General features: G+C 60.8%; 55 protein-coding genes, 1 tRNA gene and 1 pseudogene (2 of these 57 cut by a window edge). 35 read left to right on the top strand and 22 right to left on the bottom strand.

Annotation, left to right across the window (positions count from 1 at the left end; genetic code table 11):
* Positions 1-240, bottom strand: the 5' portion of a protein-coding gene (locus HS961_RS06775) for a DsbC family protein (RefSeq protein ID WP_182326983.1). It extends 474 nt beyond the left edge of the window; only the first 240 of its 714 coding nucleotides appear in the window; the start codon lies at positions 238-240; its stop codon lies off the left edge, out of view.
* Positions 241-454: 214 nt separating this feature from the next.
* Positions 455-1,612, bottom strand: coding sequence for an FAD-dependent monooxygenase (locus HS961_RS06780; RefSeq protein WP_182326984.1), 1,158 nt, complete (start codon positions 1,610-1,612; stop codon positions 455-457).
* A 164-nt stretch (positions 1,613-1,776) separates the two neighbouring features.
* On the opposite strand from HS961_RS06780, the gene HS961_RS06785 reads away from it, so the two are divergent.
* The 5 genes from HS961_RS06785 (at position 1,777) to HS961_RS06805 (ending at position 7,143) form a co-directional block, all read left to right on the top strand.
* Complete coding sequence (locus HS961_RS06785; protein WP_182326985.1) at positions 1,777-2,658, top strand: MOSC domain-containing protein; 882 nt, start codon at positions 1,777-1,779, stop codon at positions 2,656-2,658.
* A gap of 89 nt (positions 2,659-2,747) precedes the next feature.
* Positions 2,748-3,842 (top strand): redox-regulated ATPase YchF, encoded by a 1,095-nt coding sequence (ychF, locus tag HS961_RS06790; RefSeq protein WP_182326986.1) that lies wholly within the window; start codon positions 2,748-2,750, stop codon positions 3,840-3,842.
* Between the two features lie 258 nt (positions 3,843-4,100).
* Entirely contained in the window at positions 4,101-5,078 is a 978-nt protein-coding gene (locus HS961_RS06795; RefSeq protein ID WP_412101653.1) for an NUDIX hydrolase, read from the top strand.
* 151 nt (positions 5,079-5,229) lie between these two features.
* A complete protein-coding gene (gene nadC, locus HS961_RS06800) occupies positions 5,230-6,099 on the top strand; it encodes a carboxylating nicotinate-nucleotide diphosphorylase (protein WP_182326987.1) in 870 nt (289 codons plus the stop codon).
* A gap of 51 nt (positions 6,100-6,150) precedes the next feature.
* Positions 6,151-7,143, top strand: a complete 993-nt coding sequence (locus HS961_RS06805) for a tripartite tricarboxylate transporter substrate binding protein (protein WP_182326988.1) — start codon at positions 6,151-6,153, stop codon at positions 7,141-7,143.
* A gap of 26 nt (positions 7,144-7,169) precedes the next feature.
* Here HS961_RS06805 and HS961_RS06810 read toward each other — a convergent pair whose 3' ends face one another.
* Entirely contained in the window at positions 7,170-7,703 is a 534-nt protein-coding gene (locus HS961_RS06810; protein WP_182326989.1) for a YqaA family protein, read from the bottom strand.
* 307 nt (positions 7,704-8,010) lie between these two features.
* Between HS961_RS06810 and dusB the strand changes: the two genes are divergently transcribed.
* The 5 genes from dusB (at position 8,011) to HS961_RS06835 (ending at position 12,471) form a co-directional block, all read left to right on the top strand.
* Positions 8,011-9,084 carry a tRNA dihydrouridine synthase DusB gene (gene dusB, locus HS961_RS06815; RefSeq protein ID WP_182326990.1) on the top strand — a complete coding sequence of 358 codons (1,074 nt, stop codon included), beginning with the start codon at positions 8,011-8,013 and terminating at the stop codon, positions 9,082-9,084.
* Positions 9,081-9,314 (top strand): Fis family transcriptional regulator, encoded by a 234-nt coding sequence (locus HS961_RS06820; protein WP_021027292.1) that lies wholly within the window; start codon positions 9,081-9,083, stop codon positions 9,312-9,314. The genes dusB and HS961_RS06820 overlap by 4 nt, the downstream gene beginning before the upstream one ends.
* A 77-nt stretch (positions 9,315-9,391) precedes the next feature.
* The gene (gene purH / locus HS961_RS06825; protein ID WP_182326991.1) at positions 9,392-10,990 is read left to right on the top strand and encodes a bifunctional phosphoribosylaminoimidazolecarboxamide formyltransferase/IMP cyclohydrolase; all 1,599 of its coding nucleotides are present in this window, start codon (positions 9,392-9,394) and stop codon (positions 10,988-10,990) included.
* Between the two features lie 138 nt (positions 10,991-11,128).
* Positions 11,129-11,617 carry a c-type cytochrome gene (locus HS961_RS06830; protein ID WP_182326992.1) on the top strand — a complete coding sequence of 163 codons (489 nt, stop codon included), beginning with the start codon at positions 11,129-11,131 and terminating at the stop codon, positions 11,615-11,617.
* 146 nt (positions 11,618-11,763) lie between these two features.
* Positions 11,764-12,471, top strand: a complete 708-nt coding sequence (locus HS961_RS06835; protein ID WP_182326993.1) for a Bax inhibitor-1 family protein — start codon at positions 11,764-11,766, stop codon at positions 12,469-12,471.
* Between the two features lie 85 nt (positions 12,472-12,556).
* Here HS961_RS06835 and hemL read toward each other — a convergent pair whose 3' ends face one another.
* On the bottom strand, positions 12,557-13,855 hold the full coding sequence (gene hemL / locus HS961_RS06840; protein ID WP_182326994.1) for a glutamate-1-semialdehyde 2,1-aminomutase: 1,299 nt from the start codon (positions 13,853-13,855) through the stop codon (positions 12,557-12,559).
* A 68-nt stretch (positions 13,856-13,923) separates the two neighbouring features.
* Positions 13,924-14,877, bottom strand: coding sequence for a bifunctional hydroxymethylpyrimidine kinase/phosphomethylpyrimidine kinase (gene thiD, locus HS961_RS06845; protein WP_238347816.1), 954 nt, complete (start codon positions 14,875-14,877; stop codon positions 13,924-13,926).
* A gap of 305 nt (positions 14,878-15,182) precedes the next feature.
* Between thiD and HS961_RS06850 the strand changes: the two genes are divergently transcribed.
* From HS961_RS06850 to HS961_RS06885, 8 genes are all read left to right on the top strand, one after another.
* On the top strand, positions 15,183-15,569 hold the full coding sequence (locus HS961_RS06850; protein ID WP_021027286.1) for a response regulator: 387 nt from the start codon (positions 15,183-15,185) through the stop codon (positions 15,567-15,569).
* Positions 15,570-15,578: 9 nt separating this feature from the next.
* A complete protein-coding gene (locus tag HS961_RS06855; protein WP_272956290.1) occupies positions 15,579-15,944 on the top strand; it encodes a response regulator in 366 nt (121 codons plus the stop codon).
* Positions 15,945-15,947: 3 nt separating this feature from the next.
* Complete coding sequence (locus HS961_RS06860; RefSeq protein ID WP_182326996.1) at positions 15,948-16,475, top strand: chemotaxis protein CheW; 528 nt, start codon at positions 15,948-15,950, stop codon at positions 16,473-16,475.
* A gap of 38 nt (positions 16,476-16,513) precedes the next feature.
* Complete coding sequence (locus HS961_RS06865; RefSeq protein WP_238347817.1) at positions 16,514-18,781, top strand: methyl-accepting chemotaxis protein; 2,268 nt, start codon at positions 16,514-16,516, stop codon at positions 18,779-18,781.
* A 45-nt stretch (positions 18,782-18,826) separates the two neighbouring features.
* Complete coding sequence (locus tag HS961_RS06870) at positions 18,827-25,204, top strand: Hpt domain-containing protein (RefSeq protein ID WP_182326998.1); 6,378 nt, start codon at positions 18,827-18,829, stop codon at positions 25,202-25,204.
* A gap of 114 nt (positions 25,205-25,318) precedes the next feature.
* Positions 25,319-25,927 carry a YqgE/AlgH family protein gene (locus HS961_RS06875; protein WP_182326999.1) on the top strand — a complete coding sequence of 203 codons (609 nt, stop codon included), beginning with the start codon at positions 25,319-25,321 and terminating at the stop codon, positions 25,925-25,927.
* The gene (gene ruvX / locus HS961_RS06880; protein WP_182327000.1) at positions 25,924-26,373 is read left to right on the top strand and encodes a Holliday junction resolvase RuvX; all 450 of its coding nucleotides are present in this window, start codon (positions 25,924-25,926) and stop codon (positions 26,371-26,373) included. Before HS961_RS06875 ends, ruvX begins: the two co-directional genes overlap by 4 nt.
* Positions 26,374-26,394: 21 nt before the next feature.
* Positions 26,395-27,150, top strand: a complete 756-nt coding sequence (locus HS961_RS06885; protein ID WP_182327001.1) for a lysophospholipid acyltransferase family protein — start codon at positions 26,395-26,397, stop codon at positions 27,148-27,150.
* Between the two features lie 3 nt (positions 27,151-27,153).
* Here the strand turns inward: HS961_RS06885 and HS961_RS06890 are convergent, their stop codons facing one another.
* Complete coding sequence (locus HS961_RS06890; RefSeq protein ID WP_182327002.1) at positions 27,154-28,197, bottom strand: ABC transporter ATP-binding protein; 1,044 nt, start codon at positions 28,195-28,197, stop codon at positions 27,154-27,156.
* A 182-nt stretch (positions 28,198-28,379) separates the two neighbouring features.
* On the opposite strand from HS961_RS06890, the gene HS961_RS06895 reads away from it, so the two are divergent.
* The 8 genes from HS961_RS06895 to HS961_RS06930 all read left to right on the top strand — a co-directional run bounded on the left by HS961_RS06895 (position 28,380) and on the right by HS961_RS06930 (position 35,517).
* Positions 28,380-30,014: an ABC transporter permease gene (locus HS961_RS06895; RefSeq protein ID WP_238347819.1), complete on the top strand. Its 1,635-nt coding sequence runs from the start codon at positions 28,380-28,382 to the stop codon at positions 30,012-30,014.
* Positions 30,015-30,322: 308 nt separating this feature from the next.
* Positions 30,323-31,732 carry an ATP-binding cassette domain-containing protein gene (locus tag HS961_RS06900; RefSeq protein ID WP_182327004.1) on the top strand — a complete coding sequence of 470 codons (1,410 nt, stop codon included), beginning with the start codon at positions 30,323-30,325 and terminating at the stop codon, positions 31,730-31,732.
* A gap of 53 nt (positions 31,733-31,785) precedes the next feature.
* Positions 31,786-32,190, top strand: a complete 405-nt coding sequence (locus HS961_RS06905) for a hypothetical protein (RefSeq protein ID WP_116924645.1) — start codon at positions 31,786-31,788, stop codon at positions 32,188-32,190.
* Positions 32,191-32,202: 12 nt separating this feature from the next.
* Positions 32,203-32,562 (top strand): arsenate reductase (glutaredoxin), encoded by a 360-nt coding sequence (gene arsC / locus HS961_RS06910; protein ID WP_182327005.1) that lies wholly within the window; start codon positions 32,203-32,205, stop codon positions 32,560-32,562.
* A 53-nt stretch (positions 32,563-32,615) separates the two neighbouring features.
* Positions 32,616-34,019 carry a phospholipase D-like domain-containing protein gene (locus HS961_RS06915; protein WP_182327006.1) on the top strand — a complete coding sequence of 468 codons (1,404 nt, stop codon included), beginning with the start codon at positions 32,616-32,618 and terminating at the stop codon, positions 34,017-34,019.
* Positions 34,020-34,142: 123 nt separating this feature from the next.
* Positions 34,143-34,514 carry a hypothetical protein gene (locus tag HS961_RS06920; RefSeq protein WP_238347820.1) on the top strand — a complete coding sequence of 124 codons (372 nt, stop codon included), beginning with the start codon at positions 34,143-34,145 and terminating at the stop codon, positions 34,512-34,514.
* Complete coding sequence (locus HS961_RS06925; protein ID WP_182327008.1) at positions 34,514-34,723, top strand: helix-turn-helix transcriptional regulator; 210 nt, start codon at positions 34,514-34,516, stop codon at positions 34,721-34,723. The genes HS961_RS06920 and HS961_RS06925 overlap by 1 nt, the downstream gene beginning before the upstream one ends.
* Before the next feature lie 257 nt (positions 34,724-34,980).
* The gene (locus tag HS961_RS06930; protein WP_182327009.1) at positions 34,981-35,517 is read left to right on the top strand and encodes a Dps family protein; all 537 of its coding nucleotides are present in this window, start codon (positions 34,981-34,983) and stop codon (positions 35,515-35,517) included.
* Positions 35,518-35,586: 69 nt separating this feature from the next.
* Here HS961_RS06930 and HS961_RS06935 read toward each other — a convergent pair whose 3' ends face one another.
* Positions 35,587-36,225, bottom strand: coding sequence for a hypothetical protein (locus tag HS961_RS06935; protein WP_182327010.1), 639 nt, complete (start codon positions 36,223-36,225; stop codon positions 35,587-35,589).
* A 211-nt stretch (positions 36,226-36,436) separates the two neighbouring features.
* Here HS961_RS06935 and HS961_RS06940 point away from each other — a divergent pair, with 211 nt between their 5' ends.
* Complete coding sequence (locus HS961_RS06940) at positions 36,437-36,784, top strand: PRC-barrel domain-containing protein (protein ID WP_182327011.1); 348 nt, start codon at positions 36,437-36,439, stop codon at positions 36,782-36,784.
* 304 nt (positions 36,785-37,088) lie between these two features.
* Here the strand turns inward: HS961_RS06940 and HS961_RS06945 are convergent, their stop codons facing one another.
* From HS961_RS06945 to HS961_RS06960, 4 genes are all read right to left on the bottom strand, one after another.
* Complete coding sequence (locus HS961_RS06945; RefSeq protein ID WP_182327012.1) at positions 37,089-38,183, bottom strand: IPTL-CTERM sorting domain-containing protein; 1,095 nt, start codon at positions 38,181-38,183, stop codon at positions 37,089-37,091.
* Positions 38,184-38,698: 515 nt separating this feature from the next.
* On the bottom strand, positions 38,699-39,571 hold the full coding sequence (locus HS961_RS06950; RefSeq protein ID WP_182327013.1) for a DUF6923 family protein: 873 nt from the start codon (positions 39,569-39,571) through the stop codon (positions 38,699-38,701).
* Positions 39,572-40,452: 881 nt separating this feature from the next.
* Entirely contained in the window at positions 40,453-41,817 is a 1,365-nt protein-coding gene (locus HS961_RS06955; RefSeq protein WP_182327014.1) for a chloride channel protein, read from the bottom strand.
* 178 nt (positions 41,818-41,995) lie between these two features.
* Positions 41,996-42,373 carry a cytochrome c gene (locus HS961_RS06960; protein WP_182327015.1) on the bottom strand — a complete coding sequence of 126 codons (378 nt, stop codon included), beginning with the start codon at positions 42,371-42,373 and terminating at the stop codon, positions 41,996-41,998.
* Positions 42,374-42,779: 406 nt separating this feature from the next.
* Here HS961_RS06960 and HS961_RS06965 point away from each other — a divergent pair, with 406 nt between their 5' ends.
* Positions 42,780-43,115: a hypothetical protein gene (locus HS961_RS06965; protein WP_182327016.1), complete on the top strand. Its 336-nt coding sequence runs from the start codon at positions 42,780-42,782 to the stop codon at positions 43,113-43,115.
* Between the two features lie 80 nt (positions 43,116-43,195).
* Here HS961_RS06965 and HS961_RS06970 read toward each other — a convergent pair whose 3' ends face one another.
* Positions 43,196-43,744 carry a hypothetical protein gene (locus HS961_RS06970; RefSeq protein WP_182327017.1) on the bottom strand — a complete coding sequence of 183 codons (549 nt, stop codon included), beginning with the start codon at positions 43,742-43,744 and terminating at the stop codon, positions 43,196-43,198.
* Between the two features lie 421 nt (positions 43,745-44,165).
* Here HS961_RS06970 and HS961_RS06975 point away from each other — a divergent pair, with 421 nt between their 5' ends.
* A complete protein-coding gene (locus tag HS961_RS06975) occupies positions 44,166-44,675 on the top strand; it encodes a PEP-CTERM sorting domain-containing protein (RefSeq protein ID WP_182327018.1) in 510 nt (169 codons plus the stop codon).
* Between the two features lie 107 nt (positions 44,676-44,782).
* Here HS961_RS06975 and HS961_RS06980 read toward each other — a convergent pair whose 3' ends face one another.
* The 3 genes from HS961_RS06980 to HS961_RS06990 form a co-directional block, all read right to left on the bottom strand.
* Entirely contained in the window at positions 44,783-45,403 is a 621-nt protein-coding gene (locus HS961_RS06980) for a hypothetical protein (protein ID WP_182327019.1), read from the bottom strand.
* Positions 45,404-45,410: 7 nt separating this feature from the next.
* Entirely contained in the window at positions 45,411-45,590 is a 180-nt protein-coding gene (locus tag HS961_RS06985) for a hypothetical protein (RefSeq protein WP_182327020.1), read from the bottom strand.
* Positions 45,591-45,702: 112 nt separating this feature from the next.
* Positions 45,703-45,888: a hypothetical protein gene (locus tag HS961_RS06990; protein WP_182327021.1), complete on the bottom strand. Its 186-nt coding sequence runs from the start codon at positions 45,886-45,888 to the stop codon at positions 45,703-45,705.
* A gap of 79 nt (positions 45,889-45,967) precedes the next feature.
* On the opposite strand from HS961_RS06990, the gene HS961_RS23770 reads away from it, so the two are divergent.
* The 4 genes from HS961_RS23770 to HS961_RS23705 all read left to right on the top strand — a co-directional run bounded on the left by HS961_RS23770 (position 45,968) and on the right by HS961_RS23705 (position 48,574).
* Complete coding sequence (locus tag HS961_RS23770) at positions 45,968-46,450, top strand: hypothetical protein (protein ID WP_412101654.1); 483 nt, start codon at positions 45,968-45,970, stop codon at positions 46,448-46,450.
* A 1,387-nt stretch (positions 46,451-47,837) separates the two neighbouring features.
* On the top strand, positions 47,838-48,053 hold the full coding sequence (locus HS961_RS07000; protein WP_238347921.1) for an HNH endonuclease: 216 nt from the start codon (positions 47,838-47,840) through the stop codon (positions 48,051-48,053).
* 25 nt (positions 48,054-48,078) lie between these two features.
* Positions 48,079-48,345, top strand: coding sequence for a hypothetical protein (locus tag HS961_RS07005; RefSeq protein WP_182327024.1), 267 nt, complete (start codon positions 48,079-48,081; stop codon positions 48,343-48,345).
* Positions 48,281-48,574 (top strand): Rap1a/Tai family immunity protein, encoded by a 294-nt coding sequence (locus tag HS961_RS23705; RefSeq protein WP_272956299.1) that lies wholly within the window; start codon positions 48,281-48,283, stop codon positions 48,572-48,574. Before HS961_RS07005 ends, HS961_RS23705 begins: the two co-directional genes overlap by 65 nt.
* 281 nt (positions 48,575-48,855) lie before the next feature.
* On the opposite strand, the pseudogene HS961_RS07015 reads toward HS961_RS23705, so the two are convergent.
* From HS961_RS07015 to HS961_RS07025, 3 genes and pseudogenes are all read right to left on the bottom strand, one after another.
* Positions 48,856-50,019: pseudogene (locus tag HS961_RS07015) on the bottom strand (IS3 family transposase).
* Positions 50,020-50,141: 122 nt separating this feature from the next.
* Positions 50,142-50,948 carry a class D beta-lactamase gene (gene blaOXA / locus HS961_RS07020; RefSeq protein ID WP_202883143.1) on the bottom strand — a complete coding sequence of 269 codons (807 nt, stop codon included), beginning with the start codon at positions 50,946-50,948 and terminating at the stop codon, positions 50,142-50,144.
* 276 nt (positions 50,949-51,224) lie between these two features.
* Positions 51,225-51,299: transfer RNA gene (locus HS961_RS07025), tRNA-Arg, on the bottom strand.
* A gap of 122 nt (positions 51,300-51,421) precedes the next feature.
* On the opposite strand from HS961_RS07025, the gene HS961_RS07030 reads away from it, so the two are divergent.
* Both HS961_RS07030 and HS961_RS07035 read left to right on the top strand, forming a co-directional pair.
* Positions 51,422-52,450: a site-specific integrase gene (locus HS961_RS07030; RefSeq protein WP_182327026.1), complete on the top strand. Its 1,029-nt coding sequence runs from the start codon at positions 51,422-51,424 to the stop codon at positions 52,448-52,450.
* A 68-nt stretch (positions 52,451-52,518) separates the two neighbouring features.
* Complete coding sequence (locus tag HS961_RS07035) at positions 52,519-53,289, top strand: hypothetical protein (protein WP_182327027.1); 771 nt, start codon at positions 52,519-52,521, stop codon at positions 53,287-53,289.
* An 11-nt stretch (positions 53,290-53,300) separates the two neighbouring features.
* Here HS961_RS07035 and HS961_RS07040 read toward each other — a convergent pair whose 3' ends face one another.
* The 4 genes in view from HS961_RS07040 to HS961_RS07055 are tightly spaced (each overlapping or abutting the next) and all read right to left on the bottom strand, a layout consistent with a single transcriptional unit that may run on beyond the window.
* A complete protein-coding gene (locus tag HS961_RS07040; RefSeq protein WP_182327028.1) occupies positions 53,301-53,564 on the bottom strand; it encodes a hypothetical protein in 264 nt (87 codons plus the stop codon).
* Positions 53,561-53,851 carry a hypothetical protein gene (locus tag HS961_RS07045; RefSeq protein WP_182327029.1) on the bottom strand — a complete coding sequence of 97 codons (291 nt, stop codon included), beginning with the start codon at positions 53,849-53,851 and terminating at the stop codon, positions 53,561-53,563. Before HS961_RS07045 ends, HS961_RS07040 begins: the two co-directional genes overlap by 4 nt.
* Positions 53,844-54,683, bottom strand: coding sequence for a hypothetical protein (locus HS961_RS07050; RefSeq protein ID WP_182327030.1), 840 nt, complete (start codon positions 54,681-54,683; stop codon positions 53,844-53,846). Before HS961_RS07050 ends, HS961_RS07045 begins: the two co-directional genes overlap by 8 nt.
* Positions 54,676-56,028 carry the 3' portion of a ParB/RepB/Spo0J family partition protein gene (locus tag HS961_RS07055; protein WP_182327031.1) on the bottom strand. The gene runs 903 nt beyond the window's last position, so 1,353 of the gene's 2,256 nt are visible here — the last part of the coding sequence; its start codon lies beyond the right edge, outside the window; the stop codon is at positions 54,676-54,678. Before HS961_RS07055 ends, HS961_RS07050 begins: the two co-directional genes overlap by 8 nt.

Below are 56,028 nucleotides of genomic sequence, written 5' to 3' on the forward strand. Positions count from 1 at the left end.
CGCCTGGGTGTCGATCAACTCGCCCTGGATCAGGTAGTTGCCCTTGGCATCGCTGTAGAACAGGTCCGTGCCCACGCGCACTTCGTACAGGCCCTGCATCGGCGTGGCGACGACTTCGTCGATCTTTTGCAACTGAGGGATACGCTCTGCAAGCGACTTGCGGATCACGTCCTCTTGCGCGCTGGCAGAGAAACTGGCCGCCAAGGCCGCACTGGCCAACACGGTAGAGAGAATTCGCATGGGAAACCTTTTATGAATCTTGATAGTGGAAAGCCAGAACGCTGGAGAGGCCCCAACGCATGGAAAGCCGCTTGGTGGTACCCGACGTCAGTCTTGGCGGAGAGCGGTGGCGCTGCGGCCTGAAGGCCTGGGTCAGCGCTAAACCCCCGCGATTATTAACATTTTGGTACTGCAAGCGGCTTCTAGCCGAACAGCGGTTTGTACCAGATGGGCGCTAAAAGTTCACTCCCATGGCCTGGCGGGTGACCCAGGTTTTCAAGGGGCCGCTGCTCTCAAAGCCCCGCATTCCCCAGTTGCGCAGGTTCTGCAGAGGCATCTCCGGCCTGGTAAACAATTGTTGAATGCTGTCCATCGCCAAACCGATGGGGGCCAGGCGCGCCTTGCGCTCGCGCTCATAGCGGCGCAGCAGGCGCAGGTCGGACAGGCGGCGCCAGCGCGCATCTTCGCTGGTCAGCAAACGGGCCAGCGCGGCAATATCGGCCATGCCCAGGTTCAGGCCCTGGCCCGCCAAAGGGTGTACGGTATGGGCGCTGTCGCCGGCCAAGACCCAGCTTTTGGCCTGGGCGGTCTGTTGCGTGTTGCTGCCTGGCAAGGGGCCGCACCACTGGCGGGCCACCGATTGCTGCAGCGGCCAGGCAGCGCGCTCGGCGCAAACCGTCAGCTGGCCCAGCATGCCCTGGCTCGCTGATCCCAGCGCCATCGCCAGACCAGCGTCATCCAGTGCCTTGACGCCATCCACCTGGCTGACCGGCAGCGACCACACGACGGCCACTTCATGGCCCTCCGGTCCGCCTAGGGGCAGAAACGCCAAGATATCGCCAGCTGCAGAGAACCACTGGCGTGCGGCTTGGCCGTGCGGGCGCTCGCAGCGCAGGCGGGTGGCGACTGCCGTCTGGTGGTAGGGAATGGTCGTGAACTCCACACCAAATTCTTCGCGGGTGCGGCTGTGCTTGCCTTCGCAGACCACCGTCAGGCGCGCATCGACCGGGCTGGTGACCGTCTCTACCATCGGCTGGTAGCGCACGGCGGCGGCCAGCTGCGCTTCGAGGGCGGGCACATCCACAATCCAGTTCAGCGCCTCGGTATGCTGCTGCGCCGCATCAAAATGCACCTCGCCGCCTTGGTCGCCATAGACGTCCATGCGGGTCACGGGGGTGGCGTACTGCGCCTCGGGCCAGCTGCGCACCGATTGCAGCACCTCGCGCGAGAGCTGGTTGAGGGCATAGGCGCGCACGTCGCCATGGCCGCTGTTGCTGGGCGCTGGCGCCGTGTCCACCAGGGCCACGCGCATGCGCTCGCGCGCCAGCAACAATGCCAAGCTGCGGCCCACAATGCCCGCGCCACGGATACAAACGTCGAATTCAGAAGCCATAAGCGATCTATTGTAGTGGGGCACTGTGGCGGCAGCGGCGCCGGTACGACTCGCCGAAGGGGTCTGCACACCGTTTGGCAAGATCCGGCGCTCTTCCCCTAGGCTCGGGGCCTTGAAGTAGTTACAGTGTGCTTTGCCCAGAATCAACCCAGGCGCAGAGCAGCATGGCAAATACCGATTTTTTTGATGTCACCGGCCATATTGGCCAATTGTGGGTTTTTCCCATCAAATCCTGCGCAGGCATTGCCGTGCAAAGCGCGCGCCTGCTGGCAACCGGCCTGGAGCATGACCGTGCCTTCATGCTGGTCGATGCGCGGGGCGAGTTCATCTCGCAGCGCGAGATTGCGCGCATGGTGCTGGTACAGCCTGCCATTGGCGATGGGGTGATGACGGTGACCGCCCCGGGCATGGAGCCCCTCACGGTCGATATGGCCTTTGACGGCCCCGAACGTGAGGTGCGCGTCTGGGATGACCGGGTAGCAGGCCTGCAGGCGCCCGATGCGGTCAATGCCTGGTTCAGCGCGTTCCTGCAGACCGAGTGCTACTTAGTACGCATGGCTCCGCAGGCCCTGAGGCTGTCCAGCAAAAAGTGGACGCGCGGTGTGGATGCGCCTACGCAGTTTGCCGATGGCTTTCCGGTGCTGGTGGTCAGCCAGGCCTCAGTCGATGAGCTCAACGCGCGCCTGACCCAAGCGGGCGAAGTGCCGGTGGTCGCAGAGCGCTTTCGCGCCAATATCGTCGTTGACGGCTTCCAGTCCCATGACGAAGACCGCATCGAAAGCCTGTCTGTGCAGCAAGGCGGCCCGGGCAGCCAGCAGTGGGCCGATCTGCCCCTGGTCAAACCCTGCGCGCGCTGCCCCATCCCTGACATTGACCCAGCCACTGCTGCCAGCGGCACCCAGGTGACCGACACCTTGCAGACCTACCGCCACGATGACCGCCTGGATGGCGCCGTGACCTTTGGCATGAATGCCTATGTGCCGGCGGGCACGGGCGGGGTGCTGCGGGTGGGCGACGCCGTCGGCGGTGCCTTGCAGTTTGACTGATGCTCCCCGTTAATACGCCTGGATTCACCACTGCTACGCAGTCAGCTTAAAATGCCGGGTTTGTCCGAAAGTATAGAGAAAGCACTGCCATGAGCCTCAAATGCGGCATCGTCGGTTTGCCCAATGTTGGCAAGTCCACCCTTTTTAATGCGTTGACCAAGGCAGGGATTGCCGCCGAAAACTATCCTTTCTGCACGATCGAACCCAACACCGGCGTGGTGGAAGTGCCTGATCCGCGCCTGGACCAGCTGTCCAAGATCGTAGAGCCCGAGCGCGTGGTTCCGGCCATCGTGGAGTTTGTCGACATTGCCGGCTTGGTGGCAGGCGCCTCCAAGGGCGAAGGCCTGGGCAACCAGTTCCTGGCCCACATCCGCGAAACCGACGCCATCGTGAACGTGGTGCGCTGCTTTGAAGACCCGAACGTGATCCACGTGGCCAACAAGGTCGACCCGATCGCCGATATCGAAGTGATCCAGACCGAACTCTGCCTGGCCGACCTGGCCACCGTGGACAAGGCGCTGAACCGCTACAGCAAGGCGGCAAAGTCGGGCAACGACAAGGAAGCCGCCAAGGTGGTGGCATTGCTGACCCCCATTCAGGCCGCGCTCGACCAGGGTCAACCCGCCCGCATCGTGCCCGTGTCCAAGGAAGATGCACCGCTGCTCAAGCAGTTCTGCCTGATCACCGCCAAGCCAGCGATGTTTGTTGGCAACGTCAGCGAAGACGGCTTTGAGAACAACCCGCTGCTCGACAGCCTCAAGGCCTATGCCGCGGCCCAGGGTGCGCCCGTGGTCGCCATCTGCGCCAAGATCGAGGCAGAAATGTCCGAAATGGGCGACGAAGACCGCGACATGTTCCTGGAGGAAATGGGCCTGGAAGAACCTGGCCTGAACCGCCTGATCCGCGCGGGCTTCACCTTGCTGGGTCTGCAAACCTACTTCACCGCCGGTGTGAAGGAAGTGCGCGCCTGGACCGTTCCCGTCGGTGCCACCGCGCCCCAGGCAGCAGGCGTCATCCACGGCGACTTCGAGCGCGGCTTTATCCGTGCCCAGACCATCGCCTTTGAAGACTACATCCAGTACAAGGGTGAACAAGGTGCCAAGGAAGCGGGCAAGATGCGCGCCGAAGGCAAGGAATACATCGTCAAGGATGGCGATGTGCTGAACTTCCTGTTCAACGTCTGACCGTTTCGGCGACGACACTGCCCGCAGGCATTCGCTGCGTGCTGGCAGTCGGAACCCCACGAGCCCGCTGCGCGTCAGCGGGCTTTTTTATGGCGTGTTGCCGTTATGCGCATGTGGCAGCGGGATGGCAGAGCGGCGCTGCAAGCCGTTATAAGATAGCCGCTGCTCGCCAGATAGCGGCCTTGTTGGCGCCTGCAGCGAGCGCAGCCCACGCCATCTATTGTTGAAAGCCCCCATCTGGTGACCTCCCCTGCCGCCATCACACAAGCCACTGCAGCCGATGTGCCCCTCGCGCCGAGCGCCGCAGAGCCCGAGCAGCATTCGGTGCAGGCCGATCTGGTTGCGGTGCTGGTGGCGGTGACGGGTGGCCAGCCGCGCATCCTGACCACGCAGGCGGGTGAGACCTTGCCGGCAGGGCTTTTTACCGCCAACCACCGCTCGCTGCAGGCCAGCCTGCGGGCCTGGGTGGAGACGCAGACCCACCACCCGCTGGGCTTTGTCGAGCAGCTCTACACCTTTGCCGACGGCGACCGCTCGCAGGAGCTGGGCATGCGCGCCATCTCCATCAGCTACCTGGCATTGACGCGCGAGCTAGACGATGCCGGTCAGGCCCAGTCGGGCTGGCAGGACTGGTACCGCTATTTCCCCTGGGAGGACTGGCGCAGTGGCGCGCCCGCGATCCTGGACCAGCGCATTGCGCCCGCCTTGCAGGCCTGGGCTGCGCAAGCAACGGGCAAGGCGGCGGCAGGCGCGCGTTGGGAGCGGGCCTGTGTGACTTTCGGCCTGGAGGACAGCGATTGGAACGAAGAGCTGGTGCTGCAGCGCTACGAGCTGCTGTTTGAAGCAGGCCTGGTGGCAGAGGCCTGGCGCGATGGCATGCGCTCGCCCCAAGGCCAGACCTTGCTGGGCACGGCGATGCGCAATGACCACCGCCGCATTCTGGCCACCGGCATGGCGCGGCTGCGGGCCAAGATCAAGTACCGACCGGTAGTGTTTGAGCTGATGGCCGACAGTTTCTCGCTGCTGCAGCTGCAGCAGACCGTGGAATCGCTGGCCGGGCGCAGCCTGCACAAGCAGAACTTTCGCCGGCTGATCGAGCAGCAGGCGCTGGTCGAAGAGACCGGCGAGATCAGCAGCCAGGGCGCAGGCCGCCCCGCCAAGCTGTTTCGCTTTCGCCGCAATGTGCTGGTAGAACGCGCCATTGCGGGCAACAAGCTGCCGTTGGCGCGCAGCTGATCATCCTGATCCATTTTTGAAGGTGGCAACGGGGGTGACATGCCTTCAGCGCCAGGCCTTGACAATATTTATACTCATATTTAGCATAAGTGTGTGTGCGGCTGCTGCAAGGCTGGCACTCCTTTTTTTTTTTATCCTCTAAATACTCAAAATGAGCATTAACCAAACCGCTGCGCTGCCGATCCCGCCTCTGCCCGATGTGATGCTGGAGCCGCTGGTCCGCATGGCCCTGCTGGAAGACCTTGGCCGCGCCGGTGACCTGACGACCGACACCATCGTGCCGGCCGATGCCAAGGACAGCCTGCGCCTGGTGGCGCGGCAAGCGGGCGTGCTGGCCGGGCTGGATCTGGCGCGGCTGGCCTTTCATCTGCTGGACAGCGGCCTGGTGTTTGAGCCGCTGTGCGGCGATGGCACGGTGCTGGCGCCAGGCATGGAGATCGCCCGCATCCACGGCAAGAGCCGGGCGATCTTGACGGCAGAGCGCACGGCGCTGAACTACCTCTGCCATTTGAGTGGTGTGGCCAGCGCCACCTATTCGATCGCCCAGGCCATTCAGCCTTATGGCACGCGGGTGACCTGCACGCGCAAGACCATGCCAGGCCTGCGTGCGCTGCAAAAGTACGCCGTGCGTGTGGGCGGCGGCAGCAACCACCGCTTTGGGCTGGACGATGCCGTGTTGATCAAGGACAACCACATTGCGCTGGCTGGCGATGTGGCCACCGCCGTCGGCCGCGCCCGGGCCGGCGTCGGCCATATGGTCAAGATCGAGCTTGAAGTGGACACGCTCGCGCAGCTCGATGCCGCATTGCAGCTGGGGGTGGATGTGGTGCTGCTGGACAACATGGATCTGGAAACCTTGCGCACGGCGGTGGCCATGTGCCGGGGCAAGGCGGTCACCGAGGCATCGGGCCGCATCACACCCGAAACCGCGCCCCAAGTGGCCGCCACCGGCGTAGACCAGATCGCAGTGGGCTGGCTCACGCACAGCGCCAAGGTGCTGGACATTGGTCTGGATGCCTGAGCCGGCCCCTTACCCACTGAGCACCCTGCATAACTTGGAAGGAGGCCTGTGATGTCCCGCGTTCTCCAACGCTTTTCATGGTGGTGGCTGGCGGCCGCCATGGCCGCCTGCTTGGCCACCGGTCTGTGGCAGGGCGGCAGCAGCATGGCGGCAGCCCGCTTTGACAAGCCCATCACCATCGTGGTGACCTTTCCGCCCGGCGGCGGCACCGATTTGCTGGCGCGCAAACTGGGCGCCGCCTTGCAGCAGCGCACGGGCCAGACCGTGGTGGTGGAAAACCGCCCCGGCGCCAGCGGCAATATTGGCGCGCGCCATGTTGCGGAGGCCCCGGGCGATGGCAGCAGCTGGCTGATGGTGAACAGCTCGTTTGCGATCAACCCCGCCGTGTACCGTCAGCTGGATTTTGACCCGCGACGCGATTTCAAGGCTGTGTTCAATGTGGGCACGATCGCATCGGTGCTGGTGGTGCCGCAGGCCAGTGCACTGCACAGCCTGGCCGATGTGCGCGCCTCGGCGCAACAGCTACCGCTGCCCTTTGCCTCTTGCGGCAATGGCACGCCCCAGCACATGGCCGGCGAAATGCTGGCCCAGGCCACGCAGCTGCACTTGCAACATGTTCCCTACAAGGGCTGCGGGCCGGCCATCACCGCCGTGGCCGCCGGCCAGGTCGCCATGGGCATGGTCACCGCCAGCAGCGCAGCGCCGTTGATCGAGGCCGGCCGCGTGCGCGCCATAGCCATCACCTCGCCGCAGCGCCTGGCGCAGTGGCCGCAGGTAGCTACTGTCGCTGAGCAAGGTGCCGCCGGTTTTAGCGTGGAGCAGTGGCATGGTCTGTTGGCGCCGGTTGCCACCAGCGATGCGGTGGTGCAGCGCATGCATGCGGTATTGGCGCAGATCCTGGCGGAGCCGGCGATGCAGGCATCGCTGCGCGAGCAAGGCTATACGCCGTTGCAGCAAAGTGCGGCAGAGTTTGGGCGGGTGATTAACAGCGATATCGACCGCTATGCCGCCGTGGCGCAGCAGCTGGGTTTGCGGGTGGATTAGCCAGCCCAGCGCTGAAAGCCGACCCTTCAAGACGGCCAGAAGTGCAGGATCGTGGCCGTCATCACCAGGTAGCGCAGAAACTTGCCAATCGCCATATAGAACACACAGGGCCAGAACGGCAGGCGCAGCCAACCGGCCACGGCGCAGAGCGGATCTCCGATGATGGGCAACCAGCTGAGCAGGCAGGCCTTGGCGCCGAATTTGCGCAGCCAGACGCGGGCCATGCGTTGGTGGCGGCTTTGTTTGTTGGGTGGGGCGGGTGGCTTGGCGGCGTCTGCGGGCTCAAGCCCTACTTGGCGCAAGCTGCGTGCCTTGTACCAGGCGGTGCGGGCCAGCGCGCCGGTCCACCAACTGATGGCGCCGCCCAGGGTATTGCCGGCGGTCGCCACCAAGATGGCCTGCCAGAACAGATCAGGGTTGAGGTGTAGCAAGCCGGCCACAGCGGGCTCGGACCCGAGGGGCAGCAAGGTGGCCGAGATCAGGGCGACGATAAACACCGTGCTGAGCCCGAACTGCGGCAAGGCCAGCCATGCCAGCAACTGTTGAATCCAAACTTCCATGGCAGCCAGTGTAGCGGTTGGGGTGTGCCAGGAAGCGGCGCTGCTAGCCGGTGCTGTGTCAGCCAAGAGGCCGAAAACGGCCTGCCAAATAGGCCCTTGCGGCGACAGGGCATGTACATCCACCGTGGCCGCAAAGCGCTGTCTCCGGCCGCAGGCGGGTGGTGCGCCATCGCTCAAAATTTGAGCATTCCCAAATGTCAAGCGGGTAGATTGGATGTTTGCTGCTTTTTTAAGCAGTACAATCTGCCCCTTCCCCTCACCACAACATCCAGCACTTCGGTGGCGAAGTGCTCGCTTTTTGCATTCCATGTCCGTCCGCATCGGTCCCTATACTCTGGCCAACAACGTGTTTGTGGCGCCCATGGCGGGCGTGACGGACAGGCCTTTTCGCCAGCTGTGCAAGGCGCTGGGGGCGGGGTATGCCGTGAGCGAGATGGTCACCAGCCGCAAGGACCTGTGGGACAGCCTCAAGACCAGCCGCCGCGCCAACCATGTCGGCGAGCCCGGGCCGATCTCGGTGCAGATCGCAGGCACCGATGCGCCAATGATGGCCGAGGCAGCGGTCTACAACATTGAGCGCGGCGCGCAGATCATCGACATCAACATGGGTTGCCCAGCCAAGAAGGTCTGCAACAAATGGGCAGGCTCGGCGCTGATGCAGAACGAGCCCCTGGCGCTGGAGATTGCCGCTGCTGTGGTGGAGGCTGCGGCCCCCCATGGCGTGCCGGTGACCCTCAAGATGCGCACCGGCTGGAGCGATGACCACAAGAACGCCGTGCAGCTGGCGCGCCAGTTTGAGCAGGCGGGCATCCAGATGCTCACCGTGCATGGGCGCACGCGCGAGCAGGGTTACCGGGGCCTGGCGGAGTACGACACGATCCGTGCCGTCAAACAGGCGGTGTCGGTGCCGGTGGTCGCCAATGGCGATATCACCAGCCCGGCCAAGGCACGCGATGTGCTGGCCTTTACCGGAGCGGACGCGGTGATGGTGGGGCGCGCGGCCCAGGGCCGCCCCTGGATTTTTCGCGAGATCGTGCATTTTCTGCAGACCGGCGAGCTGCTGGCGCCGCCTTTGGTGGCCGAGCTGCGCCGCCATCTGCTGGAGCACCTGCAGCACCACTATGCGCTGTATGGCGAGAGCACAGGCGTGCGCTCGGCGCGCAAGCACATTGCCTGGTATGTGCGCGATCTTCCGGGGGGCGATGCGTTCAGGCGCGAGATGAATCTGATTGAAAACAGTGCGGCGCAATGGCAGGCTGTAGCCGATTACCTGCTGGCCCTCGGGCAGCAGATGGACCGGCTGCCTGGCGCAGCGCAAGCACAAGAGGCCAGCGGGAGTGCGATGGCCCAAGCAACAACAATGAGTGATGATTTTGTATGAGTAAGACGACGATTGAGCAGTCCGTGCGGGACAGCCTGCAGACCTATTTCCAGGATCTGGAAGGCGAAGTGCCGGACCGCGTGTACGAGATGGTGGTGCGCATGGTGGAGCGCCCGATGCTGGAGGTGGTGATGAACCACGCCGACAACAACCAGTCGCGTGCGGCCGAATGGCTGGGCCTGAACCGCAACACCCTGCGCAAGAAGCTGGTCGAGCACAAGATGCTCTGAACCCCCAATGAATTCAGTGCTGCTTGCGCCCGCTGCGCAAGCGGCACAAGCCTGTTTCTATCTTTGAAGTGATTGACATGAAAGCCCTGATTTCCGTTTCCGACAAAACCGGTATTGTCGAGTTTGCCCAGGCCCTGCACGCGCTGGGAGTACAACTGCTGTCCACCGGCGGCACCGCCAAGCTGCTGGCTGACAAGGGTCTGCCAGTCACCGAGGTGGCCGAGGTCACCCGCTTCCCCGAGATGCTCGACGGCCGCGTCAAGACCCTGCACCCGATGGTGCATGGCGGCCTGCTGGCCCGCCGCGAACTGCCCGAGCACATGGCGGCGCTGAAGGAACACGGCATTGAGACCATCGACCTGCTGGTGGTGAACCTCTACCCCTTTGAAGCGACCGTGGCCAAGGCCGGTTGCACCTTGGCCGATGCCATCGAGAACATCGACATCGGTGGCCCTGCGATGGTGCGCTCCGCTGCCAAGAACTGGAAGGATGTGGGCGTGATCACCGCCGCCGACCAGTACGATGCCGTGCTCGCCGAGTTGAAAGCCGCTGGCAAACTGTCCGACAAGCTGCGCTTTGCGCTGTCGGTGGCCGCATTCAACCGCATCAGCCAGTATGACGGCGCGATCAGCAACTACCTGTCGTCGGTCACGTTCGAAGACGAAAAGCTGTCCGAGGAATACGTGCCCGAGCGTGCCGCCTTCCCCGGCCAGAGCAACGGCCAGTTCATCAAGATCCAGGATCTGCGCTATGGCGAAAACAGCCACCAGCAAGCTGCCTGGTACCGCGATCTGTACCCCGCACCCGGCTCGCTGGCCACGGGCGTGCAGCTGCAAGGCAAGGAACTGAGCTACAACAACATCGCCGATGCCGATGCCGCCTGGGAATGCGTCAAGAGCTTTGACGTGCCGGCCTGCGTGATCGTCAAGCACGCCAACCCTTGCGGCGTGGCCGTGGGTGCTGATGCGTTTGAAGCCTACTCCAAGGCCTTCCAGACCGACCCGACCAGCGCTTTTGGCGGCATCATCGCCTTCAACCGCGCAGTGGACAAGGCAGCGGCCGAGGCCGTGTCCAAGCAGTTCGTCGAGGTGCTGATGGCCCCAGACTTCAGCGCTGAGGCGTTGGAGATCTTCAAGTCCAAGGTCAATGTGCGGCTGATGAAGCTGGCGCTGCCTGCGGGTGGCAAGACCGATTGGGAGCAAGGCCGCAACGCCATTGAATCCAAGCGCGTGGGCTCGGGCATTCTGCTGCAGACCGCCGACAACCATGAGCTGCAACTGGCCGACCTGAAGGTCGTCACCATTAAGCAGCCGACCCCAGAAGAACTGCAAGACCTGCTGTTTGCCTGGAAGGTCGCCAAGTTCGTCAAGTCCAATGCCATCGTGTTCTGCAAGAACGGCATGACCATGGGCGTGGGTGCGGGCCAGATGTCGCGCCTGGATTCGGCACGTATCGCGTCGATCAAGGCAGAAGCGGCCAAGCTCTCGCTGCAGAACACCGTCGTCGCGTCGGATGCTTTCTTCCCCTTCCGTGACGGCCTGGATGTCGTCGTCGATGCCGGCGCCACCTGCGTGGCCCAGCCTGGTGGCTCGATGCGCGACCAGGAAGTGATCGATGCCGCCAATGAGCGCGGCGTGGCCATGGTGTTTACCGGTGTGCGCCACTTCCGCCATTGATAGTTCATGCGGCGCCTGCCAAGGCGCTGCCGCTATTGGCTGCGGGCGGGTTGACCTTGCTTGAAGCCATTCCCATGCGCCGGCAACCCTCGGGTTCGCCGGCTTGTTTTCAGCGCCGACCCCAAGCCTCTCCCAGCCATGAGCGATCCGCAGCACCAAGACCCGCCTCCCGAATCTGACCTGGACAACGAACCACCGCGCCGCTCGCGCTGGCTGGGTGTGTTGATCGTGGCCTTTGCACTGGTGGTGGGCCTGGGCATGCTCAATATTGGCCGGCTGATCATCCGGCCCAAGCCAGAGGTCACGGCCGCTGACCGCCTGGTTGAAGCCAGCCCCCAGCTGCAAAAAGGGCGCGATCTGGTCACCCGGGGCGGGGACTGCATGCGTTGCCACACGGTAGAGCTGGATATCGTGGGCCCGGGTTTCAGAAACATCGCCAAGCGCTATGCGGGCCGTGACGACGCCGTGCCTTACCTGGCGAGCAAGATCCGCGAAGGCAGCGTCGGCGAATGGGGCCGTATCGTGATGCCGCGCCACCCGCAGGTCACACAAGAGCAGGCCGAACTGATGGCCGCTTGGCTGATGGCGCTGGGCCCTCCCAAGGACCCTGCCGCCAGCCCGCCTTGATGACGGCGCTTGCAAACCATTCTCATGCCCGCTGCAGCGGGCTTTTTTGCGCACGGGCGGCAATGTCCGTAGGCGGGGTCTGGAAAGGCCATGCTTTGTAAAGCAAATCTGCGATACTGCCACGACATAGACCTGAAGGAGGATGCATGAACTTTCCCGAATACGCCGGCCACGGAGGCCTTTCTGAGGCGAACAGCCGTGGTCAATTTATCAAGGCGGCCTACAGCCATCTGGCGGTGGCCATCTTGGCTTTTGCCGTGCTGTCGTTTGGCCTGTACGCCAGCGGCGCATCGTTTGCGATGCTGAAAATGCTGGGCGTCAGCAAGTGGGGCTGGCTGGCTGTCATGGGCGCCTTCATGGTTGTGGCCTGGCTGGCCACCAATGCGGCAGACAATTCCGAAAGCACCGGCGTTCAGTATCTGGCGCTGGGCGGCTTTGTATTCGCTGAGTCGCTGATCTTCGCGCCCATGCTGGCCATGGCCAGCATCGTGGCACCGGGCTCGATCCAGGCTGCCTCGGTCGCCACGCTGGCCTTGGTGGCGGGTTTGACCTTCACCGCATTCACCAGCAAGAAGGACTTCTCCTTCCTGGGCGGTTTCCTGAAGATTGGTGGCCTGGTGGCCATCGGCATCATCCTGGCCGGCGTCGTGTTCGGCTTTAAGCTGGGCATCTGGTTCTCCGGCGCGATGGTGCTGTTTGCTGGCGCTTGCGTGCTGTATGACACCTCGCAGATCATGCGCCACTACCCTGCAGACCGCCCCGCTGGCGCTGCGCTGCACCTGTTTGCCTCAGTGGCCATGCTGTTCTGGTATGTGCTGCGCCTGATCATGCAACTGGGCGGCAGCGACGACTGATTGCCTGCGACAGACCACAAAAAACCTCGGCATGCCGAGGTTTTTTTGTGCCTGCCAGTTGCCTGGCGAAGGGGAGTAAGCGGCTTTACAAGGTCTTGAAAACTTCGCGGGCGGCTTCGATGGTGGCCTGGATGTCGGCATCGGTATGCGCGCTGCTGACAAAGCCCGCCTCGTACAGCGCCGGTGCAAAGTAGTGGCCGCGCGACAGCATGCCGTGGAAGAACTTGTTGAACAGCGGCTTGTCGCTCTTCATCACCGCTTCGTAGTGGCTGGGCAGCTCGGGCAGCAGGAAGAAGCCGAACAGGCCGCCCTGGTGGTCCACGCTGAAAGGCACGCCAGCCGCATCGGCCTCGGCCTTGAGGCCCGCCATCAGCTGGCCCGTCTTGGCATGCAGCGCCTCATGGAAGCCGGGCTGGCTGATCAAGGCCAGGGTCTGCAGACCGCAGGCGGTGGCAATCGGGTTGCCCGACAAGGTGCCCGCCTGGTAGACGGGGCCCAGCGGCGAGAGTTTTTCCATGATCTCGCGGCGCGCACCAAAGGCCGCCATTGGCATGCCGCCGCCAATCACCTTGCCCAGCACGGTGATGTCGGGCTGGAAGCCTGGAATCTGCTGCGCATACAGGCTCTGGGCGCTGCCTAAGGCAACACGGAAGCCGGTCATCACCTCGTCGTAGATCAACAAGGCGCCGTGTTCCTTGGTCAGCTCGCTGATGCGGCGGGTAAAGGCGGTGCTGGCGCGCACAAAGTTCATGTTGCCGGCGATCGGCTCCATGATCACGCAGGCGATCTGGCCCTCGTACTTGGCAAAGGCTTCTTCCAGCTGCTCGATATCGTTGTATTCCAGAACGATGGTGTCCTGCACCACATGCTCGGGCACGCCGGCGGACGACGAGGCGCCAAAGGTTGCCAGGCCGGAGCCAGCCTTGACCAGCAGCGCATCGGCATGGCCGTGGTAGCAACCGTTGAACTTGAGGATCTTGTTGCGGCCGGTGTAGCCCCGGGCGAGGCGGATGGCGCTCATGCCCGCCTCGGTGCCGGAGCTGACCAGGCGCACCATGTCCATTGAGGGCATGAGTGCCAGGATGGCTTCTGATAGCGCGATCTCGCGCTCGGTGGGGGCACCGAAGGAGAAGCCCTCCAGCAGGGCCGCTTGCACAGCGCTCAGCACCTGCGGATGGCCATGGCCCAAAATCATCGGCCCCCAGGAGCCGATGTAGTCCACATACTGTTTGTCATTCGCATCAAACAGGTGGGCGCCTTGGGCGCGGGCGATGAAGGCGGGCGTGCCGCCGACCGCATTGAAGGCCCGCACGGGCGAGTTCACGCCACCGGGGATGACCTGGCGGGCACGTTCGAACAACTGGGCGTTTTTATCAATCGACATAGGGGCTCACAACTAGACTGGCCTTGGATTGTCGGCCAATCGACAGCACGGGGCTGTCAAATCGGTATTCACTGCAGTGTATTGCGCAGGTTTTGGGTGCTGCCGGCCGTGCCGTCGGCGTCCTCGGGCTCTTCCTCGCCCGCTTCCTCGCCCGCTTCTTCCTCGTCTTCGTCATCGGCATGCACCCAGAAGAGGCGGTCGGGAATGGTCTTGCCCATGCCGGGGCGCAGCCCGCCTTCAAGGCATTTGTCCAGGTAGGTCATGGCCTCGGCCGTCGCATCGCTCAGGGGCACCTCGGTGGCGAGCAAGGCGGTCAGCGCGGCGCTGAGGGTGTCGCCGGCACCGATGTACTCGGTTTCGAACAGCTCGAACTCGCCGCTGCCATAGATGGTGTCAGCCGAGGCGAGCACGTTTTCCACATGCTGGTCATGGGTGGGAATGCCAGTCACCAGCACAAAGGGCACGCCGTGTTCGGCAGCGGCCTTGGCAATATCGCGGGGGCTGGGGCGGTGTTCGGAGGTGCGGTCGGGTAGCAGCCAGCGCCACAGCAGGCCATAGGCGCCGACCAGTACCGTTACTTGCGGCAACAGCAGTTCCTGGTAGGCATCCAGGTAGTCATCAATCAGTTCACTGTCCCACCAGGCCATACCGGTGACATAAGCCACCACCGGCAGATCCGGGTAGTCGATGGTTACTTCTGCACACACTCGTACATTTTCGATCGATCCCAGAAAGCCCAATTTGATCGCGCGGATCGGAATATCCTGCAAAACAGTCTGCGCCTGTTGTTGTACCGCATCATCTGGCAGCGCATAAAAATCGATGGTGTCGAGCGTATCGCGGATCAGGGCACCGGTGACCACGGTGCAAGGGTGGCCACCCATGGAGGCCACGGCCAGTGCATCGGCATTGGTCCCGCCTGCGCCACTGGGGTCATTGGCGTTGAAACACAGGATACTGGCGGTATCAATGGTGGCGGCCAAGGTGCTCTCGCTCGGGCTGGATTCTGGCTGGTTTGTCAAGGAGGATGTCATAGGTCAACGAGATAGGGCACATTGATGCAGGAATCACCGTCAAAACTGTGTTGAAAAGCTACAATCGTTGCATTCTATGTAAAGCCTCTGTAAGCTTTTCAAAATTAGGAGCAGGGACGACGGGTGCAGTGTACGCGCAGTGGTGCAAAATGCATCTCCAGCACATGTGGATTCGTCGAAGAAAAATTGCCAATAGGGCGCATGTGATCAATGCAAACGGGTGGGAGGGGCTTTGTCAGCCTTGGCTGCCGCGTGCATTCACATTTCATGACATGCAATGAGGAGGGTGGCCGGTGACAGTTTCCGCAGACAACTTCAAGGTATTGGTGGTTGACGATAGCAATACCATTCGCAGAAGTGCTGAGATTTTTCTGAAGCAAGGCGGCTATGAAGTGCTGCTTGCCGAAGATGGCTTCGATGCCCTCTCCAAAATCAACGATTTCAAGCCGGACATGGTGTTTTGCGACATCCTGATGCCCAAACTGGACGGCTACCAAACCTGCGCCATCGTCAAGCGCAATGATGCTTTTGCATCAACACCCGTGGTCATGTTGTCGTCCAAGGACGGCGTCTTTGACAAGGCCCGGGGACGGATGGTGGGTTGTGAAGACTACCTCACCAAGCCATTTACCAAAGATCAATTACTGGAAACCGTCGGACGTTTCGTTGCCGAGCGTTAAGGAGGGGTCGTGCCTATTCAAAAAGTTCTTATCGTTGATGATTCAAAAACTGAGTTGATGTTTTTGAGTGATCTGCTTGTACGCCAGGGTATGGTGGTGCGCACTGCGCAAAATTCGGACGAGGCCATGCTGCGCCTGTCCGAAGAGCGCCCTGACCTGATCCTGATGGATGTAGTGATGCCGGGACAAAACGGCTTTCAGCTGACCCGTCTGATTACCCGCACGCCGGAATATGCCGATATTCCGATCATCATGTGCACCAGCAAGAATCAGGAAACCGACCGGGTCTGGGGCATGCGCCAAGGCGCACGTGGCTATGTGACCAAGCCGGTGGATCCGGCCGAACTCAAGGCCAAGATCGAGGCGCTGGGATAAGGCATGGCACAGCGCGAAGACTTGCGAGAGCTGCAAACCCGTCTGGCCGATCGCCTGAGCCAGGCCCGCAACCAGACAGCGGTTGGTGCCTCGTGGCTGGCCGTCAAGATCAGTGGCAAGAACTTTCTGCTGCCTTTGAGCCAGTCCGGCGAAGTGCTGGGCTGGAGCGGGGTGGAGCCTGTACCTTATACGAAGCCCTGGATGCTCGGCGTGACCAGCATCCGGGGTATTTTGTTGACGGTGGTGGATTTGGCCCGCATGTTGGGCTTGCCCGCCGCGCGCAGTGAGCAGGTGTTCGCCGGGGCCTCGGTCGTCGCGCTCAACCCCATGATGGGCGTCAATGCCGCACTGTTTGTCGAGCAGCTGGAAGGCTTGCGCGGCAGCAATGATTTTTCGCAATCCAAAGACAAACCGGCCGATGCGCCGGAATTTTTTGGTGCGCTCTATACATCCGCCAGTGGCGAGCAGTGGCAGGAACTCAACCTGCAGCTGCTGGCCAATGCGCCAGATTTTCTCGATATCACGGTTTAGTGCGGGGCTTCCGCGGCGTCATCCTTTTCAGTATTTGTATGTTCAACAAACTATTCAAACGCAAAGAAGAAGCGGCAGACCCAGGTGTCAGCATCTTTCCAGATGGTGACCAGGTAATGCTTTCCGAAGGCTCGACCGGCGACGGCGTGCCATCAGCGAAGAGCGCTGGCAGCGCGTCCGGCGCCGCTGCGCAGGACGACTACATGGTCCAGCTGGTCGACGGCGAAGCCGTTGGCGAAGATCTGGTAACCCTGCCGGTGCTCGGCACGGCTCCGGCTGCCAAGCACCAAAAGAACCTGCTGACCATCGTGGTCGTGGGTCTGGTGGTGTTCTTTGCACTGGCGGTCTGGGCGATCTTGCAGTCCCGCACCACCGGCGGCCAGTTGGCCGCCACCAGCCAGGCCTTGACCCAGTCGCAGCGCTTGGCCAAATCGGTGGGCCAGGCCGTCAACGGTAATGAACTGGCCTTCGTCGAAGTGGCGGAAGCCTCGTCGATTCTGAAGAAGAGCATCGACGGCTTGAACATGGGCTCGGAAGACCCCGCGATCAAGTCGCTGGGAAGCTCCTACGCCGAGGTGCTGGCGCCACTGGTGGAAGCCTCGGACCGCACTGCGAGCAAGAGCGATGCCGTGGTCAAGCAAAAAGCCTCGCTGGTCGCAATGAACAAAGACTTGCAGGCTATTCACAAAAACACCCAGACCCTGCTCGAGCTGAGCGAGGCCGTGGTGAGCCTGAAGCTGCAACAAGCAGCGCCGCCTGCTGAAATTGCAGCAGCCAGCCAGCTGGCCATGCTGACCCAGCGTATCGGCAAGTCGGCCAACGACTTCCAAAGCGCCTCGGGTGCCAATGCCGAAGCGGTGTTCTTGCTGGGCAAGGATTTGAACACCTTCAAGGAAATCGTCGCCGGCCTGCTCAACGGCAGCGCCGAGTTGCGCCTGAGCCCCGCCCGTGATGGCGCTGTGCGTGACAAGCTGCAAGAGCTGTCGGCCCAGTACGACATCACCTTGAAGGACGGCTCTTCGGTGCTGAGCAACCTCAAGGGCATCTCGGAAGCGCGCGAGGCGGAAGTCTCGATCCAGTCCGCCAGCGATCCGCTGCGCAAGGGCCTGGAAGTGCTGCAGGCGGACCTGAACAGCTGGTCTGACCGTGTCTGGCTGTACCTTGTCGGCATTGTGCTGGCTGCGTTGCTGGTGGGCTTGGGTGTCTGGGGCCTGGTGCGTTTGCAGCTGGCCGACAGCTCGAACCGCCGCCGTTCTGCAGAAGCGCTGCAACAAGAAGCGACCCGCCAGGAGCAGGAGGCCAAGCGCCTCAACGACGCCAACCAGGCCGCCATTTTGCGTTTGATGAACGAACTGCAATCGGTGGCTGAAGGGGATCTGACCCAGGAAGCCACCGTGACCGAGGACATCACCGGCGCGATTGCCGACTCGGTGAACTACACGGTGGAAGAGCTGCGCATGCTGGTGGGCAGCGTGCAGAACACGGCAACCCGCGTGGCGCAAACCACTTCGACCGTGGATGCCACCTCGACCGAGCTGTTGGCCGCATCGACCGAGCAGCTGCGCGAGATTCGCGAAACCGGCAAGTCCATTCTGGACATGGCAACCCGTATTAACCTCGTGTCGTCCCAGGCGCAGGAGTCGGCATCGGTGGCGCGCAAATCGCTGATGGCTGCCGAGTCCGGTCTGCAAGCGGTGGACAACGCGATCGGTGGTATGAACTCCATCCGTGACCAGATCCAGGACACCTCCAAGCGTATCAAGCGCCTGGGTGAGTCTTCGCAGGAAATTGGTGAAATTACCGACCTGATCTCGGACATTACCGAACAGACCAACGTGCTGGCGCTGAATGCCGCTATTCAAGCCGCCTCGGCCGGTGAAGCCGGTCGCGGCTTCTCGGTGGTGGCCGAAGAAGTGCAGCGTCTGGCGGAACGTTCCGCCGATGCAACGCGCCAGATCTCGGTGCTGGTGAAAGCCATTCAGACCGACACCCAGGATGCCGTGGCCGCTATGGAGCGCTCGACCCAGGGTGTGGTGGAAGGGGCCCGTCTGTCCGACAGCGCCGGTACTGCACTGAACGAAATTGACCGCGTGTCGCGCGAACTGGCGGATCTGATTCAACAGATTTCCCGTTCTGCATCCGACGAAGCGGTTCAGGCCAACGATGTGGCGGAGAATATCCAGCATATTTTTGCGGTGACGGAGCAGACCAGTGATGGAACCCGTACCACGGCGCAGCAGGTGCGTGAGCTGTCGCAAATGGCCGAGGAGCTGCGCCAGTCGGTGTCTCGGTTCAAGATTGCCTGACCGATGCCTGCTGTTTAATTTTGACCCGCAATCGGGGACTGTTGCATGTCTATAGCTATCGAAAATAAAGCGGAAAACGCGCAGCCAACAGAAGAGAGGGATCTCGGGCCATTGGCATGGATCAATGACGAGGTTCGCCGGTCATTGGAATCCACGGTCAAGGCATTGCTTCGTTACAGCCGGGATGTGGAAACGGCCAAGGTATCGGATCTGGAAGCCATCGATACCACCGGTATCCGGGTAGCCAAGCAGTACCTGCACCAGGTCAAGGGTGCCTTGCAGATGGTGGGTATTGACCAGGGCGCAGAACTGGTCGGTCTTATGGAAGAGGCGGCGCAGCGTTTTGCCGCCAAGCCCCATCTGTGCACCGAGAAATCGGTGGCGCTGATGGAGCGCACCTCGTTTGCACTGTTGGAATACCTGAGCCATGTGCTCAAGGGCCGCAGCGTCTCCTTTGTGGCGCTGTTTCCGCAGTACAAGGAAATGCAGGCCTTCATTGGGGTGGAACGCGTGCACCCCGCCGACCTGTGGCATGGCGACCAGGCACAGCAGGAGCCGCTGACCCCAGCGGTGGCCGTGCTGCTGCTGGACCGCAGTGCGCGTGAGCGCCTCGATTCGGACATGCTGCAGATCATCAAATCTGCCGACAGCCGTGCGGCGCAGGATTTGACGGCAGTCTGCCTGGGCCTGGCCCAGGGCCAGAGCCAAAAACCGTTGAAGCTGTTCTGGAAGGTGGCCGCAGGCTTCTTTGACGCGCTGGCGCACAAGCTGGTCGACCCCGACCTCTATGTGAAGCGCTCGGCGTCACGGGTCATCATGCAGTTTGCTGCGCATGCCAAGGGTGGCAGCGACGTGGACAAGACCCTGCAGCATGAGCTGAATTTTTTCTGTGCCGTGGCGCAGGGCCCTGACGAGGCCAAGGCCACGGTGCTGCAAGCGGTACGTGCCAGCTTGCAGACCGAGGCGCTGCAAGGCGTCAACTACGGCCAGGAACGCTTTGGCCAGTATGACCCGGCCGTGCTCGCCCAGGCGCGCAAGCGCCTGGAGTCCGCCGCCGAGCTCTGGTCCTCGCTCGCCGATGGCGACCGCTACAAGATCAAACCCGTAGCCGACCAGTTCCACCTGATCCGCGAGTCGCTGCACAAGCTGCATATCGGTGCGGACGAGCTGGGGGCGGCGCTGGGCCGCGTGACCGAGCGCCTGGTGAACACCGGCACACCGCCCTCGACCCCGATGGCCATGGAAGTGGCCACGGCCGTGCTGTACCTGCAGGCCAATCTGGAGTCGCTGGACGTCAAGCCCGCGCTGATGCGCGAGCGCGCCGACCGCCTGGCGCAGCGCCTGGACCATGTGCTGGCCGACCAGCCCCCTGAGCCGCTGGAGACCTGGGTCGAAGAGCTGTACCGCCGCGTCAGCGACCACCAGACCATGGGCAGCGTGGTGGATGAACTCCACTCCACCCTGGCCGAAGCTGAAAAGCACCTGGACCAGTATTTCCGCAACCCCGAGGATGTCTCGATGCTGGGCTCGGTCACCGGTTCGCTGTCGCAGATGCGCGGTGTGCTGTCGGTGCTGGGCCTGGACCAGGCGGTGGCTGCCACGCAGCACCTGCGCACGGTGGTGGACCAACTGGCTGCAGGTCAGGTAGCGGATGAAGACAAGCCCGTCGTGTTCGAAAAGCTGGGCAACAGCCTGGGCGCACTGGGCTTCCTGCTCGACATGCTGGGTTATCAGCGCACTCTGGCACGCAAGCTCTTCGTGTTTGATGCAACCAGCGGCGAGCTGCGCATTGTGATGGGCACGCAAAAGGCCGGCGATCTGCCTGCGGCTCCCGTGGCACCCGCGCCGGTTGCAGCCCCTGCTGCACCTGAAGAGCCAGAAGACGATTCCGTCTACTTTGCACCCACCATTCCCGCTCCGCTGTTCGATGCCAGCCCCGCTCCGGCGCCCAAGGCCCCTGCGGTGCTCGCGCCCGATCTGGAGTTTTTTGCGCCCGCCCCGGTGCAGGCCGCTGCCGTGCAAGCACAGCCACCGGTGTCGGAAGAATCGCTGGACGGCGAGCTGCTGGAAATCTTCCTGGAAGAGGCCCAGTCGGTGGTGCAGACCGGCGGGCAGGCATTGCAATCCCTACGCCGCGTGCCGGACGATGCCGAGGCCCTGACCACCTTGCGCCGCGCCTTCCACACCCTCAAGGGCAGCTCGCGCATGGTGGGCTTGGTGCAGTACGGTGATGCCGCCTGGTCGATGGAGCAGGTCCTCAACAGCTGGGTTGCCGAACACAAGCCGGCCAATGCGCCGCTGCTGGCGCTGAGCTCTGAGGCGCTGAACGGCTTTGGCCGCTGGGCCGAGGACATTGGCGCACAGCGCCAGTCCACCTGGAACCCCGATATTTTCCGCATCTCGGCCGATGCCATGCGCCTGGATGGCCTGCATCTGCCGTTGGTGGTGCCTGCCGAAGCAGGCCCACTGACCGAGCTTGCAGCATGGCCAGACGACACGCAGGCCATGGCGCTGGAAGCCGATGCGCCCGCTGCGGTGGACACCGCCGAGCCCCTGGCCGAGCTGGAACTGCCGCCGGAAGAGGCTGCGCCTGCAGCTGCCGCTGACGCCGAGCTGGCGCCGGCCCTGGTCTGGCCGTTGGACGGCATTGATCTGGAGCTGGACCCTGCCGCTGCGCTGGAACCCGCAACTGCGCTCAGCACGCCTTCGGGCCTGGTGCCGCTGTCGATGGCGCCGGAAAGCGCCGAGGAAGTGGACTTCTCCGAGTTTGCGCAGGCCATGGCCAGTGCCGAGGCCAAGACCGCAGAAGTGCAAACGCCAGAGCCCCTGCAGCCGCATGACAGCGCGCTGGACTTTGTGCCGATGGATGCGGACCTGGAGTTTGTGGCCGAGGACACAGCCGCCAAGCTGGAGCCTGCGCCTACCCGTTTGCCGCTGGAACTGCCTTCGCTGGACCTGACGCCCGCGCCTGCTGCACCGCCGCAGCCCGCCAACAGCGCCTTCGATGCCATCGAATTTGCAGACACCATGCTGCCCGAGTTGGAAGCGCTGCCTGAAGCGCCCGTGGCCGAACCCCAGCCTTTGCTGGTGGTGCCCGATGACCTGGTGTTCAACGAGTTCAGCGTGCCGGATCTGGAACCCGTTGCATCGACCCCTGCACAAGCGCTGGAGGCCGTGGAGCCTTTGGAAGCCCTGCAGGCCGAAGCACCCGCCGAGAGCCTGGTGGAGGCTGCGGCCCCCGTAGAACTGCCGGAGCCAGAGACTGTGGTGGCGCCTGCTGCAGCAGAGGAACTGGAAGCGCCGGCCGAACTGCCAGCAGCGCAAGAAACCCCTGCGCAGCCAGAAGCCCAGGCAGAAACAACAGCCCCGGCCGATGCCGACGCCAATGGCGAGGACCCCGCTGAGGCCGTCAATGTGCTGGGCGTGAGCACCGCGCTGTTCAATGTCTACCTGACAGAGGCCGAGAACTGGTCGCACAACCTGGAGAAGGTGCTATACAGCTGGGCCCAGTCGCCCAATCGCAACTTCCCGGAAGACGCGATCGCCTATGCCCATTCGCTGGCAGGCAGCTCGTCCACGGTGGGCTTTGGCTCGCTGTCCGAGTTGGCGCGTGCGCTGGAGCATGCGCTCTCGCATATCCACAACTTCTCCAACCCCGAAGTGGCCTGGCTCAACACCTGCCAGGCGGCGGGCTCGGAGATCCGCAAGCTCTTGCACCAACTGGCGGCCGGTTTTGTCAAACCAGCCAGCGAGATCGTGGTGCAGGACCTGGTCGATATTGCCAACCAGGAAATCAACTCGCAGCTGCACCCACCTTATGGGCTGGTCGATTTCGACGCCGAGCTGTCCGGTTTGGACAAACTGCACGATCTGCAGGAAGTGCAGGAACGTCCTGTGGCAGCCCCCATCGAGCCGCTGCGCAGCTTTGCGCCTGCGCCGGTGGTCGCTGCCGCCTTGTCTTCTGCCGCCTTGCCCGATGTGCTGGAGCTGCGCAACGACGATGCGATTGAAGTGGTCGATGTCATTGATCCGGACCTGTTCCTGATCTTTGAAGAAGAAGCGCAAGAGCTGCTGCCCAAGCTGGGTGCGGCTTTGCGGGAATGGTCGGCCGACCCGATGTACCTGCCGCCGCGCGGCGAGGTGCTGCGCCATCTGCACACCCTCAAGGGCAGTGCGCGACTGGCGGGCGCCATGCGTCTGGGCGAAATGTCCCACCGCATGGAGTCCGAGGTCGAGGACATTGGCACGGAAAACCTGACCGGGCAGGACATCGAGATTCTGCTGGCGCGTTACGACGGTCTGCAGCACGAGTTTGTCGGGCTGCAAGAGCGTGGCAACCAGGTGCTGGCAGAAGGTGCCTTGCCCCAGCAGCTGCCTGCGGCCACCGAGATGGGCGAAGTGGTGGCCGAAGTGGCCGCCAGCACACCGGCCGCGCTGGAAAGCGCTGGCGCTGAACAGGCTGCGCAAGCGGCCGATGCGGCCAACGCCGCCGCTGGCGTGCAGCACAAACCACTGATGCTGCGCATGGCGCCAGTGCGTGCCGCTGCCGGCCAATCGGTGCGGGTGCGCTCGCAGCTGCTGGACCGCCTGGTCAACGAAGCCGGCGAGGTGCTGATTGCCCGTTCGCGGCTGGACATGCGCCTGACCAATATCCGCGCATCGATCAAAGACATGTCGAGCAACCTCGAGCGCTTGCGCAACTTGCTGCGCGATGTGGAGATGCAGGCTGAGTCGCAGATGCAGTCGCGCATGGCGCTAGCCAAGGACTCGGAATCGGGCTTTGACCCGCTGGAGTTCGACCGCTTTACCCGCGTGCAGGAACTCACCCGCATGATGGCCGAATCGGTCAACGACGTGGGCACGGTGCAGCGCAATCTGCAGCGCACGGCCGAAGGCGCCGAAGACGACCTGATTGCACAGGGCCGCCAGGCCCGCGAGCTGCAGCGCGATCTGCTGCGCACGCGCATGGTGGAGTTCGACTCTATCTCCGAGCGCTTGTACGCCATCGTGCGCCAGATCTCCAAGGAGCTGGGCAAACAGGTCAAGCTGGACATCACCGGCGCCTCGATCGAGATCGACCGCGGTGTGCTGGATCGGGTGACCCCGGCCTTCGAGCACTTGCTGCGCAACAGCGTGGCCCACGGTATTGAGCTGCCCGAGGTGCGCAAGGCGCAGGGCAAGGCACCAGTGGGCATCATTGCCATCGATGTGCGCCAGGAAGGCAACGATATCGCGGTGTCCATCCACGACGACGGTGCGGGCCTGCAGCTTGACGCGATCCGCCGCAAGGCGATGCAGTCGGGCCTGATCAGCGCTGATGAAACTTTGGATGTGAATCAGGCCGCGCAGCTGATCTTTGCGCCCGGCTTCTCTACGGCGACCGAGGTGTCCGAGCTGTCGGGCCGCGGTATCGGCATGGACGTGGTGCGTACCGAGATCCAGTCGTTGGGTGGCCACATCGTGACCACCTCGGAGGCTGGCAAGGGCACGCGCTTCCAGATGGTGATGCCGCTGACCACCGCTGTCACCCAAGTGGTGATGATGCGTGCCGGCGACATCAAGTTTGGCGTACCGGCCAATCTGGTGGAGTATGTGCGGCGCGTGCCCAAAGCCCTCATCGAGCAGGCCCACGGTACCGGCACCTACACCGACAACGAACAAGCGCTGCCGTACTACTTTGCTGGTGCCTTGCTGCAGGGCAACCTGCGCAGCACGGAAGAGCCGGAGAAGACCAGTGCGGTCGTGATCCTGCGCTCGGCGACCAAGCGCCTGGCCGTGCACATCGATGAAGTGCTGGGCAACCAGGAAGTTGTGGTCAAGAACCTGGGCCCGCAGCTGGCACGTCTGCCAGGTCTGGCAGGTATGTCGGTGCTGGCTTCCGGCGCGATTGTGTTGATCTACAACCCGGTAGCCTTGTACACCGTGTATGGCCAGCAGATTGCCGACCGCATCGCCCAAGCCGCCGTCCACCCCGAGGTGGCCAAGGCACCGGTGCGCGAGCTGGCTGAGCAGGCCGTGCAGACGCCGTTGGTGCTGGTGGTCGACGACTCCATCACCGTGCGCCGTGTGACCCAGCGTTTGCTGCAGCGCGAAGGCTACCGTGTGGCACTGGCGGCCGATGGCCTGCAGGCACTGGACCGTTTGCGCGAAGAGCGCCCGGTCATGGTGCTGTCGGACATCGAGATGCCGCGCATGGACGGCTTCGAGCTGGTGCGCGAGATCCGCGCCGATGCATCGATGAAGGACCTGCCGGTGGTGATGATCACCTCGCGCATTGCCGACAAGCACCGCGAGCACGCTGCCAGCCTGGGCGTAGACCACTACCTGGGCAAGCCCTATGCCGACGAAGTGTTGCTCTCGCTGGTTCGCCAGTGCGTGCTGGACAACGAGATCAAGGCGGCCGACGCAGCGCCGCTGCAGTGACCGGCATGACTGCCATATGACAAGGGCCGCAGCGATGCGGCCCTTTTTTATGCCTGCCCTCTGCATCCCAGCCGGGCCGCCAAAAGGCCGGCAGCCTGCCCGTACAATGGCCCCATGAGCGCTGAGACTGACACTTCCGGGACCCTGAACCTGACCCACCACTTTCTGATTGCGATGCCTGGCATGCAAGACGAGATGTTTGGCCGCAGCGTGGTCTATGTCTGTGAGCACAGCGACAAAGGCGCGCTGGGCATCATCATCAACAAGCCCTCGGACATCACGATGGGCAAGCTGTTTGACAAGGTCGATCTGCCGCTGCGCCGCGAGGACCTGGAGCTGGAACCGGTGTTCCAGGGCGGCCCGGTCCACACCGAGCGCGGCTTTGTGTTGCATGACCGGATCGTGATTGAGTCGGGCGCCGCCGACGAATCCGCTTATTCCGCGACCTTGACCATTCCCGGCGGGCTGGAGATGACCACCTCGCGCGATGTGCTGGAGGCCCTGTCCACCGGCGCCGGCCCGCACCGGGTGTTGGTGTCCTTGGGCTATTCGACCTGGGGTGAAGGCCAGCTGGAGTCGGAGATCACCGAAAACGCCTGGCTGACCGTGCATGCCGATGCCGCCGTGATTTTTGACACGCCGGTGGCCGAGCGCTATGACACGGCCTTGGCGCTGTTGGGCGTGCAGCCCTGGGCGCTGTCTGCTGCAGCAGGACGTGCATGACGGATGCGGCCACCAAGCCCCTGCTGGATCAGGCGCGCAGCATGCAGAGTTTTATCGCCTTTGACTTTGGCATGAAGCGCACCGGTGCCGCCTTTGGCACCCGCATGCTGGGCACGGCACGGCCGCTGCCCACGATCCATGCCGAGGGCAAAGCCCGTTTCACGCCGATGGAGAGCCTGGTCAGCCAGTGGCAGCCTGATGCGCTGGTGGTCGGCATTCCCTACCACCCCGATGGCGCCGCCCACGAGAACACCACCTTGGCACTGCGTTTTGCGCGCCAGCTGCGTGGCCGCTTTGGCCTGCTGGTGTTTGAGGTGGATGAGCGCTACAGCACCACCGAAGCGCTGGCCAACGGCGCGCGTGATGCGGATGCCGCCTCTGCCTGCATCATTCTTGAACAGTTCATGCGCAGTCTGGATGTCCCGGACCTGGATGCCGCCACCTGATGGCGGCTTTTTAACGTCACCATGCAAGCATTGATTCGCTCCCTGGTCGGCCTGTGGCGCCTTGTGCGCATGGGCCTGCATATCGTTGTCGGTGTCGTAAAGATCTGGCTCACGTTTGGGCGCTTAGGCCATGATGAGCGCAACCGGGCGGTGGAGCGCTGGGCTGGCCAGCTGCTCAAGCTGAGCGGCATTGAGCTGCGGGTGCTGGGTGCCGTGCCCGCGCATGGCCCCTTGCTGATTGTGGCCAACCACCTGTCCTGGCTCGATATCCCGGCCATCCATGCGGCCAAGCATTGCCGCTTTGTCTCCAAGTCCGATGTCAAGGCCTGGCCGGTGATTGGCAGCTTGGCCAGCGCGGCGGGCACCTTGTTCATCGAGCGCAATTCGCGCCGCGATGCGATGCGCACCGTCAGCCGCATGGAAGAGGCGATGCGCAAAGGCGATATCGTCGCCGTCTTCCCCGAAGGCACCACTGGAGACGGCCACCAGCTGCTGCCCTTCCATGCCAACCTGCTGCAATCGGCGATTGCGGCTGAGTCGCCGGTACAGCCCCTGGGCCTGTGTTTTTACGACAAGCAAAGCGGCCAGATGAGCAGCGCCCCTAGTTATGTGGGCGATGAGAGCCTGATCGGCTCCATGTGGCGCACGGTGACGGCCCCACCCTTGGTGGCCCAACTGAACTATGGTGAGCCGCAGCCCCCCGAGGGCCGCAACCGGCGCGATTGGTCGGCCGATCTGCAAGCAGCGGTGAATGTGTTGCGCCAGGTGCAGCGCTAAGCTTCAAAGTTCTGGCGCGAAGCAGACCAGGTGCTCGGGTTGCGCACGCAGGCCAATGCTGTCGCCCAGCGCGTGATGTAGCTGGCTGGATACCTGGGCATAGACCAGCTGCTCGCTGGGCAGCTGCAAGGTGTACAGGTACTGCGATCCCCGGAAGGATTTGCGCAGCAAGGTGGCGCGGTAGGGCGAGTCAGCATCAAACACCACCTCGCTGGCGCGCAACAGCACATCACAGGCTGCTTGCGATTCCGGCGCGTCAATGGCACCCAAGGGCGTGGTCAGCTGCCAGCCTTGCGCCGACGACACCGGGTGGGCGGGCAACAGGCTGCCATGGCCGATAAAGTTGGCCACAAAGCGGCTGGCCGGCTTTTGGAACAAGGTGGTCGCATCGGCCCACTGATGCAGGTGGCCGCTTTCCATCACGCCAATCTGGTCGCCAATCGCAAAGGCTTCCAACTGGTCATGGGTCACGAAGAGGGCGGTCGCCTGGGCGGCCTTCAGGATGTCGCGCAGCTCATGGGCCAGGCGTTCGCGCAGATCTACATCGAGGTTGGAGAAGGGCTCGTCGAGCAGCATCAGCTGGGGTTGGGGTGCCAGCGCCCGGGCCAGGGCCACGCGCTGCTGCTGGCCACCTGATAGCTCATGCGGGTAGCGGACTGCACTGTTCTCCAGCCCCACCAGGCGCAGCACCTCTTGCACCCGGTGCTGTTGCTCGGTCCTGGGAAGCTGGTGGATGCCAAAAGCCACGTTCTTGCCGACCGTCAGATGCGGGAAGAGCGCGTAATCCTGGAACACCATGCCGATGCGGCGCTTTTCTGGCGGCAGATTGCTGGTGCTGCTGCTGACCACCTGGCCTTGCAGGCGGATCTCGCCACTGCTGATGGGTTCGAGCCCGGCAACCGCGCGCAGCAAGGTCGTCTTGCCGCAGCCCGAGGGGCCAATTAGCACCCCAATATCGCCCGCCTGCAGCTGCAAAGACACCTGCGCCACGGCAGGCTGGGCGCGCCCGGCGTAGCGCACATTCAGTTGGGAGACCTCTAGAAACATGGCGGCATTGTAGAGGGCCGCCCAATGGCAAGGGGATAAGGATGCTTTGCATAACCCTCGCCCAATGGAATGGACGCGGATCGCCCGAGACCGCGTTCCGGCCATGGCAGGGATTTATGCAGAGGATCCTTTGCAGGGGCGCAGGTAGAATCGCCAGCTTTTGGCCCGTCAGTGATTCGCATTTGCAAAACCTTGCCCGCTTCCGTCGTCAGTTGCTGCTAGTGGCCATTGCCTTGGTGCTGGTGTTGCCGGTGCTCACCGTTTTCAGCGCCTGGCTGCCCGGGGCGGGCAACGATGCCGATGCCTTTGCGGTGGTGCGCGAGATGTTTGCCACCGTGCTGCCGGGCTACATCCACACGACGCTGGCCTTGGGCCTGATGGTGGCGCTGGGCTCGGCGGTGCTGGGCACCTTGTGTGCAGCGGCGGTGACCTTGTTCGATTTTCGGGGCCGCAAAACCTTGGAATGGCTGCTGCTGTTGCCCCTAGCGATGCCAGCCTATGTGACGGCCTATGCCTATACCGATTTTCTGCAGTTCAGCGGGCCGCTGCAGGTGTGGATGCGCGCCAGCTTTGGGCTCGAAGGGCGCCTGCTGCCGGAGGTGCGCTCGCTGGGCGGCGCGGTGCTGGTATTTGTAGTCTCGCTCTACCCTTATGTTTATCTGCTGGCCCGCACGGCTTTGAGCGAACGCGCCGCGCACCTGATGGAGGCCGCGCGCCTGCTGGGCGCCTCGATGCCGCGCCGCATCCGCATGGTGGCCTTGCCGATGGCCCGGCCAGCGGTGGTGGCTGGTGTGGCGCTGGTGATGATGGAGACCCTGGCCGATTTTGGCGTGGTGAGCTACTTTGGCATCCAGACCTTTACCACCGGCATCTACAAGGCCTGGCTGGCGATGGAAAACCGCAGTGCGGCTGCCCAGCTGGCCACCATGCTGCTGGTCCTGGTGCTGGTGGTGCTGCAGCTGGAGCTGCGTGCGCAGCGGCGCATGCGCTTTGTGACCAGCGGGGTAGGGCGCGCCTCATCGGCCGAGGCACAGCCCCACCGGCTGCAAGGCCTGCGCTGCCTGGCCGCCTGGCTGGTCTGCGGTCTGCCGGTGTTGCTGGGCTTTGTGCTGCCGGTCATGTTCATGCTGCGGCCCCTGGCGGCCGATTGGTCGGTGATCCCGCTCGACCGCTTTGTGCAATGGGCTGGCAACAGCATCCGCTTTGGCGCCATCACCGCCGTGCTGGCCGTGGCCATTGCGATGCTGGCCGCCTATGCGGCACGCCGTAGCCAGGATTGGGTCACGCGCGCTACCGTGGGGCTCATCAGCCTGGGTTATGCGGTGCCCGGCGCGGTGATTGTGGTGGGCTTGTTGCTGCCCGTAGGTTGGGTGCAGCAGGCGTTTCCGCAATGGGGCTTCCCAGCGCTGATCACCGCCACTTCGACGGGCATCATCTGGGCCTATCTGGTGCGCTTTACCGCTATCGCGCTGCAGTCCTTGCAAAGCGGCTACACCCGCATTCCCAAGAGCCTGGATGAATCGGCGCGCATGCTGGGCGTGGGTAGCGCCGGCTTGATCGCCCGCGTGCATGGGCCGCTGCTGCGCCGCTCGGCCATGACAGCGGCGCTGCTGGTGTTTGTCGATGTGATGAAGGAGCTGCCCGCCACCATGGTGCTGCGGCCTTTCAACAGCGACACCCTGGCCGTCGTGGCCTACCAGCTGGCGCGGGATGAGCGCCTGGGTGAGGCAGCCCTGCCATCGCTGGCGCTGGTGCTGGTGGGCCTGGTGCCGGTCATTTTGCTGATCCGCACCATGCGGGCGCCTGCCAGCCGCTGACGTCGCTGGGTCTGTCTGCCAGTTGCGATCTGCGCTGCCCGTTTCTCTGCGAATGGCGCCCGTTCAACAGGCCGCCATCTGGGGTGATTGCATTTGCTGTCATTTTTTCGAGCAATTCATAGCGTATCCATATCGCGTTTGATCTAGATCAAACCAGTGCTACGGGTTTCCACCTAAACTGGATTTTCGAAACATCCATGTGCGATGGGGGCTTCATTGTCTGAGCGATGGTGGTGCTGACGTCGCTGCGGTCGGACGGCTGCTGCGCCTCACCTGTGCCAGCCCTCGTTTTGACCAACTCCCACTCCATGCCGCACAGCGGCCTCCATTGCGTGCAACCAACAACACCCGTTCTGGAAACAGACAACTGGGGCGTGGCCTATGGCGACAAGGTCATTCTCAACGGCTTGCAGCTGCAAATTGCGCCCAATGCCATCACGGCCTTGATGGGGCCGGTGAGCGGGGGCAAGTCCACCTTGCTGCGCAGCCTGGCCGGTCTCAATGATGAGAACCCGCGCTTTGCGCAATGGGGGCAGCTGCGCTATGCCGGGCAGCCATTGGCTGGCGCGCACCGCCCGCGCCTGGTGCGCCAGCATGTGCGGCTGATGCAGTCGAGCGTGCAGGACTCGCTGAGTGAGCTGCTGCAGCCTGACCAGCCGCTCTCCGGCCTGGACCGCCGGGCCTGGTGCGAGGCCTATCTGGACCGCATGGGCTTTGGCGACCTCCAACCCCTGCTGACCCAGACCACGATCGAGCTGGCCCCCATGCAGCAGCGGGCCATTGCGATCCTGCGCGAAGCGGCCGCCGCGCCTGCGCTGTTGCTCTGTGATGAACCCAGCGCCGACCTGCAGGACTACGACAGCTACCTGCTGCTGGAACTGCTCAAGCGCATTGCCCAGGAGCGCGCGGTGCTGCTGGTGACCCACAACCAGCGCCATGCGCTGCGGGTGGCCGACCATGTGCTGCTGCTGGCCGGTGGCACGGTGCAGGAATCGAGCCGCGCCGACCGGTTTTTCTCCGCCCCTTATTCACCGGCAGGCCAGCAGTTTGTGCGCAGCGGCAGCTGCGCGGTGGTGGCGGCGCAGCCATCTGTGCAGGAGGCGAGGCAGGCGGAGCCGCCCCCTGTGGCCGCGATTGCTCCGGCCCCCACGGCCGCGCAGGCAGCCCGCCAAAGCCAGCGCGCCGTGTTGCCCGATCTGGCTCTGGCCAACCCGGTGCTGGCGGCCGAGCACTATGTGCCCGGCGCGCGCGGGCCGCGCGGCTTTGCCTGGCTGGTGCCTGGCAAGCTGGCGGGCACGCCGTTGCCGGGCGTGGTCAACGACACCGATATCGACATGCAGGCCTTGAAGCGCTGTGGCGTGACTGTGTTGGTGTCGCTGACCGAGAAGGACATCGACCAGGTGGCACTGGCCCGCAATGGCCTGCGCAATGTACACCTGCCGGTGCATGACCGCGAGCCGCCTTCGGTGTCGCAGCTGCAGATGCTGATGCTCAAGATGAAGCGCCTGCTGCTGGACGGCGAGGTGCTGGCCGTGCATTGCTTGGCGGGCCTGGGCCGCACCGGCACGGTGCTGGCGGCCTGGCTGGTGTTTGAAGGCATCACCGCGGAAGAAGCACTGCGCCGTGTGCGCGACATCGAACCGCAGTATGTGCAGTCTGAGCCGCAGGAGTCTGCGCTTTGGGCCTATGAAGCCATGCTGCTGGAAAAAATGGGCTGATCGCCTTGCGGCGAGCTGGCCCTGTAACCAACCCCATTTGAAGGAACTCACACATGTCCATGGATACCGTTTTGCAGAAAGTCGCCACGTTTGTGCCTGAATGCCTGGCTGCCGGCTATGTCGATGTGGCCACCGGCATGCTGCTGGCCATTCGCACGGTGGATTCGCACCCGCGCGAGGTGATCGACCTGGTGGCCGCTGCAACGGCAGACCTGTTCAACGGTCCCAATGTGTCGATGATCGAGCGCATGTTCAAGAAGTCGCGCGGCCTGCAGGACGATGGCCACCACTATTTCCAGGAAATCATCGTCAACAGCGACAACCTGATCCACATCTTCATGCGCGGCAAGACCAACCCCGAGTACGTGGCCGTGCTGGTCTGCCGGCGCACCGCCAACCTGGGCATGGCGCTGACCAAGGCGCGCATCATCATGCCGGAGCTGGAAGCCTCGCTGTAATAAGATGGCGGGATGGCCGACAACGACACCATCACCATCTACCACAACCCGCGCTGCAGCAACTCGCGAGGCGCGCTGGCACTTTTGGAGGCGCAAGGCATTCAGCCCCAGGTCATTGACTACCTGCACGCACAGCTGAGCACCGCGCATTTGACGGCACTGATCACTCAACTGGGTGTGCCAGTGCGTGAGGTGATGCGCAGCAAGGAAGCCATTTACCAGGACTTGGATCTGGGCCGCGACAGCTTGAGCGATGACGAGCTGATCGCAGAGATCGCTGCGCACCCCGAGCTGCTGAACCGGCCGATTGTGGTGAGCCCCAAAGGCGCCCGCTTGTGCCGCCCGCCCGAGCGGGTGCTTGACCTCCTCTGATGCGTCGGCGCACTGACGTTCTGGCGGTTCCGAGTCTGGCAGAGGCCTAGACCATGCTGCGCGTGACCATCCTCTCCGGCCTGGGCCACACGATTGTGGTGGTGCTGGCCCTCTTGGTCTACACCTTGGTGACCCGCGCCGGCCACCAGCGCCGCCATCCCTCCTCAGCGATTGGCTGGGTGCTGGGCATGGTCACCTTTCCCTATCTTTTTCTGCCGCTGTTTCTGGTGTTTGGTCCGCGCAAGGCGGTGCGCCCACCGGCCCATGCGGTCATCCCCAACACCGGCCAGCGCCGCAGCAGCGTGCCCCAGCAGGTGCCGGCCTGGGCCGGCCAGCTGCTGGCCAGCATGGAGCTCGATGCCGCCCAGCCCAATGCCGAGGTGGTTTTTCACCAAGATGGCTTGCAGGCCTTGCAGCAGCTGCTGCGGCTGATCGAGCAAGCCCAGCGCAGCCTGGATGTCTGCACCTATGTGTTTGCCGATGATGTCGTAGGCCGCCAGATTGGCACGGCCTTGCAGCAGGCGGCGCAGCGCGGCGTCAAGGTGCGCTTGCTGCTCGATGGGGTGGGGTGCTGGCGCTTGCTGCCCTCGCGCTTGCGCCAGCTGCGGCGCTCTGGCGTGCTGGTACGCCGCTTCATGGTACCGATGCTGCAGCCGATTCGGGGGGGCAGCAATCTGCGCAACCACCGCAAGCTGGCCGTGGCCGATGGCGTGCATGTCTGGAGCGGCGGGCGCAACTTAGCCGATGAGTACTTTTTGCCCAGCAGCGCCGGGCACCCGGCCTGGGTCGACCTGAGCTTCAACGTGCAAGGGGCTTTGGCTGGAGTGGTGACGGCGCAGTTTGAAGCCGACTGGCGGGCTGCGAGGGGCCGGCGCCGGCCGATGTGGCTATCGCCCGCGATGGCGCTGGGTGGCGGCGACCAAGCATGGGCCCAGTGGTTGCCCAGCGGACCCGACCATGCCGATGACACCTTGCATGCGCTCTACCTGGCCAGCGCCTTCCATGCGCAGACCTCCATCACCCTGGTTAGCCCCTACTTTGTGCCCGACGATGCCTTGCTGGAGGCCTGGTGTCTGGCCTGCCGGCGCGGCGTGCGGCTGCGCATTGTGGTGCCCCAATGCTCCAACCACCGCCTGGCCGACTGGGCCCGCGAGCGCGCCCTGCGTGCGCTGGTGCTGGCAGGCGCCGAGGTGTTTTGCTCGCCACACATGGTGCATGCCAAGGTGGTGGTGGTGGACGAGAGCATGGCCTTGTGCGGATCGGCCAACCTGGACGGGCGCAGCCTGTTCCTGAACTACGAGGCCATGACCGCCTTCTACAGCAAGCCCGAGATTGCCTGGCTGCAGCACTGGTGCGAGCAGCAGATGCAAGACAGCAGCAGCTATGCCTACCGCCGCCCCAGCTGGTGGCGCGATGTGGGCGAGGGGCTGGTGCGGGCGGTGGCTTTTCAGCTGTAAGAGCGCTCGTTAAGCGGGAATTGACAAGTAAACCTGACATTTGCTAAAGTCAGGTTTACTTTACATCTGTATGCTCACGCCACCATGCACCACATCCTGTCTTCGCCGCCACCATCACATTTCATGCGCGCTTACCTCGTCCGCACTGCGGTATGGATGGGCATCTACTGTGCTATCCATTTGTTGGTGATTCTGGGCTGGTTCGATGCCGTCATCGGCACCCCCAGCGCCTGGCTGCTGGCTGTGGCGGTGGCAGTGCCGATTGCAGCGCAACTGCGTGCATCCCTGCTGTGGATCCAGGCGGCAGACGAGTACCAGCGCGCGCAGGCCATTCGCAGCGTCGTCATTGCCTGCGGCCTGGTGCTGATGCTCTGCAGCATCTGGGGTTTTGGCGAGAGCTATGCTGCAGCGCCCCATCTGCCTGCCTGGTTGGTGGTGCCGCTGTTCTGGCTGGTATGGGCTTTGGTGGGCTGCGCCATGCGGCTGCGCGGCTGATGGACAACCATCTGCGCAGCCTGCGCGCCCAGGCCCAGTGGACGCAGGCCGATCTGGCGCAACGCCTTGGGGTATCGCGCCAGGCCGTGAATGCGCTGGAGACGGGCAAGCACGATCCTTCGCTCGATCTGGCCTACCGCATCAGCGTGGTGTTTGACTTACCGGTGGAGGCGATCTTTCGCAACCCGTATCGCGGCGAAACGGCCTGAGCTTCCGTCGTCGGTGGCTCACGGCCATCACTGATGTGGATCAAGGCGCCGTGCCTTGCCGCAGATCATCAACATTGGCTGACAGGCTTTTGTTTGCAATATTTTTGCTTTGGTATGAAGCTAGATAGCCTCTGAATAGCAGAGTCTGTTAAAGCGGATGGGCCGCTGCCATCTGGCTGCCATTCTGGCGCCGGATACTGGCTGGTCAAGCCGCTTTCGCTTCGTTTGTCTTCAACGCATTGTTTGAAAGGTACACCATGGCCAAATCTGACCGCAGCAGTAAAACGGAACCCAAGACCCGCCGCAAAGCACCGCTGGCAACCCCCAGCGATCTGCATGCGGACGCGACCCAGGACATCAGCGCGGCGCTGAACGGCATCCTGGCCGATGTGTTTGCGCTCTACCTGAAAACCAAGAATTTCCACTGGCACATGAGCGGCCCGCACTTCCGTGACTACCACCTGCTGCTCGATGAACAAGCCGACCAGCTGTACGCGATGACCGATGCCATCGCCGAACGCATCCGCAAAGTGGGTGGCACGACCCTGCGCTCGATTGGCCACATCGCCCGCTTGCAGCGCATCAGCGACAACGACGCTGACTATGTGGAGCCGCTGGATATGCTGGCCGAGCTGCGCGAGGACAACCAGCAGCTGGCCGCACGCCTGCGCGAGGCGCACAACGTCACCGATGAGCACCGTGATATTGCGTCTTCCAGCCTGTTGGAAAACTGGATTGACGAGACCGAGCGCCGCACCTGGTTCCTGTTTGAATCCAGCCGCAACGCGGGCTGACCACCCATAAAAAATGCTGCCCCTGGGCATTGCGCGCAGGGCAGCATCTGCATGTGGAGCTAGCGCCGTTTAACGCTGCTGACGGCGCTTGTGCAGCCAGGCCAGCGGGGCCAGCAGCAGCGACAGCAGCGCCAGACTCCAGGGGGCCATCATGGGCACGGCAGTTGTCGACGCCGGGGCCGCGACGGCGCGGCCGACGACTTGGCCGGAGGCGACCATGCGCAGGTTTCCAGGCAATGCCTCGCAGTCGATGTCCTGGCAAACGCCAGTGAATGCTTTGGTGCGCAGCGCAACAGCTTCTGGCTGACCTTCGGGTTCACCTTGTGGAGGGTTGATGGGGATGGTTCCCCCAGCATCTGTCATGGCGCTTGACAAGTCCAGGTACAACGCCTGTTTGCCCGTTAAGTCGCTGTTGTCTGCAGGCACAAAAACAATGTACTGCTCGGGGTCGGGAGGCACGGCAGAGCAGTTCGTGCCATTGCAGGTGGTGACGAAGGTCGCTGCGGGGGTGCCTTCGGTGCCCGTGGTAGAAATATTGACACCGCTGATCGTCCCGGTGCTGGCGTCAAACACATAAGAGCCCGTAGCTCGTCCGCCATCGACAAACTGCACATTCGTCAGGGTCCACTGCACCGGCGCAGCATTCGCGGCCGAGGCAAAGCCTCCTACGGCCAGGGCCACGGCGCTGGCGCACAGCAATTTCTTCATCGCAATCTCCAAGTGTGTTGAATGCAAACAAATGTATCGCATTTCAAAGTATTGACTATCCCGTGTTCTGGGGATTTCATGTCCGTTGAAACTCTGTTAGGCGACTTTGTCAGACGCCACGCCTTTTTGCTGCAAGCTGCCTAGGAGCCGAAGCAAGGCGCAGGTAAATATTGCTACAGTCTGAACCTGCTCCTATTTTTGTGGTGGATATATGGATAACCAAGAGAAAGTAACAATTCACACGCCCTTCGCCATTTCGCCGCGCGGTGCCGAGGTTCTGGCCACCGGCTGGAGCGTGAAGAAGGAGTTCATGGGCGAGCCGGTGCATGACACCAATGGCCAAGAGATTGGCACCGTCGACGATGTGATTGTTGGCAAGGAAGACAGCCTCATCTTCGCGATTGTCGGAATTGGCGGTTTCATGGGGCTGGGCACCTATGACGTGGCCATCGAGTTCTCGCGCTTCAAGCTGGGCAAGTATGGCCTGCTGCTGCCTGACGCGAGCAAGGAGACCTTGCAAGGTCTGCCGCAGTTTGTGTATCCGAAGGCGACGACTTAAGTCGGCGGGTTGCAGGCGGCAGGTCGCTGTGAGCGGCTGATGGTTGCGCAGCGAATCTGGCGGTGCGGAAATGCTCCGGTGCTTGGCATGGTCAAGACCGGAGCTTTCTTTTTCTGAGCCTTTGTGTCGCGGCGGTTTGTTCTAGGAATCCTCTGCAAAACTCCCTGCCGTGGTCTGAACGCGGACTCGGGCGATCCGCTGCGTTGTCTTCCTTGTCAATAGCTACGGCTCGACTGCAAAAGACGCCTTGCGGCTCATCCCGATCCGCATCCATCCCGCTGGGCGAGGGTTCTGCGGAGGATCCCTAGCGCCTGCGTTGACGCACGGTGCCGAACACGGCCAACAGCAAGCTGAGTGCTATTCCACCCCACAGACCCAGCCCGGGAACCGGCGTTGGTGTCTGCGGTACGACGCGGGTGGTAACGGGTCCTGCCGGGGTGCTACACACTTCCAGCCCCGGCGTGGCACCGGTCTGCGCAGCGGGTATGACGCAGAAAAAGACATATTGGTTCAGGTCGCCGGGCTGCAGCACATAGCTCGGGGTTTGGCCCGCGCCACCGGTTGTTCCGCTGGCCACGATGCGGCCATCGCTGGCGCTGCTGATGCTGGGAAGTGGGCTGGTGACAAACTGGTAGCTGGTGCCGCTGGGGTTTTCGGCATCGCCATTGTTGTCAGCATAGGTGTAGCTGCCAGTCACTGTCGAGCCAACCTGCGGTGTGCCTGTGATGGACGGCACGGCCACAGGGACGGTATTCGGTGGCGCACGTTCGATCAGGGCCGCCATGTTTTGGTAAGCCGGATCCTGGTTGCGAAAGAGATCGATGGTGTAGGTGGTGGAGCGGTACGAGCTGCGCAGGCTAGGCAGATTCGCCTTCATGGCGGTGTACAAGGTGGTGTAAGCGCTGACAAAGGCTGCCTGATCGCTGCCTCCGTATTCAGTCACGTCCTCGGTGCTGGGGCGCGATATGCCCCCTGTGACATCGATGCTGGCGGCCGTTCCGTTGTAATCATTGCCAATCTCCCACAGCGCATATTGCAGGGCACGCCGTTGCTCGACGCTACCCGTCTTGTAGTAGCTCAGGTAGTACTGATCCAGTACCCAGTGGATGGCCGCTTCGCCCGCTGCCCCAGCAGGCCCCTTGATAGCGCTGGCGCCAGCTGCGGTGTCGAACTGGGACGTGATGTCAAACGGAGGCCGGGCTCCGTGGTCGATGCAAAACATCAGTACTGGCAAATCGCTATACGCTGATCCGCTGGCGTCATACGTCAGGTCGGACGAGCGAAAGGAATAAACATCATCTCCGGCGTAGTTGGTGGTGCCGGTGATCAGTGCGGCGGCAGACAAGCCGGGCACCGCGATGGCAAGCGCTGCGGCAAGGGTCAGCAAGTGTTTTCGCATCGTTCGTTCCATTCGATGTTATGAGGCACAAAGGCACCTTTGTTGAAATATCAACACCCTTCCCACCCGGTCGATATCCAGGGAAAAAACCGCGCATTTTCTAAATTCATCGAAATGAATGCGCTTGTTTCTATCGCCTTAAATAAAAACTATGAATTTGAACGACCGATAAAATCAAATGATGGCTGTCGTTCACCGAAGCTATGGGTGCAGGCGTCTTGAGGCTGGTGAAACTGTACAGCGCAACCCTGTAGGGGCATTTTTGCTTTTCTTCCGAATTATTTGCTTTTATGCCATTTCAAGACTAAAGCAGGTTCCAGTTGAATATTATTTAAATTGTTTAACTGGCGGGCAGAAGTCAGAATTTGGTTGAATAAACCCAAACAATGAACCATCCTCAACCAATATATGCATGCTCGCCTCGAGCGACGGATATTATTTTGTCCGCGCACCCATGAACAAGGCCTCTGCGCGACGCAGAGCGCCACAGAGGCCTTGAGCACTGGTCAGGGCGTTTAATGCGTTCGGTTTCTCAGGCGTGCCGCACCGATGCCGAGCAAACCTGCCAGCGCCAGCAGCATCCAGGGCGAATCAAGAGGAACGGGGGTTGCCGGAGGCGTCACCACCGGGGGCACGGTGACAGCGACTGCGGCATTTGGGCAACTGGCGCCATCATTGCTGCTCGATGAGGGGGCCGCCGATAGGCGGGTGCGCTGGCCGGTGGTCAGGTTGATCTGGAAGAAACCACTGCCATTATTGGCAACGCCAAACAAGCCGTTGGTGCCCGAAAACTGAGCGCCGAGTACACCGCCCGTGGTATCGGGCGACCCCAAGGCAGTGGTGCTGCCGGTGCTCACATCGATCGCGTAGAGTTGGCCATTGTCTGCGGTGGAATACAGCAAGCCGCCTGTCCAGCCCATGTCCGAGGTCTGGAACGATGCGCTCAGGTTGATGACGGTGGCGGTGGGTGGGCTGGCCAGTACATCAATGGCATAGATGGCATTGTTGTTGCCAAAGGCCTTGACGTAGTAAACGCCCGCGCTGCTGAAAGCGCCACTGTTGTAGGCCACGTTGGGGAGATTGGCAATGGTACCCAGCGACGTGGTGGCCCCGTTCTCTGCAATCTGGAACAACTCGTTGTTCACCACCCCATACAGCTGGTTGTTGCCGGGGTTGTAGCCCGTTGCGTTGTAGTTGTTGGGGGAGGTGCCTTGCGAGACAAAGGCGACCGGGATCACCGCGGGGCTGATGAACAGCTCCATGGTCGCTGGGTTCAGACCGGTACCTTGCGACACATACAGGCTGCCATCACAGCTCAGGGCCGATGCGGACAAAGACGCCCCCATGCCCAAAGTGGCAACGACCAGCGACACCATGGTTCGAGCCAAGCGGCGCTTTGGCGACTTGCCCACTGCAAACGATTTTGGACCCATATCACACACCCCCTTCAAAGGAATAAACGAAAAATTTGCACCACCTGCAATCCATTGGCAGCGTTAACGCATCCAGGTCTACAAGGGCTTTATCCATCGCACCAGCCTTTAGCCATTCAGCATCTGGAGCGTGGGCGCTGAAGCACCTTTATCGTTAATTGGAATGTGGCCTGCGTTGGCTGAAAAAATATGCTTATCTATCAGTGAGAGCTGTTGGCGGCAGATCATCTATGCATCATGTGTTGTGAATAAAACCAGCATGGCTTAGACGAAAGGGCGTTTGTGAGTGCCAGTTCATTTTTTGTTTAATGGCTTATTTTTGCATTTTTTAAAATCAAAATGGGGATTATATTGTTGTTTTTGAAATGTTAAATAAATAGGCCTATTTGTTAAATTAACTGAAAAACAAAATACTTTTCAGAATATCAAATAGGCGCATGAGGAAATGAGGGTAAGCGATATGAAAACCCAATAAAACCTGGTTTACGCAAGGAATGTTTTGCAAAACGCTCGCCTAGCGAGATGAAAGTGGAGGTGGATGGGGGTGAGGTGCAAGGCGTCTTTTGCAGTCGAGCCGTAGACTAATCACAAGGATGACAACGCAGCGGATCGCCCAAGCCCGCGTTCAGACCGCGGCAGGGAGTTTTACAGAGGGCCCGTAGCAGTAGATAACTGGGAGGTCGTTGAGGAACGTAGCTTCTATCAGAAACGGAATCTGAAAAGCGCCTGAAGAAGGCGTGCAGATGTTGCCTTAATCTGAACGTTGGCGCCAAGTGCCAATGCCGCTGAGCACCCTCAAGGCCGAGCGCTACCCACTGACCCGCCTCAGCGCGTGATCAGGATGAGGCGGCTGCCTTTTGCACCGCGTCCTCGGCCTTGGGCGGCACGGCGGGCGGGACCTGGCTGAGCATGTAGTTGGCCAGGGTTTCGTAGAGCGGCCTGGCGATCATGCGCGAGACTAGGCTGGCGAGCATCGCGGCCGCCATCAAGCTCAGCACCAGGGAGTGGCCATCCACCATCTCCATCACGATGATGAAGGCCGTGAGCGGGGCTTGTGTGACGGCAGCCAGAAAGGCCGCCATGCCCATCGCAATCAAGGCGGGTGCAATATCGCTGCCCATCACCAGGGACACATTGTGTCCAACGCCTGCGCCGATCGACAGCGAGGGCGCAAAGATCCCGCCAGGCACACCCACCCAGGCAGACAGCCAGGTGGCAATGAATTTGAGCGTCACGTACAGCGCGGGCAACTCGGCTTCACCCGCCAGCATGTGCTTGACTTCTTCCGAGCCGGCGCCAAAAGTGGCACCATTGGTGGCCAGCCCGATGATGGCAATCAACAAGCCGCCCGCAGCTGCAAAGCGGATGGGATATTTAGCGCGTATACGGTTCAGACGCTCAGGTGCGCCGGTGAGGGATGCGGCCATGAGCTTGGCAAACAAGCCGCCTAATACGCCGCAGCTCAAGGCCACACAGATGCCGGGCAGCAAGGCGTGCCAACTCAGGCTGGGCACCTGGATACGCCCGAAGTAGTTCAGGTTGCCAAATGCCGACACCCCCATCAGACCGGCCAGCACGATCGCCGCAATGATCAGGCCGCTGGCACGAGACTCCAGCTTGCGTGACAGTTCCTCAATGGCAAACACAATCCCTGCCAGCGGCGCATTGAAGGCCGCCGCTATGCCCGCTGCGCCACCCGCCACCAGCAGTGCATGGCTGGTGATGCCTGAGCGCGGACCAAACCAGCGTTTGGCATGGTGCATGACGCCTGCCGCCACTTGGACCGAAGGCCCCTCGCGGCCAATCGACAGCCCTGCTAGAAAGCCCAGACCCGCCAGCGTGATTTTGGAGGCGGAGAGCCACAGCGACACAAAGCGGCTGCGTTGCTGGTCATTGAGCGCCGTCTCTTGCGCGGCCATGACTTGCGGAATCCCCGAGCCCGCAGCGCCGGGCGCCCAAAGGCGTGTGGCCCAGACAATGGCTGCCGTCAGACAAGGCGTCCACAGCAGCACGGCCCAGCCACCTTGCCAGCGGTAGATGTGCATGAACCAGTCGAAGGCCTGCTCGGCCACCATCGTGAACCCCACCACGCACAAGCCGGCCGCAGCCGCATAGGCCAGCACAATGCAACGCTCCACCCAGCGCCAGCCATCCCCGAATTCTTGCCTCAGGTTCTGTACGAAATCGGGTTCTTGCTGCATTGCGCCCTCATGGAGTGAGGGGCCAGTCTAGTCAATTCGTGTGGGATGGGTTATGCCGTCCGTCAGCCCGTGACCATAACGCTCGGGTTCTTGGGCTGATGCAAGCGGAGAAAGCTGCCACTGCTGGGGTTTGGGACGATGCCTGACAGCGACTCTTGGGGTGAGTGCGGAATGCGCGTCACCGCCTTTTCGAAATCTCTGTAGTCATGTAGGCATTCAGGTCACGCAAATCCTGAACCCGCCAGGTGAACGCTGGCAGCTTGACGCCGTTCTCGCGCAAGGTTTTGGGAATCAAATCACCGTTGGGCCGCAGCACCACCGAGGAAACGATGACGCCTGGGTAATCGTGCAGGCGCTTCTTGAACGCTGCGGTGCTGAGGTCGGGTGTGGGCGGATTGCTTTTGTTGGCCAGAGGGCCCGTGCCCTTGAGGTCGGCGCCATGGCACATGGCGCAGCGTTGCACAAAGATATTTTTGCCATTGCTGTTTTCTGCCTGCGATCCCGTGGCGTGTGCCAGCAGCAGAAGACCGAGCGAGGCGAAGATGGTTTTTTTCATCGGGTGTTATGGAATGGGTAGCCCGCGGTATTTTGTCGCGAGTATTCCACGCTCACCCGCTGATGTTGGACCTATATTTTTATGGGTCTCAGGCCTGCGAAGCCTGCATGGGGTAAAAGTGCTGACAGTCTCGCCACTCCTGCACAGGCTGGTCGTCTAGATATGTGTTGGGCTTTGGCAGAAATCCGCCGAAGCACTGGGCAATGCGGGTGCCGGACTGCTGGCTGGGTATTGGTATAGCTGCGCCAAGTCTTGAAAAGATTCCGGGCGGAATCCATGCGATGGTCTATATTGCTTGCTGCGCAGCGCTGTTGGCACCATGGCCCAGCTAATGCTCCAGGTGGATTGCCCAAGCTGAATCCGGGCGCCCACTCTGATTTCTGTTTCAACTCTCAGGAGGTCGCACGTGCATAAAAATCTCTTCGCTTTAGGGGTGTCGATGCTGGTCTTGGCCGGATGCGGCTCTGCTCCTTCGCAGAGCCGGACAGAGGCAGACCAGGGGCGCTGCGCAGGCTACGGTTATCAGCCGGGGAGCGACAGCTTTGCCAAATGCATGATGACGGTCGATGTTGCACGTGAAAAGCGAGACGCGAGAGACCACCCCAGCGATGCACGTATGAAGTCCTTGAGCATCGAGCGCAACGGCGATACGCGCTTTCCGATTTGCTCTGCGGCTGGTATGGACAACAATCTGGATACGGTCAACAACGCTTGGTATGGGCCCAATTGCCGGCAGCGATGATGCGCTGCTGAACGGGCTGGGCCCTGGGTATAGGCTTGCCGGCGCCAAGCCATGGTGGTTCGGTTTGGTGCGCGTGGACCTTAACTGAACTGGTCGGTGTAATAACAGGCTGGGCAGGACCTGCAGGCGAAGAGAGATATTTCGCGCAGCGATTCTGGTGGGCCCTGGTTCGCAAATGGTCTCGGCTGTTTTCCGATGCCTTTTTCCCAGTATTGGTGGGATTGCTGCGTGGCCAGCAAATGTAGGAAGTTCAGCGGCGAGCCGCTGAATTCACACCAGGAATCACAGCAAAACGGCCAATCAAAGCAGCCCTGCAAAAACAGCGGAATGCCTGGCAATTGGTTGAACGCTTGCCAAGCGCTTTCGGGATCTTTGGCCAAACTGTGAACAGTCTGCGCTACATCGTGTCGGTTGGATCGCCGAACATTGCCGCTCTGGATGCAGCTGGCGCACAAATAGCAAACCTCGGGCTCTTCCTGCGCCAGCGCCACATTGGCCGCCAGATGGGGATCGACCAGGGTTCCGGCATACCCGTATACCGGCATCTCGGGCCGTTCGCATTGCTGGCAAATCTCATTGGCTACGCTGCGCAGGGCAGCGTCTGCAACATGTTTGAATACGGTTCCCATGGCATGCCTTCCTCAGAAGCTTACTAGTATCTGCGATCGGGTTGGGACACAGGGTGGCGTCCACAGCGCAGAATCCGGCCCATGTGCGGATAACCGTTGGTTGCGGTCGTGGTCAACGGCTGGCTAGCGTATGGAACGAGGGCGATCCTGGCAAATGTCAGCGAGTAGATGCGTTCATCAGCAGTTCCTGGGACCCTGCGAGCGCGGCGGAAGAATTGCTGCAGCGGCGCGCTGGTCATGCTGCCACCACGTTTCAGAGATGCGGTCGATGAGGCGGCGATACCTTGATGGCCAAACATCGATGTGAAAAAGCCCAAAGGTGTTGCGGGCGTGCTGAATGATCGGAGCAAGTGCAAACTTCATTGATTGTTAAAAAATGTCGCAATAGAATCGCGAGCAGCTGTTTTCTCCGAAAAGCTGTATGCCTAAAAATCTTCTCGCGCTGGTCGCATTTGCGGCGCTCGCTGCTTCTGCCTCCGCACAAACCTATGTTGGAAGCTTCAGAGTCCAGGATGGAGCTGATTGGCAAACCAATCCCCAGGTTTATTCGGGGCTAGAGGCCGCAGCTTTGCGTTTCGGCGGTGCTCCGACGGACTACGCCATATCCGTCAATCCCAGCACCACCCAACCATCGACGATCACGCACTCCGCGTATTACTCGCCTTGGGGACTGGCGTGTGGCGTGTTTCCGGAAGATGCCAAGATTGACGAAGGTGCGCCTGGGTATAACGCTCCCGGTGGCAACAACACGGCCCTGTCAGCGTATGTCGATGACAATTGCCTCTCAGACGAAACCAACTATGTCTGGCGTGTTCAGGCGGCTCCCGCGCTGAATGCCACCCCGGTACCCGGACTCGGTTTCTGGGGTCTGCTGTCGCTGGGTGCGGTCTTGGGAGCGCTTGGCATGCGCCGTTCGCGCAGCTCTGTTTGAGACGTCTTGCTGTCGGCGGCAAGGCTTGCCGACCAGCGCACCATAGGTGCAGCCTAAAATAACGGGAAGAACGCTGACTGCGCGGGTGGACACCCGTTAAATTCCGTCTAATTCTGCCCTTTTGTCCCGTTATTTGTCCCGTTCTCACCTTCAGGCTCCGATCCCAGAAAGGCGTCCAGCTTGCGGCGCTCCACCCCCTTGTCGGCGCCATCAATCCAACGGCTGACGAAGCGTGCAGCTGCTTCCTCTGGGTCGTAGTCGTTCCAGGTCTTATCGCGCTTGATTCCCCGCAAGGTCTTTTTGCAGAGCGTCTCCGCTGGCGTCATGTCGAATAGCGCCTTCTCACTCCCAAAGCGCGCTAGAGCCTCATCCTGGCTAGCCTTTTTCTTGACGGGCGATTGGGCTAAGTCTTCGAGGTTTGCAAAGTCAAAACCCCCGAACACTGCTGCCAAGGTTTTGCCTCCGCTCGCGCGCACCAAGTAGTCGCTGTAGCGACGCTCAAGGTCCTTGGCGGGGGTCTCGATCTTCTTGAAAGCCTCCAGCGCATTGTCGATCAGCACCGTGGCCCCGGTCTTGATGCAGTCGCGCAGCCACAGCACCGCATCTAGCTCGCGGTCGCCAGTCTCGTTCTTTGGTGACGGCGTCTGCACAGTGACCAGCGCAGTGCTGGCGCTGAGTAAGATGGGAGGAAGCGAGAAGAGGGCGCGGAATTCTTGGTTATCGTTCATGGGGTCCTTACAAGTGCTGGCGGGCAGCGCGTTCAATTTCTGCGCGGTGGTCCAGCCGGGCGCGGCGGTCGTTGCGCGCGTTGCGCCACACCAGGCCGAGAGCCCAGGCAGCAGCTTTGGCCCAGCTGGCGCCTGCCCAGCGGCGCATGGTGAAGAGGCGATAGGCTAGGGTGAACTGCTCAACCATGGGTGCTTCTCCGGAAGCTTCGAGGTATCTGCGACAGCTTTCCCAAGCTTCATCAGGCGGTAGCCAGAAAGCTCGCGTACCAGCGTCAGACCTGCCGTGTTGATCGCGTCGATCAGCGTTTGAGGAACCCCGAAATTCTCGGCAATGTCTTCAAGGTTTTGGCTTCGGCCTCGTGGCCGTGCTGGCGCAACTTCGCAGCGGCGCGGGCGATTGGGTTGTGGACTTCCATAAGGCTCCAATAAAAAAGCCCGCGAGTGTTGCGGGCGTGTTGAATCAGCGAAGCAAGTACAAACTCCATTGATTGTTAAAAAGTGTTGCCATAGAATTCAGCGCAGCCCTTTTCTCAGAAAGCACTTATGCGCAAAAATCTATTCGTCATGGCCTCGTTGGTACTTTTCGCAGCTACTGCCTCCGCGCAGACATATGTCGGAAGCTTCAAAGTGAACGATGGACCCGATTGGAATCTTCCAACCACTCCGGTGTATTCCGCCTTAGAGGCTGCTGCGTTACTCTTCGGAGGAGCGCCAACCGATTACGCTGTGTCTATTGACCCAAGTACGACGAACCCGGCAACGATCACACACACCGCGCACTACGATGGATGGGGTGAAACGTGCAGCATTCAAGCTGAAACTGAACGAGTCGATCAGGATCCAGTCGGCTATCAGCTACCAGGTGGCACTGGCTCGGCACGCTCTGCGTATGTCAGCGACCATGGATGCGATGGTGTCAACTATGTCTGGCGAATCAAGGCCGCAGTGCCACCAACCCCAGTGCCAACTCTTGGTGTATTCGGGCTTATGTCTCTTGGTGCGCTAATCGGAGTCTTGGGCTTCCGCCGTACACGCAAGTCCGTTTGATGAAATCAGCCTATAGCGGCTTACAGACTATTTTTAACTAGAAGCCTAAGCCTTCTGTCACAAGGCTTGGGTTTCCCGCCCGGATACGCTCCGGGCAGGCGCGCTGAGATTCCAACCAGCGTTGCCGTTACTGTTCTTGGTCGCATTCACCTCACCAGTTGAGCCTTGCAGGGCTACGGTTGGGCACTGCGCAGAGCAGCGGCCGTGCCCGCTGGTGCAATTGGCCGGACGATGCCCCACAGGCAGGGCAAGCAACATCGGCAGGGCTGACTTTTTAAAGACCTGGAGGGGGCTCGCTCGATCACTGGCACCCATCGCCTGGTGCAACCTCTGCTGCGCTCCACTGGAGCTGGACCTTCCTCTTGCATCGAGTCAGTTCAGGGGCCGGATCGCTACCCCTTACGATCAGGCTGTCGCCTCGGACAATCCGATCCTCCCAGTCGATGCATGCAGTTGTCCATTCCATGGCTCATACCCTCCGCCATGAATGGCTAAACAGTTTTTCCCCCAGAGGCCACCAGGGCCACAGCTTGGCCAGGCGGCTGCCTGCGGGTGAATTTCCCAGTACCGGCCGCCTTCTTCCGGTCCTCTGCCTCCTGGCGCTTTGCGCTCAGCTCACCCTTTTTGGCGTGGCAGTACGGCGCGGCAAGCTGCGCGGCCTGCATTCGGCGGCCTGGCTCCTCGTACCCGTCTCGCATTACGCTCAACAGGTAGTCAAGAGGGGTCAAGTCGCTGAGGTCCGGCGGCTTGGGCGCCTCAGGGGGACGCTCCTGGCCAAACGGCCATTCAGGGTTGGTTTTGTACCCCTCGTCATCAGCTTGAGCCGGATTGGATGCGACTGGCGCCGCCTTCTTGGCCTTGGGCGTCGTTGTGGGCTGTTTCTTTGGCCGGCCAGCCCCAGACCGCGCGCCACCTCTTAGCATGGCGACCCTCCTTTGATTGTTTGAATTCGCCCCCTATGGAATTCATACGGGGGGATTTTTGTGCGAATGCGGAACAGGGCGGTTTCCGTCGAGAGGCTCCTAGCCTTTGATGCCGTACACCCATCGGGCATGGCCCTGAGGCTTGCCAGTTCGCTTCAGGTTGGCTTACCTACGTTGAACGCAGCTTTTGAGGGTTGGCCGTCAGTTATTTTGCGCAACTCACGAAGATCGGTGTACAACTCATTCCCCGTGTACGCATTTGCGGCCCCACAAGTAAGCAGAAACAAAATGGGGGCGAGGCGATTAAACATATCCAACTCCCACATTGATGTAACGAGATTTTACAAGAATAGCCTATGGCAAGAATCAACACACTGCCAAGTCGCATTCAGATGGCGGAGACACGGCATATCGCCTGGGCCCCACGCATCGCTGCAACCCCCCGCACCCGTGGCCGCAAGTGGATGACCAAGCGGGAGAGGTGGCTGCAGGCCAATCCGCTGTGTTGTGACTGCAAGGCCGAAGGGAAGGTGGCGGCAGGCCAGGAGGTGGATCACATCATTCCTCTCTGGCAGGGCGGGGCAGACGACGAGAGCAACTACGCAACCCGATGCATCCCACACCACGGGGCCAAGACGAAGCGGGAAGCTGCGGAGAGGGCGAGAACTGCCTCACTCTGAATTGAGTCGTGGGCATAATTCTTGGATGCAAATCAGTGATACCCAGGTGTTTGCCGCATTTCTCCGCGAACTTGCAGACCAGATTGAAGACGACAAAACCTGCTACATAAGCGCTCAGTGCACAGAGCGGGAGCGGACGCCTATCTATTTCGGCGTGCAATTGGTCGATGGTGTTGTGGAGCCAGTAGTTGTCAACCACTCACCTCGAACCATCACCATTAAGGCCTATGTGCACTTGCCGGGCGAGGCCTCCGATCAGGCCGGCCCAGAGGAGCAAGCCAAGGTGGAATAGTCCCGAGGGCTGGCTGCCACGAGCTAAGGCGACTGGCTATGTTCAAGGCCTTCGCGACATGGGCGATGTAGTTGGCCTCTTCTGTACACCGAACCAAGCACCTCTCAGCCAGGTGATTGATGTTGTTTTCGTTTATCTGGAAAAAAATCCAAAGGATCGTCACGACACCGCGTTGGTATTAATCAATCATGCACTGGTCAAGGCCTTTCCTTGCCCTGCCAAGAAATAGACATTTGGCGGAAGGCGTCATCAACATTTGCTCGCGCTTTGGGGTCCAGTACTCTGAAGCTTGATGCCAACTCTGCCGTGAGTGTTTGCATCAAAGCTCCACCTAATAATTGCTGTTGATTTCTCGCCATGCGTTATTTCACATGCGCTAGCAACGTTCTATAACTTATTCGTATACTTCATCGGCCAGCCAACCCAGGGCACAGCCACAGGGCTATCTTCCGTCTTAGGCTCATTTGATCTCCTTGCAGTGGGCTTCCCTCAGTTTTCCGGACGCTTTGCCTAGCCCTTTAAACGTTGCCGCTCCTCGAATTGAACCGGGCGAAGGTAGTTCAATTTTGAGTGTTTCCTGAACGGGTTGTAGAACCGCTCTATGTAGTCGAACACATCGGCCCTCGCCTGCTCTCTGGTGCGGTAGGCCGTCCAAGCGCAGCGCTCTGTCTTCAGTGTCGAGAAGAAGCTCTCCATCGCCGCGTTGTCCCAGCATTCACCGCGACGGCTCATGCTGCAGGTGATGTTCTGACTCTTCAATAACTTCTTGAACTCATCGCTGGTGTACTGGCTGCCCTGGTCCGAGTGATGCATCAGCGCAGAGGGCCGACCTCGACACCACAAAGCCATCAGCAAGGCATCGCTCACCATCCCTAGCCTGCATGGTGTCGCTCATTGACCAGCCTACGATGCGCCTCGAGTAGGGGTCCATCACGGCAGCTGCATATAACCAGCCCTCGGCCGTCCAGATGTAGGTGAAGTCTGCAACCCACTTCTGGTTAGGCTCCAACGCCTCGAACTCGCGTTGAAGGTGGTTCGGCGCGATGTGATGCGCCTGCCTGGTCGCTCCATCTCCTGGAAGCCGACGGCGTTTGCGTCTTGCTTGCAGGTTCGCCAGCTTCATCAGCCGTGCTACACGGTTGACACCGCATTGCTCGCCGGTAGCCCTCAGGTCATGCCACACCCGCAGGCTGCCGAAGGTCCGGTCGCTAAGCTCGAAGCTCTCTCGAATGCTGCGTGTGAGCCTGGCACCTGACAGGCTGCGCTCGCTGGCAGGCCTACCGAACCACTCGTAGAACTCACTGGCCGAAACGTTCATCGCAGGGCACATCGCTCGCGTGGGCCATACATCCGGATGGCGAACAATAAAGGCGTACTTCACTGCGGGTCCCTTGCAAAGTAGCCGAGCGCTTTTTTTAAGATGTCGCGCTCCGTAGTGACGCGGCGCAGTTCCCGTTGAAGCCGCTCGACCTCCGAGGCGGACTCGCTGCGCAAGGGCTTGTTGGCCCGCATGTCCATGACGCCGCCTTGCTCCTGGCTGACCCAGCGCCGCAGCACGCTCTGATTTATGCCCAGGTCCCTCGCTATGTGCGTGACCATCGCCCCTGGTTGCTAGACCAACTTCACAGCTTCCCGCTTGAACTCGTCCGTAAACGTTCTTCTCGTCCTTGGCATATCCGCCTCCTAAACGCATCATGTCATTCGATGTGTCCGGGAAACTGTGGCAAGCCCAAGATGTTTCGGAGCTGTAAGAGCACAAATTTGCATGATCAAAGTGACTCTAGACTATTCACCTCTCAATAGCCAACGGTTAGCAGTAGCTGTAGCAGCTCGTCACGCGCACGTAGGCCTGCGTTGGGTTTAACAACCTGCTCATCCTGAATCAGGCGTGCAAACGCTAGCCTTCGCGTGCCCTTGGTCGCCCAGCCGACATACCAGCCATAAGCTTGGCTCGCGTCATAGCGGTTGTCGCTTCCCGGGGACCCTGTGCCCGTTTTGCCATGCACAGCCCAGCCATCTACTGGGTCACCGTAGCTTGCGATGAGTGCTGTCATGTCGTAGGCATGCGAACTTACCGGTAGCTGGCGGCGCACAATTTTGCTCATGAATGCAAGTTGCTCTTCAGGTGAGATTCGCAGGGAACTCATTACCCACACGCCGTTCTGGCCAGGCGCATCGACCCGCACTGCAGAGACATCTGCGTTGCCATAATGAAACGCTTTCGCATATTTCGCGAAGCGCTCCTGACCAACCCGTTTCACAACTTGCTGCGAGTACCAGAAGACAGATTTACTGATCCACTCAGTAGGCGTAATGTCGCGCCGCCAGGCATCGCCACCCCAATCAGGATATCCCGTCTGATACGGCAAGGCGGGCGCCTTGGCATCCTTTAGCACACCTGCGTCATAGCCCATGAGGCTGATGGCGAGTTTGAAAGTCGAGGCCGGTGTCACTCGCTCGGAACAAGCGGAGCCGCTCTGCAGAATGAGCTTTCCGGAGTCGGCATCTGCAATCAGGGTGCATAGCTCACGCGCAGTTGCGAAAGGCGCTGAAAAAACGAACATCGCCGTTGCCGCAGTGAACTGGAAAAAGCGTTTACGCATCTTGTTTGTTTCTGAAAAAATGGACGAGAGTATGGCGCTGAACGCACTGCTGGAGCGGCTATAGCCTAGCGCTGGAGATGGCTATGGATGGCAGAGAACACGGGCCCGCAACAGCTGGCAGCTGCCCGCACAGTCCATCAAAAGAGCATTTGCGAAACGCAGCCTGCACCAATAAAAAAAACCAGCTAACGACCTGCCGAAATTGGTCTAATTAGTCTGGTTTTGTCCCGTTTGCTGGATTTTTTGGTGCAAGTGAATGATTTCATTGCAAAACCATGGTCCCCCCGACAGGAATCGAACCTGTATCTAGCGCTTAGGAGGCACTCGTTCTATCCATTGAACTACAGGGAGGGTGAGGCAACACTATACGACGTTTTTGGGCGTCTCCCTCTGTGCGTCTCATGATTTATCATTGCTTCTCACTAGCTCAGTGATACGGGATTGATACGGTATCACTTGGAGGATCAAAGGCAATGGCAAGCATCACACAGGTCAACGGGAAGTGGCGGGCACTTGTCCGTCGCAAGGGGTTCCCATCATATTGCAAAACCTTCCCTGTGAAGGCTCAAGCTTTGGCTTGGGCCACTCGCATCGAGGCGGATCTAGGCTCCGGCCATGTGCCTGCAGGTGATGTGGTGCGCGGCGGATCGTACTCCGTCAGAGAGCTGATACAGGAGTATCGCAAGCTCATGGAAAAGACGCGGCCTATTTCAGACAAGTCCAATACGCACTACATGCTCAAGGCCCTGGATCTCCACCTCGGCCATCTCGATGCGCTGCGGCTAACTGTAGACGACCTGGTTGGCTTTTGTTTGGTCCGGAGGGAAGAGGGCGCGGGTCCTTATACAGTCAACATGGATGTTTCGAAGCTTGGGACTGTGATGCGCTACACCGGGTCATTTTTGCGGCTGCAACTGCCGGATGCGGTGGGGATGGCCAGGCCAGTGCTCAAGCACATGGGCCTCATTGGAGCAGGAGGGAAGCGAGAGCGTCGGCCGCAGGAGGATGAGCTTGCACGCATCCTTGCCTGGTTGACGGAAAACAGGGGGAAGGTGTACGCAGACTTTGTGTACTTTGCTGCTCTGACGGCAATGCGGCGTAGTGAGATATGCGGACTGTTGCGCGCCGACCTGGACCCAAAGAAGCGCCTGGTGCTTATTCGCCAGCGCAAAGATCCTCGAACCAAGAAGACCAATGACCAGTGGGTACCCCTCCTTGGAGAGTCTTGGGATGTCGCGTTAGCGCAGCCGGTTGTCGACGGTGACCCGCGCATATTCACCGTACACCCTCAGACAGTCAGTAAGTATTTCAAAGATGCGCGGGTCGCGCTGGGTATACCGGACCTTCGTTTGCACGATATGCGTCACGAGGGGACAAGCCGTTTGTTTGAAGATGGCTATGCTATCCAAGAGGTGGCCTTGGTGACTGGGCATAAGAAATGGGAGACACTCAAACGATATACCAACCTAAAGCCCGAAGATTTACATAAGCGCTATGAATAAAACATATTCTTATAAATCTTAGTGATTGATGATTAGTTTTACAAGGTATTTTTGCGTTGAGGTAATTTATGGATATATATGGAATAAACGTTTTTATAAATGCCGCAAAACGAATAATCAAGGATGAAGGAGACCTAAAGTATGCCGCTCTTGAGTTGCGTTTTGCATTTGAGCGACTGGCATATCGGCAAATAGAACAGTACAAAGACGATATTCCTAGTAGTCTTGTAAATCAATGGAAGCCAGATCAAATAATTAAAACTCTTGCTACATTTGACCCTATTGGAGTACAAAGCGGAAGATTAACAATGATTGCGCCGGATGCATCGGGCGGTAAGGCGCATGAGATCGAATTGGGGGAAACAAGAGTAATTCCATGGAGAAAATTTGTTAAGCTCTACAATAAACTTGGATCTTACTTGCATCTCCCATTTGTAAGTGGAGAAGGAGTCAAAAAAAATACATTATCTAAAGATGATCTAGAACGCATCATCGAAGAACTGCTTGAGGTCGTGAGTGGTGCGACTCTGGTACTTGCAATAAGAAATGTCGTTTGGGCGCAATGTACTTGCGGAACACGCTTGGTTATGGGTCTAGAGGTATGTACAGTGGGGGAGGTTGTATATTGCAGCAATAAAAAATGCAATTCACCTTGGGTTGTGGAAAAAAATGATAAAGATGAGACAGTTTTAGCTCCTGTGAAAATGGTGGGTTTTAAATGCCAAAAATGTGAATCTCGTATACATATTAATATGACAAAGCTTTTTGAGGTTTTGAAATGTCCAAATTGCAATGTTGAATATGATGTTTTTTACAATTACAAGCTTAAAAATGTATAGCTTCTCACTTGTTAATATGCATTTTTCCTAATGGCATCAAAATGAGCCGCAACATCTCTGTAATCTGCGTAGCGCTTACCGTTATCTATATACGTCGGGATTCCAAAGTTGTTGGCGCTGATGCGATTTAGAACCGTGCCGGGTGTGATGCCTAAGACCTGTGCCAACTGCGACACGTCCAGTCGGAGACCATACTTCTCAGCCACAAACATTTGAGTGACCAGGCTGGAGCCCTGGGGTCCTTGAGTGGATGCTGCTATAGCGCGGCGTGTCATGAGTTGGTTCCTTCACTATCTCGCTTTGCCGCCATGTCGGCGCGCATCTCCGTCAGACCTTTCTCGAATGCCTGGTTAAGTGTTTTTAGGGACTCCGTCGCGATTTCGATGGTTTTATGCCAGGTCAATATCACGTGAGCCCTAACCCGTCTTTCAACCTCAGCATCTATGCCGGAGCAGGTGCTGTAGCCTAATAGGGCTGAGGCTTGCAGGGGCTTGGATCTTGGTAATGAGGACTGTCGAGCTGCCTGTAAGCGCTTGCGGCGGTTTGTGGTTGTTTTAGCCATTGGCTTCTCCGTCTTGTTTATCCGCGCGCAGGCTGGCCTCCAAGCCCTGCTTTGCGGCATCGCGTTCTGCGTACATGCGACCATCAGCCACACCGGCAAGGTATGCGGCCTTTTCTGATTCGGTACGCGGCTTCAACTCGCTGCACATCTGTAGCGCCACCGGCTCGGCCTGCACCGCTTGCGTCGCGTTAGGTACAGCCAGCTGGGTTCGCAGCTTGGATTCGATGGCGGCGCGCTTCTCATTCACTAAGCGCTGGGAGCCGTGGCCGTAGCCGACATCAGCGGCCTCGCGCTCTAGATCAGCAACCAGCTCCATCACTTCCTTGATGGCTGTTTCAGGCTCTGGCAGCACCCCTGGCACGGTAGCTGGAAGTGCTGCGGTGGCGGCAAGGGCATCAGCAACGCGCAGGTGCTCAATGTGTGCGGCCTTCTCGTCGCCGAAGCCATACCAGCCCCTGCGACCATAGATGCGCTCCAGGCGAGCTGCTTCATTTCTAAGTAGCGTCACGGAATCCTGAATCGCCACTCCCTGGGGTTGCATCGAAGTGCGCGTGTTCCACCGGTTCGTCACTTGGGCCTGGTTGTCGCCTATGAGGCCTGAGCCGCATTGGCAATCGCCTTCGATGACATAGCCGCCTTTCTGTTCCTTCGGCAAGTCTGGCACTAGAGCGAGCACGGCAGCGCTGTGCTGGTGAGGCTCGATTTCGTAGCCGCTGGCAGATGCGCCGCAGAACGGGCAAGGAAATAATGCCGGATGCACACGGCATGGCCAGCGCATCGAGCCGTCGCCACTGGGGCATGTGCAGACGGTTGTATAGTGAGCGTTAGACATGATCTGCCTTCATGACATGGTTGGCTGCAAACTTGACGAACTTTTTAGGGCCAGACTTGGGGTGAGGCATGGCCACCTCGTAACCCTTGTCGCCCAGGTCACGGTAGATGTTGCCGGTGCGACCGCCCCACTTGGCCAGGCTGGCATCGAGCGCAACGCAGATGATCGTTACAGACGTGCCCACTGGGAGTCGTTCGCCGCTTGCGGCGGGCGTGTCAGCAGGGGGCGCCGGCGCTTGAACCTGCTCAGCATCCTCCGAGGCGGTGACTGTCGCAGGCTGGGCGACAGCCACAGCCTGCGCATCGTCATCCTGCGCGGCCGCAGCCGCGCCTGGTATGTCTCCCTGGCCAGCATCCCGGGGCTCGGCCGCGTCAGCGGGGCTTTGCGACTCGGCAGCTTGCATAGCCTCGGCAATCGCGGCCTGCGCAGCGGCAGCGCTGAGCTTGGGTTTTTCGTCCACCTGGGTTTTCATCTTCCCCCCACGCACCTTTTGCGCTTGCGCAGCGGGGGGAGGGGTAGAAGAGGGTTCCTGGGGCTGCAATGAATCAGCGGATTGCGTACTTTGTGCAGCTTTTTTGTCTTCAAGCTGCTTTTGGGTTGCTTTTTCTGCGCGCTGGTTAGCTTTGACCTTGGTTTGTAACGCGGTTACGTCGATATCTACTTCTTCTGAAAGAGCCAGCAGCTCTTCATTTGCCTCGTCTTCGGCAAGCCAAGGGCGATAGTCCCGGTCACAAAACGCCATCAGTGTCATCAGTGCGCTTGCAGGCATGCAATGGCCTTCTGCCCACTCGATCACTGCCTGAACCGGTGCAACCTTGCCGAGGTCGTGCAGCTTGCAAAACTGCTTTGCCTGTTCGGTATTGAGGCCCCGGGCCTTGTTGCGCGCTAGAAAACGAACAACGGTGCTTGGTAGCTGCTCATGCGGTTTGGCGTGTAGCTCCTTGCCGATTTGCTCAGACAAGGCATTGCGCCAGGTCGTCTCATAGGAATGCTTGTCCTTTGCCTGCTGTGCAGCTTTTGCAGCCTTGCTGTCACTTTTGGCGGAGTCTTCAATTGCATCCTTTGCCTTCTCATGCCCTGCCTTCGCAAGCAGTGTGCTGACCTGGTCGGGCAGCAGCACGGCAATCAGTTCACCATCATGGTGTGGGTTCGCAACCATGGTTGGCTTGATCCCCATTGCCTCCATGTGCTCGCCGATAAGGGCACGAAGGGGTTCACCGGTCGGGCTATCTGCTGCATTGTCCAAACGCAGATAGCCTTGGACGCGGTCGCTCCAGTTGTTAGGGATCAACTCGCGAGCATGTTTGCCCTCGATGACCTCGTATCCTTGCTCATGTGCTGTCTT

Origin of the sequence: Comamonas piscis, assembly GCF_014109725.1 — a bacterium.
In the GTDB taxonomy this organism is placed as follows: Bacteria; Pseudomonadota; Gammaproteobacteria; order Burkholderiales; family Burkholderiaceae_C; genus Comamonas; species Comamonas piscis.

Bases quoted from the DNA above. Each gene is read 5' to 3' on its own strand.
- HS961_RS06805 (WP_182326988.1), top strand. From the start codon at position 6,151: ATGTCCCGCGTTCTCCAACGCTTTTCATGGTGGTGGCTGGCGGCCGCC.
- HS961_RS06955 (WP_182327014.1), bottom strand. From the start codon at position 41,817: ATGCAGCAAGAACCCGATTTCGTACAGAACCTGAGGCAAGAATTCGGG.
- HS961_RS06780 (WP_182326984.1), bottom strand. From the start codon at position 1,612: ATGGCTTCTGAATTCGACGTTTGTATCCGTGGCGCGGGCATTGTGGGC.
- blaOXA (WP_202883143.1), bottom strand. From the start codon at position 50,948: ATGCGTAAACGCTTTTTCCAGTTCACTGCGGCAACGGCGATGTTCGTT.
- HS961_RS07035 (WP_182327027.1), top strand. From the start codon at position 52,519: ATGGATATATATGGAATAAACGTTTTTATAAATGCCGCAAAACGAATA.
- HS961_RS06930 (WP_182327009.1), top strand. From the start codon at position 34,981: ATGGCCAAATCTGACCGCAGCAGTAAAACGGAACCCAAGACCCGCCGC.
- HS961_RS07000 (WP_238347921.1), top strand. From the start codon at position 47,838: ATGACCAAGCGGGAGAGGTGGCTGCAGGCCAATCCGCTGTGTTGTGAC.
- HS961_RS06920 (WP_238347820.1), top strand. From the start codon at position 34,143: ATGCGCGCTTACCTCGTCCGCACTGCGGTATGGATGGGCATCTACTGT.
- purH (WP_182326991.1), top strand. From the start codon at position 9,392: ATGAAAGCCCTGATTTCCGTTTCCGACAAAACCGGTATTGTCGAGTTT.
- HS961_RS06925 (WP_182327008.1), top strand. From the start codon at position 34,514: ATGGACAACCATCTGCGCAGCCTGCGCGCCCAGGCCCAGTGGACGCAG.
- HS961_RS06875 (WP_182326999.1), top strand. From the start codon at position 25,319: ATGAGCGCTGAGACTGACACTTCCGGGACCCTGAACCTGACCCACCAC.
- HS961_RS06980 (WP_182327019.1), bottom strand. From the start codon at position 45,403: ATGAACGATAACCAAGAATTCCGCGCCCTCTTCTCGCTTCCTCCCATC.
- HS961_RS06975 (WP_182327018.1), top strand. From the start codon at position 44,166: ATGCCTAAAAATCTTCTCGCGCTGGTCGCATTTGCGGCGCTCGCTGCT.
- HS961_RS07030 (WP_182327026.1), top strand. From the start codon at position 51,422: ATGGCAAGCATCACACAGGTCAACGGGAAGTGGCGGGCACTTGTCCGT.
- HS961_RS06985 (WP_182327020.1), bottom strand. From the start codon at position 45,590: ATGGTTGAGCAGTTCACCCTAGCCTATCGCCTCTTCACCATGCGCCGC.
- HS961_RS06940 (WP_182327011.1), top strand. From the start codon at position 36,437: ATGGATAACCAAGAGAAAGTAACAATTCACACGCCCTTCGCCATTTCG.
- hemL (WP_182326994.1), bottom strand. From the start codon at position 13,855: ATGTCGATTGATAAAAACGCCCAGTTGTTCGAACGTGCCCGCCAGGTC.
- HS961_RS06865 (WP_238347817.1), top strand. From the start codon at position 16,514: ATGTTCAACAAACTATTCAAACGCAAAGAAGAAGCGGCAGACCCAGGT.
- HS961_RS06835 (WP_182326993.1), top strand. From the start codon at position 11,764: ATGAACTTTCCCGAATACGCCGGCCACGGAGGCCTTTCTGAGGCGAAC.
- HS961_RS07050 (WP_182327030.1), bottom strand. From the start codon at position 54,683: ATGTCTAACGCTCACTATACAACCGTCTGCACATGCCCCAGTGGCGAC.
- HS961_RS06890 (WP_182327002.1), bottom strand. From the start codon at position 28,197: ATGTTTCTAGAGGTCTCCCAACTGAATGTGCGCTACGCCGGGCGCGCC.
- nadC (WP_182326987.1), top strand. From the start codon at position 5,230: ATGAGCATTAACCAAACCGCTGCGCTGCCGATCCCGCCTCTGCCCGAT.
- HS961_RS07040 (WP_182327028.1), bottom strand. From the start codon at position 53,564: ATGACACGCCGCGCTATAGCAGCATCCACTCAAGGACCCCAGGGCTCC.
- HS961_RS06905 (WP_116924645.1), top strand. From the start codon at position 31,786: ATGTCCATGGATACCGTTTTGCAGAAAGTCGCCACGTTTGTGCCTGAA.
- HS961_RS06870 (WP_182326998.1), top strand. From the start codon at position 18,827: ATGTCTATAGCTATCGAAAATAAAGCGGAAAACGCGCAGCCAACAGAA.
- HS961_RS06990 (WP_182327021.1), bottom strand. From the start codon at position 45,888: ATGGAGTTTGTACTTGCTTCGCTGATTCAACACGCCCGCAACACTCGC.
- HS961_RS06785 (WP_182326985.1), top strand. From the start codon at position 1,777: ATGGCAAATACCGATTTTTTTGATGTCACCGGCCATATTGGCCAATTG.
- HS961_RS06915 (WP_182327006.1), top strand. From the start codon at position 32,616: ATGCTGCGCGTGACCATCCTCTCCGGCCTGGGCCACACGATTGTGGTG.
- HS961_RS23705 (WP_272956299.1), top strand. From the start codon at position 48,281: ATGTGCACTTGCCGGGCGAGGCCTCCGATCAGGCCGGCCCAGAGGAGC.
- arsC (WP_182327005.1), top strand. From the start codon at position 32,203: ATGGCCGACAACGACACCATCACCATCTACCACAACCCGCGCTGCAGC.
- HS961_RS06935 (WP_182327010.1), bottom strand. From the start codon at position 36,225: ATGAAGAAATTGCTGTGCGCCAGCGCCGTGGCCCTGGCCGTAGGAGGC.
- ychF (WP_182326986.1), top strand. From the start codon at position 2,748: ATGAGCCTCAAATGCGGCATCGTCGGTTTGCCCAATGTTGGCAAGTCC.
- HS961_RS06960 (WP_182327015.1), bottom strand. From the start codon at position 42,373: ATGAAAAAAACCATCTTCGCCTCGCTCGGTCTTCTGCTGCTGGCACAC.
- HS961_RS06970 (WP_182327017.1), bottom strand. From the start codon at position 43,744: ATGGGAACCGTATTCAAACATGTTGCAGACGCTGCCCTGCGCAGCGTA.
- HS961_RS23770 (WP_412101654.1), top strand. From the start codon at position 45,968: ATGGCCTCGTTGGTACTTTTCGCAGCTACTGCCTCCGCGCAGACATAT.
- HS961_RS06860 (WP_182326996.1), top strand. From the start codon at position 15,948: ATGGCACAGCGCGAAGACTTGCGAGAGCTGCAAACCCGTCTGGCCGAT.
- HS961_RS06830 (WP_182326992.1), top strand. From the start codon at position 11,129: ATGAGCGATCCGCAGCACCAAGACCCGCCTCCCGAATCTGACCTGGAC.
- HS961_RS07045 (WP_182327029.1), bottom strand. From the start codon at position 53,851: ATGGCTAAAACAACCACAAACCGCCGCAAGCGCTTACAGGCAGCTCGA.
- ruvX (WP_182327000.1), top strand. From the start codon at position 25,924: ATGACGGATGCGGCCACCAAGCCCCTGCTGGATCAGGCGCGCAGCATG.
- HS961_RS06900 (WP_182327004.1), top strand. From the start codon at position 30,323: ATGCCGCACAGCGGCCTCCATTGCGTGCAACCAACAACACCCGTTCTG.
- HS961_RS06945 (WP_182327012.1), bottom strand. From the start codon at position 38,183: ATGCGAAAACACTTGCTGACCCTTGCCGCAGCGCTTGCCATCGCGGTG.
- dusB (WP_182326990.1), top strand. From the start codon at position 8,011: ATGTCCGTCCGCATCGGTCCCTATACTCTGGCCAACAACGTGTTTGTG.
- HS961_RS06810 (WP_182326989.1), bottom strand. From the start codon at position 7,703: ATGGAAGTTTGGATTCAACAGTTGCTGGCATGGCTGGCCTTGCCGCAG.
- HS961_RS06820 (WP_021027292.1), top strand. From the start codon at position 9,081: ATGAGTAAGACGACGATTGAGCAGTCCGTGCGGGACAGCCTGCAGACC.
- HS961_RS06885 (WP_182327001.1), top strand. From the start codon at position 26,395: ATGCAAGCATTGATTCGCTCCCTGGTCGGCCTGTGGCGCCTTGTGCGC.
- HS961_RS07005 (WP_182327024.1), top strand. From the start codon at position 48,079: ATGCAAATCAGTGATACCCAGGTGTTTGCCGCATTTCTCCGCGAACTT.